The 56,585-nt window shown below is 44.7% G+C and carries 61 protein-coding genes and 1 pseudogene; 33 read left to right on the top strand and 29 right to left on the bottom strand.

What is annotated here, in order from left to right; all coding sequences use genetic code 11:
- Positions 1-98: 98 nt before the first annotated feature.
- The 3 genes from arsB to OO774_RS16010 form a co-directional block, all read right to left on the bottom strand.
- Positions 99-1,154: an ACR3 family arsenite efflux transporter gene (arsB, locus tag OO774_RS16020; RefSeq protein ID WP_264907385.1), complete on the bottom strand. Its 1,056-nt coding sequence runs from the start codon at positions 1,152-1,154 to the stop codon at positions 99-101.
- Between the two features lie 74 nt (positions 1,155-1,228).
- Positions 1,229-1,570, bottom strand: coding sequence for a winged helix-turn-helix domain-containing protein (locus tag OO774_RS16015; protein ID WP_264907383.1), 342 nt, complete (start codon positions 1,568-1,570; stop codon positions 1,229-1,231).
- Positions 1,571-1,707: 137 nt separating this feature from the next.
- Positions 1,708-2,037 (bottom strand): helix-turn-helix domain-containing protein, encoded by a 330-nt coding sequence (locus OO774_RS16010; protein ID WP_264907381.1) that lies wholly within the window; start codon positions 2,035-2,037, stop codon positions 1,708-1,710.
- Positions 2,038-2,175: 138 nt separating this feature from the next.
- On the opposite strand from OO774_RS16010, the gene OO774_RS16005 reads away from it, so the two are divergent.
- The 3 genes from OO774_RS16005 to OO774_RS15995 all read left to right on the top strand — a co-directional run bounded on the left by OO774_RS16005 (position 2,176) and on the right by OO774_RS15995 (position 4,914).
- A complete protein-coding gene (locus tag OO774_RS16005; protein WP_264907379.1) occupies positions 2,176-2,484 on the top strand; it encodes a hypothetical protein in 309 nt (102 codons plus the stop codon).
- A gap of 679 nt (positions 2,485-3,163) precedes the next feature.
- The gene (locus OO774_RS16000; protein WP_264907377.1) at positions 3,164-4,321 is read left to right on the top strand and encodes an aromatic amino acid transport family protein; all 1,158 of its coding nucleotides are present in this window, start codon (positions 3,164-3,166) and stop codon (positions 4,319-4,321) included.
- Positions 4,322-4,548: 227 nt separating this feature from the next.
- The gene (locus OO774_RS15995) at positions 4,549-4,914 is read left to right on the top strand and encodes a hypothetical protein (RefSeq protein WP_264907375.1); all 366 of its coding nucleotides are present in this window, start codon (positions 4,549-4,551) and stop codon (positions 4,912-4,914) included.
- A gap of 67 nt (positions 4,915-4,981) precedes the next feature.
- Here the strand turns inward: OO774_RS15995 and OO774_RS15990 are convergent, their stop codons facing one another.
- Entirely contained in the window at positions 4,982-6,853 is a 1,872-nt protein-coding gene (locus tag OO774_RS15990) for a methyl-accepting chemotaxis protein (RefSeq protein WP_264907373.1), read from the bottom strand.
- Here OO774_RS15990 and OO774_RS15985 point away from each other — a divergent pair.
- Positions 6,839-7,102, top strand: coding sequence for a hypothetical protein (locus OO774_RS15985; RefSeq protein ID WP_264907371.1), 264 nt, complete (start codon positions 6,839-6,841; stop codon positions 7,100-7,102). The two genes, OO774_RS15990 and OO774_RS15985, sit on opposite strands and share 15 nt — an antisense overlap.
- Before the next feature lie 176 nt (positions 7,103-7,278).
- On the opposite strand, the gene OO774_RS15980 is transcribed toward OO774_RS15985, so the two are convergent.
- From OO774_RS15980 to OO774_RS15970, 3 genes are all read right to left on the bottom strand, one after another.
- A complete protein-coding gene (locus OO774_RS15980) occupies positions 7,279-8,643 on the bottom strand; it encodes a YjiH family protein (protein ID WP_264907370.1) in 1,365 nt (454 codons plus the stop codon).
- Positions 8,644-9,193: 550 nt separating this feature from the next.
- On the bottom strand, positions 9,194-9,865 hold the full coding sequence (locus tag OO774_RS15975) for a YoaK family protein (protein WP_264907368.1): 672 nt from the start codon (positions 9,863-9,865) through the stop codon (positions 9,194-9,196).
- 217 nt (positions 9,866-10,082) lie between these two features.
- On the bottom strand, positions 10,083-10,415 hold the full coding sequence (locus OO774_RS15970) for a GFA family protein (protein ID WP_264907367.1): 333 nt from the start codon (positions 10,413-10,415) through the stop codon (positions 10,083-10,085).
- A gap of 383 nt (positions 10,416-10,798) precedes the next feature.
- Here OO774_RS15970 and OO774_RS15965 point away from each other — a divergent pair, with 383 nt between their 5' ends.
- The 5 genes from OO774_RS15965 to OO774_RS15945 all read left to right on the top strand — a co-directional run bounded on the left by OO774_RS15965 (position 10,799) and on the right by OO774_RS15945 (position 16,192).
- Positions 10,799-11,431 (top strand): hypothetical protein, encoded by a 633-nt coding sequence (locus tag OO774_RS15965; protein WP_264907366.1) that lies wholly within the window; start codon positions 10,799-10,801, stop codon positions 11,429-11,431.
- 120 nt (positions 11,432-11,551) lie between these two features.
- Positions 11,552-12,835, top strand: a complete 1,284-nt coding sequence (locus tag OO774_RS15960; RefSeq protein ID WP_269469176.1) for a peptidoglycan DD-metalloendopeptidase family protein — start codon at positions 11,552-11,554, stop codon at positions 12,833-12,835.
- A 446-nt stretch (positions 12,836-13,281) separates the two neighbouring features.
- On the top strand, positions 13,282-15,405 hold the full coding sequence (locus OO774_RS15955; protein WP_264907365.1) for a methyl-accepting chemotaxis protein: 2,124 nt from the start codon (positions 13,282-13,284) through the stop codon (positions 15,403-15,405).
- A gap of 174 nt (positions 15,406-15,579) precedes the next feature.
- On the top strand, positions 15,580-15,927 hold the full coding sequence (locus tag OO774_RS15950; protein WP_264907364.1) for a hypothetical protein: 348 nt from the start codon (positions 15,580-15,582) through the stop codon (positions 15,925-15,927).
- A 130-nt stretch (positions 15,928-16,057) separates the two neighbouring features.
- A complete protein-coding gene (locus tag OO774_RS15945) occupies positions 16,058-16,192 on the top strand; it encodes a hypothetical protein (RefSeq protein WP_014234655.1) in 135 nt (44 codons plus the stop codon).
- A 68-nt stretch (positions 16,193-16,260) separates the two neighbouring features.
- Here the strand turns inward: OO774_RS15945 and OO774_RS15940 are convergent, their stop codons facing one another.
- Positions 16,261-16,875, bottom strand: coding sequence for a glutaredoxin (locus OO774_RS15940; RefSeq protein ID WP_264907363.1), 615 nt, complete (start codon positions 16,873-16,875; stop codon positions 16,261-16,263).
- 574 nt (positions 16,876-17,449) lie between these two features.
- On the bottom strand, positions 17,450-18,418 hold the full coding sequence (locus OO774_RS15935) for a porin (RefSeq protein ID WP_264907362.1): 969 nt from the start codon (positions 18,416-18,418) through the stop codon (positions 17,450-17,452).
- 325 nt (positions 18,419-18,743) lie between these two features.
- On the opposite strand from OO774_RS15935, the gene OO774_RS15930 reads away from it, so the two are divergent.
- On the top strand, positions 18,744-19,358 hold the full coding sequence (locus OO774_RS15930) for a fumarylacetoacetate hydrolase family protein (protein WP_264907361.1): 615 nt from the start codon (positions 18,744-18,746) through the stop codon (positions 19,356-19,358).
- Here the strand turns inward: OO774_RS15930 and OO774_RS15925 are convergent.
- Positions 19,355-19,666 (bottom strand): AzlD domain-containing protein, encoded by a 312-nt coding sequence (locus OO774_RS15925; protein ID WP_264907360.1) that lies wholly within the window; start codon positions 19,664-19,666, stop codon positions 19,355-19,357. The genes OO774_RS15930 and OO774_RS15925 overlap by 4 nt on opposite strands.
- Positions 19,663-20,376 (bottom strand): AzlC family ABC transporter permease, encoded by a 714-nt coding sequence (locus tag OO774_RS15920; protein ID WP_264907359.1) that lies wholly within the window; start codon positions 20,374-20,376, stop codon positions 19,663-19,665. The genes OO774_RS15925 and OO774_RS15920 overlap by 4 nt, the downstream gene beginning before the upstream one ends.
- A gap of 246 nt (positions 20,377-20,622) precedes the next feature.
- Here OO774_RS15920 and OO774_RS15915 point away from each other — a divergent pair, with 246 nt between their 5' ends.
- On the top strand, positions 20,623-21,255 hold the full coding sequence (locus tag OO774_RS15915; RefSeq protein ID WP_065298283.1) for a LysE family translocator: 633 nt from the start codon (positions 20,623-20,625) through the stop codon (positions 21,253-21,255).
- A 65-nt stretch (positions 21,256-21,320) separates the two neighbouring features.
- Here OO774_RS15915 and OO774_RS15910 read toward each other — a convergent pair whose 3' ends face one another.
- Complete coding sequence (locus OO774_RS15910; RefSeq protein ID WP_264907358.1) at positions 21,321-23,015, bottom strand: phospho-sugar mutase; 1,695 nt, start codon at positions 23,013-23,015, stop codon at positions 21,321-21,323.
- Between the two features lie 312 nt (positions 23,016-23,327).
- Here OO774_RS15910 and coxB point away from each other — a divergent pair, with 312 nt between their 5' ends.
- From coxB to OO774_RS15890, 4 genes are read left to right on the top strand one after another with little or no spacing between them, the layout of a single operon-like run.
- Entirely contained in the window at positions 23,328-24,491 is a 1,164-nt protein-coding gene (gene coxB, locus OO774_RS15905) for a cytochrome c oxidase subunit II (protein ID WP_264907357.1), read from the top strand.
- Entirely contained in the window at positions 24,488-26,128 is a 1,641-nt protein-coding gene (ctaD, locus tag OO774_RS15900; protein ID WP_264907356.1) for a cytochrome c oxidase subunit I, read from the top strand. Before coxB ends, ctaD begins: the two co-directional genes overlap by 4 nt.
- A gap of 15 nt (positions 26,129-26,143) precedes the next feature.
- A complete protein-coding gene (locus OO774_RS15895) occupies positions 26,144-26,686 on the top strand; it encodes a cytochrome c oxidase assembly protein (protein WP_264907355.1) in 543 nt (180 codons plus the stop codon).
- A 48-nt stretch (positions 26,687-26,734) separates the two neighbouring features.
- On the top strand, positions 26,735-27,619 hold the full coding sequence (locus tag OO774_RS15890) for a cytochrome c oxidase subunit 3 (RefSeq protein ID WP_264907354.1): 885 nt from the start codon (positions 26,735-26,737) through the stop codon (positions 27,617-27,619).
- Positions 27,620-27,633: 14 nt separating this feature from the next.
- On the opposite strand, the gene OO774_RS15885 is transcribed toward OO774_RS15890, so the two are convergent.
- The gene (locus OO774_RS15885) at positions 27,634-27,870 is read right to left on the bottom strand and encodes a DUF2909 domain-containing protein (protein WP_264907353.1); all 237 of its coding nucleotides are present in this window, start codon (positions 27,868-27,870) and stop codon (positions 27,634-27,636) included.
- On the opposite strand from OO774_RS15885, the gene OO774_RS15880 reads away from it, so the two are divergent.
- Genes OO774_RS15880 through cyoE form a run of 4 tightly spaced genes read left to right on the top strand, consistent with a single transcriptional unit; the run spans position 27,869 to position 31,099 of the window.
- On the top strand, positions 27,869-28,636 hold the full coding sequence (locus tag OO774_RS15880) for an SURF1 family protein (protein ID WP_264907352.1): 768 nt from the start codon (positions 27,869-27,871) through the stop codon (positions 28,634-28,636). The two genes, OO774_RS15885 and OO774_RS15880, sit on opposite strands and share 2 nt — an antisense overlap.
- Entirely contained in the window at positions 28,633-29,169 is a 537-nt protein-coding gene (locus OO774_RS15875) for a cytochrome oxidase biogenesis cluster protein (protein WP_264907351.1), read from the top strand. Before OO774_RS15880 ends, OO774_RS15875 begins: the two co-directional genes overlap by 4 nt.
- A 9-nt stretch (positions 29,170-29,178) precedes the next feature.
- Positions 29,179-30,198, top strand: a complete 1,020-nt coding sequence (locus OO774_RS15870; protein ID WP_264907350.1) for a COX15/CtaA family protein — start codon at positions 29,179-29,181, stop codon at positions 30,196-30,198.
- A complete protein-coding gene (gene cyoE / locus OO774_RS15865; RefSeq protein ID WP_264907349.1) occupies positions 30,191-31,099 on the top strand; it encodes a heme o synthase in 909 nt (302 codons plus the stop codon). Before OO774_RS15870 ends, cyoE begins: the two co-directional genes overlap by 8 nt.
- Before the next feature lie 239 nt (positions 31,100-31,338).
- On the opposite strand, the gene OO774_RS15860 is transcribed toward cyoE, so the two are convergent.
- A complete protein-coding gene (locus OO774_RS15860) occupies positions 31,339-31,812 on the bottom strand; it encodes an FKBP-type peptidyl-prolyl cis-trans isomerase (RefSeq protein WP_264907348.1) in 474 nt (157 codons plus the stop codon).
- 13 nt (positions 31,813-31,825) lie between these two features.
- On the bottom strand, positions 31,826-32,458 hold the full coding sequence (locus OO774_RS15855) for a thiol:disulfide interchange protein DsbA/DsbL (protein ID WP_264907347.1): 633 nt from the start codon (positions 32,456-32,458) through the stop codon (positions 31,826-31,828).
- A 273-nt stretch (positions 32,459-32,731) separates the two neighbouring features.
- Between OO774_RS15855 and OO774_RS15850 the strand changes: the two genes are divergently transcribed.
- A complete protein-coding gene (locus OO774_RS15850; protein ID WP_321274639.1) occupies positions 32,732-33,355 on the top strand; it encodes an OmpA family protein in 624 nt (207 codons plus the stop codon).
- Positions 33,356-33,599: 244 nt separating this feature from the next.
- Here the strand turns inward: OO774_RS15850 and OO774_RS15845 are convergent, their stop codons facing one another.
- From OO774_RS15845 to OO774_RS15830, 4 genes are all read right to left on the bottom strand, one after another.
- Positions 33,600-33,959: a glutaredoxin gene (locus OO774_RS15845; protein WP_264907345.1), complete on the bottom strand. Its 360-nt coding sequence runs from the start codon at positions 33,957-33,959 to the stop codon at positions 33,600-33,602.
- A gap of 111 nt (positions 33,960-34,070) precedes the next feature.
- On the bottom strand, positions 34,071-34,613 hold the full coding sequence (locus tag OO774_RS15840) for a hypothetical protein (RefSeq protein WP_264907344.1): 543 nt from the start codon (positions 34,611-34,613) through the stop codon (positions 34,071-34,073).
- Positions 34,600-35,145, bottom strand: coding sequence for a YaeQ family protein (locus tag OO774_RS15835; protein WP_264907343.1), 546 nt, complete (start codon positions 35,143-35,145; stop codon positions 34,600-34,602). Before OO774_RS15835 ends, OO774_RS15840 begins: the two co-directional genes overlap by 14 nt.
- A gap of 89 nt (positions 35,146-35,234) precedes the next feature.
- Positions 35,235-35,444, bottom strand: coding sequence for a cold-shock protein (locus OO774_RS15830; RefSeq protein ID WP_005375625.1), 210 nt, complete (start codon positions 35,442-35,444; stop codon positions 35,235-35,237).
- A gap of 368 nt (positions 35,445-35,812) precedes the next feature.
- On the opposite strand from OO774_RS15830, the pseudogene OO774_RS15825 reads away from it, so the two are divergent.
- The 7 genes and pseudogenes from OO774_RS15825 to OO774_RS15795 all read left to right on the top strand — a co-directional run bounded on the left by OO774_RS15825 (position 35,813) and on the right by OO774_RS15795 (position 42,050).
- Positions 35,813-36,099: pseudogene (locus tag OO774_RS15825) on the top strand (ribosome alternative rescue factor ArfA).
- A 181-nt stretch (positions 36,100-36,280) separates the two neighbouring features.
- Complete coding sequence (locus OO774_RS15820; protein WP_264907341.1) at positions 36,281-37,027, top strand: outer membrane lipoprotein-sorting protein; 747 nt, start codon at positions 36,281-36,283, stop codon at positions 37,025-37,027.
- A 33-nt stretch (positions 37,028-37,060) separates the two neighbouring features.
- Complete coding sequence (locus tag OO774_RS15815) at positions 37,061-38,290, top strand: FtsX-like permease family protein (protein WP_264907340.1); 1,230 nt, start codon at positions 37,061-37,063, stop codon at positions 38,288-38,290.
- Positions 38,280-39,515, top strand: a complete 1,236-nt coding sequence (locus OO774_RS15810) for an FtsX-like permease family protein (RefSeq protein ID WP_264907339.1) — start codon at positions 38,280-38,282, stop codon at positions 39,513-39,515. The genes OO774_RS15815 and OO774_RS15810 overlap by 11 nt, the downstream gene beginning before the upstream one ends.
- Positions 39,515-40,228 (top strand): ABC transporter ATP-binding protein, encoded by a 714-nt coding sequence (locus tag OO774_RS15805; protein ID WP_264907338.1) that lies wholly within the window; start codon positions 39,515-39,517, stop codon positions 40,226-40,228. Before OO774_RS15810 ends, OO774_RS15805 begins: the two co-directional genes overlap by 1 nt.
- Complete coding sequence (locus OO774_RS15800) at positions 40,221-41,438, top strand: hypothetical protein (protein ID WP_264907337.1); 1,218 nt, start codon at positions 40,221-40,223, stop codon at positions 41,436-41,438. Before OO774_RS15805 ends, OO774_RS15800 begins: the two co-directional genes overlap by 8 nt.
- Positions 41,439-41,573: 135 nt before the next feature.
- Positions 41,574-42,050: a Dps family protein gene (locus OO774_RS15795; RefSeq protein ID WP_264907336.1), complete on the top strand. Its 477-nt coding sequence runs from the start codon at positions 41,574-41,576 to the stop codon at positions 42,048-42,050.
- A gap of 70 nt (positions 42,051-42,120) precedes the next feature.
- On the opposite strand, the gene OO774_RS15790 is transcribed toward OO774_RS15795, so the two are convergent.
- The 6 genes from OO774_RS15790 to OO774_RS15765 form a co-directional block, all read right to left on the bottom strand.
- A complete protein-coding gene (locus OO774_RS15790; RefSeq protein ID WP_264907335.1) occupies positions 42,121-42,744 on the bottom strand; it encodes an HAD family hydrolase in 624 nt (207 codons plus the stop codon).
- Positions 42,745-42,799: 55 nt separating this feature from the next.
- The gene (locus OO774_RS15785) at positions 42,800-43,876 is read right to left on the bottom strand and encodes a PQQ-dependent sugar dehydrogenase (RefSeq protein WP_264907334.1); all 1,077 of its coding nucleotides are present in this window, start codon (positions 43,874-43,876) and stop codon (positions 42,800-42,802) included.
- 149 nt (positions 43,877-44,025) lie between these two features.
- Complete coding sequence (yiaY, locus tag OO774_RS15780) at positions 44,026-45,174, bottom strand: L-threonine dehydrogenase (RefSeq protein ID WP_264907333.1); 1,149 nt, start codon at positions 45,172-45,174, stop codon at positions 44,026-44,028.
- A 330-nt stretch (positions 45,175-45,504) separates the two neighbouring features.
- Entirely contained in the window at positions 45,505-46,155 is a 651-nt protein-coding gene (gene elbB / locus OO774_RS15775; RefSeq protein WP_264907332.1) for an isoprenoid biosynthesis glyoxalase ElbB, read from the bottom strand.
- A gap of 287 nt (positions 46,156-46,442) precedes the next feature.
- The gene (locus OO774_RS15770; protein WP_264907331.1) at positions 46,443-47,333 is read right to left on the bottom strand and encodes a cation diffusion facilitator family transporter; all 891 of its coding nucleotides are present in this window, start codon (positions 47,331-47,333) and stop codon (positions 46,443-46,445) included.
- A gap of 175 nt (positions 47,334-47,508) precedes the next feature.
- A complete protein-coding gene (locus tag OO774_RS15765; protein WP_014234617.1) occupies positions 47,509-48,387 on the bottom strand; it encodes a LysR family transcriptional regulator in 879 nt (292 codons plus the stop codon).
- A gap of 244 nt (positions 48,388-48,631) precedes the next feature.
- Here OO774_RS15765 and OO774_RS15760 point away from each other — a divergent pair, with 244 nt between their 5' ends.
- The gene (locus OO774_RS15760) at positions 48,632-49,285 is read left to right on the top strand and encodes a class I SAM-dependent methyltransferase (protein WP_321274847.1); all 654 of its coding nucleotides are present in this window, start codon (positions 48,632-48,634) and stop codon (positions 49,283-49,285) included.
- Positions 49,286-49,360: 75 nt separating this feature from the next.
- Here OO774_RS15760 and OO774_RS15755 read toward each other — a convergent pair whose 3' ends face one another.
- Entirely contained in the window at positions 49,361-51,334 is a 1,974-nt protein-coding gene (locus OO774_RS15755; RefSeq protein ID WP_264907329.1) for an acetoacetate--CoA ligase, read from the bottom strand.
- A gap of 222 nt (positions 51,335-51,556) precedes the next feature.
- Between OO774_RS15755 and phhA the strand changes: the two genes are divergently transcribed.
- Together phhA and OO774_RS15745 are read left to right on the top strand one after the other, a co-directional pair.
- Positions 51,557-52,351: a phenylalanine 4-monooxygenase gene (phhA, locus tag OO774_RS15750; protein ID WP_264907328.1), complete on the top strand. Its 795-nt coding sequence runs from the start codon at positions 51,557-51,559 to the stop codon at positions 52,349-52,351.
- Positions 52,341-52,679: a 4a-hydroxytetrahydrobiopterin dehydratase gene (locus OO774_RS15745; protein ID WP_264907327.1), complete on the top strand. Its 339-nt coding sequence runs from the start codon at positions 52,341-52,343 to the stop codon at positions 52,677-52,679. The genes phhA and OO774_RS15745 overlap by 11 nt, the downstream gene beginning before the upstream one ends.
- Positions 52,680-52,790: 111 nt before the next feature.
- Here the strand turns inward: OO774_RS15745 and OO774_RS15740 are convergent, their stop codons facing one another.
- Entirely contained in the window at positions 52,791-54,560 is a 1,770-nt protein-coding gene (locus OO774_RS15740; RefSeq protein ID WP_264907326.1) for an SMP-30/gluconolactonase/LRE family protein, read from the bottom strand.
- Positions 54,561-54,764: 204 nt separating this feature from the next.
- Here OO774_RS15740 and OO774_RS15735 point away from each other — a divergent pair, with 204 nt between their 5' ends.
- A complete protein-coding gene (locus OO774_RS15735; RefSeq protein ID WP_264907325.1) occupies positions 54,765-55,109 on the top strand; it encodes a HopJ type III effector protein in 345 nt (114 codons plus the stop codon).
- A gap of 18 nt (positions 55,110-55,127) precedes the next feature.
- Here OO774_RS15735 and OO774_RS15730 read toward each other — a convergent pair whose 3' ends face one another.
- The gene (locus OO774_RS15730) at positions 55,128-55,436 is read right to left on the bottom strand and encodes a cysteine-rich CWC family protein (protein WP_264907324.1); all 309 of its coding nucleotides are present in this window, start codon (positions 55,434-55,436) and stop codon (positions 55,128-55,130) included.
- 116 nt (positions 55,437-55,552) lie between these two features.
- Here OO774_RS15730 and OO774_RS15725 point away from each other — a divergent pair, with 116 nt between their 5' ends.
- Positions 55,553-55,768, top strand: a complete 216-nt coding sequence (locus OO774_RS15725; RefSeq protein WP_264907323.1) for a DUF3820 family protein — start codon at positions 55,553-55,555, stop codon at positions 55,766-55,768.
- Positions 55,769-55,810: 42 nt separating this feature from the next.
- Positions 55,811-56,056, top strand: coding sequence for a hypothetical protein (locus OO774_RS15720; RefSeq protein ID WP_264907322.1), 246 nt, complete (start codon positions 55,811-55,813; stop codon positions 56,054-56,056).
- A 143-nt stretch (positions 56,057-56,199) separates the two neighbouring features.
- Here OO774_RS15720 and OO774_RS15715 read toward each other — a convergent pair whose 3' ends face one another.
- Positions 56,200-56,568: an AraC family transcriptional regulator gene (locus tag OO774_RS15715; protein ID WP_264907321.1), complete on the bottom strand. Its 369-nt coding sequence runs from the start codon at positions 56,566-56,568 to the stop codon at positions 56,200-56,202.
- Positions 56,569-56,585: the final 17 nt, after the last annotated feature.

Here is a 56,585-nt window from a genome sequence, read left to right as displayed (position 1 = left end):
AATTGGGCTACGTTTGGCGAGTTCACTGAGTTTGTGTATTCAACGGAGAACACATTCCGTTAGGGAAGCGCCTGAGCGATATTCAGTAAACTCTTGCATCAGGCGGTGTATTTCGCTTTCATTCTGAGTGCGACGTTAACTAACGCGATTAACACTGGCACCTCAATCAGTGGGCCAATCACACCTGCAAACGCTTGGTCGGAATTTAAACCAAATACCGCGATAGAAACTGCGATAGCGAGTTCGAAGTTGTTACCAGTCGCTGTATAAGCGATAGAAGCATTTTTGTCATAAGGAAGCCCGATTTTTTTACCGATAAAGAAGCTAACAAAAAACATCAATACGAAGTAAATAGCCAGTGGAATCGCGACTCGGAATACATCCATAGGAAGCTCTAAAATCATTTCACCTTTTAAGCTGAACATCAAAACAATGGTTGCAAGCAGAGCGACTAACGTGATGGGTGAAATTCGCGGGATGAACTCGTCTTTGTACCATTGCTCACCCTTAGCTGCGACCAGCCACTTACGGCTAAGAAAGCCAGCGAGAAAAGGGATGCCAAGGTAAATCAGAACGCTTTCAGCTATATCTCCCATAGAGATATCAACGATGAAACCTTCATAGCCAAAATAGGGTGGCAGTACCGTAATAAACAGCCATGCCATGACGCTGTAAGTCAAAATTTGAAAAGCACTGTTCAAAGCGACCAGCGCGGCCCCATACTCTTTGTTACCGCCGCCGATATCGTTCCACACCAGAACCATAGCGATGCAACGAGCAAGACCGATGAGGATTATCCCAACCATGTAGCCAGGATGATCGCCCAGGAATGTCAGCGCAAGAATGAACATCAGAATCGGACCAACAATCCAGTTCATCGCTAATGAAAGCGTGATGGCTTTTTTGTCTTTCGTCACTGTTCCCAGCAAGCCGTAGTCAACTTTCGCCAGTGGCGGATACATCATCAGGATCAAGCCAATAGCCAGCGGTATGTTGGTACTGCCGACTGACATGGCTTCGTTCCATTGGGCAACTTGAGGGAAAACGGCACCGATAGCGACACCAGTTGCCATCGCGACGAAGATCCATACTGTGAGATATCGATCCAGAAAACTCATTTTATTGCTAGCACTACTTAAAACTTCGGTGGTCATCGTATCTTCCTCGTTTATCGTCGAAAAACGATTGTTGAATTTGCACTTACCCTCGTAGCTTGCAGGGCGATTAGTTAGTTAAAAAGGTTAGAAAACTCAGCGTTAAAACTATCCAAAGCCTCGCGCTGAATACGGTAACAAACTTTTGGTGGATTAGGCTCGGCAGTAATAAAGCCTGCCTGTTTTAGAATTCGTAAGTGCTCAGAAACGGTTGATTGCGCAAGGCCCAGCTCAGAGACTAAATCACTATTCAAGCAGTTGTCCATTGTGTCTAACTTATGGAGGATATGCAGGATGCGTATACGTGCAGGGTGTGACAAAGCTTTTGCCTGTGCAGCCAAGGTTCTTTCTTTGTTAAGTTGTTGCTCGGTCGTTTTGAAAGAAACCTGGCAAGTATTACTGCATTTGTCGTTCATCAGTCGGTCTTTATACTTAATCGTCGAATTGCGATTAAGTGTACGTGGTAAGGAGTGGTTATGCAAGGCGATCTAAAACGTCTCCATTACATATTGGAGAACCGATATTGCAGCTTAATTGTGACAGACCATCCGACTTAGGAAGTGCTATTACGCTGCGCGAGTATGAGAGATAAAAGACGTACTAATAAGGCTTGTGCTTCAGGTGATAATAGGCGAGCGATGGAGGCAAGATCCTGTTCTGTCACATGTTCCACGCCCCTGATATCGAGTGCAATATCAAGATCAGTTAGCTGCATTGATCTTAAGATTGAGCGGTATTGTGAAAGTTTGAGATCGGATTCACCTCGTTCAATTCTTTGATAGGTTTTAACGCTCATCCCTGCCATTTTGGCGATTTGTTCACGGGAGAAGCCGAGCTCTTTTCGCCTTTTGATCAGTGCTTCGATAATAGGGTCGACTTGCATACCATCTCCAGAATGGACTGTTTTGACCTAAAATACGCAAGAAGTGGACCAGTTTAACCAGCTGCTCTTTATCTTGTTAAAAATTAGGTATATGAATGGCGACCTAAAAAATACATAAATTTCAGTTGGCTATAAAAAATGGAACATTATCAGTCCTATCATTCAAAAACGAATGAAACAGATATTCGCAAAATGCAACGCATTTTAGATACGTTACTTAGTGAGATTGCAGACAAACAGCAAACATCCGGTGGAGATGTGTTGGCGTTGACGCGTGAATCCCAGTCACGATTAATGAACTACAAGGAACTTTACTTACATCGTGAATCGATTGGTGAAGAAGAATTGCAAACCCTTTATAAGAGCATGAGCAAAACCGAAAAAGTGATTGCAGATGAGGGTGTTGATGCTTTGACGTATATGATCCAGGCTTTAGACGAAAGCTGACTAATAAACTCAAAGAGTTATGTGTCGTATAGATTTGGTTTAATACCAAGGGAAATGTAAATGCTGGGGAACCGAACCCAGCATTTCGCCACTTAAGTTACCAAATTTTCGAACCGTAACTCAGTGTTTTAGAGGTATGTGAACCGAACGATGTCGGTACGCAGCGAATAATAGCGATATTGTCTGATCTAGGCTACGGCATTGGAATTTAACGTCTTCTTCCAAGCTGTAAATAAAATTGTACACTCGATATATCCCCGTGAGAGTGCCAGACATTCCTCTCTTTACTGGTTGTTTTAACCGCACATGTTAGGTATTTAGTTGCAATCACTAAAATATATGGCTGAAACTTTGACCTTTTACTTTTCAATTCTCCTGGTTATGCCGTACAATCTCGCCGAACCAATCTCATTCTATTTCGAGTGAGAGATTGATGAATCTGATGACCTATTTTGCTTCGAACCCAAAATGTGGGCATCCCATCAATCAGAATATCGCCCAAAAATGATCGCCTACATGCCGATGAAATTAGAGTACATTCTCTTTTTTCAGTGCATGTTATTGCTAATTGCCGCCAGTTTTCGGCCAATTTTGGCAAATAGGGAACTTTTTGTTGTTTGTACTTTGGATTGAGTACGGCAGGCGAAACAAAAACGGATTGAATTTAGAGGTATTAACCGTGAATCTAAAACTTGTCGGCAGCTCCCTGATTGTTGCAGGTACTGCTCTTGGCGCCGGTATGCTTGCTATACCTATGGTGCTTGCTCAATTTGGCCTCCTTTGGGGCACACTTCTTATGCTATTCATCTGGGCCGGAACCACTTACGCGGCACTGCTTCTTCTTGAAGCGAGCTGTAAAGTTGGTGGTGGCGTTAGCATGAACGCGATTGCCCGAGAAACGCTGGGTAAAGGTGGTCAGTTGATTACTAACGGCCTGCTTTATGCGCTGCTTGTTTGTCTACTCATGGCTTACATTATCGGTGCTGGTGATTTGCTACAAAAAGTTACTGCGTCGATGGGACTCCCAATCTCGACAATTTCAAGCCAAGTTGGCTTCACTCTTTTGGTTGGCATCGTTGTTTCTGCCGGCACTGGTGTCGTTGATAAGCTTAATCGCGCCTTGTTTATTGGTATGATCGTCGCACTTGTTCTCACTCTTTTTGCTCTTATGCCAAGCGTGACGTTTGAAGGATTGGATGAAGTCGTCAGCGAAGACAAAGTGGCCTTGATTAAAACCAGCTCTGTTCTATTTACAAGCTTTGGCTTTATGGTGGTGATTCCTTCACTTGTAAGCTACAACAAAGAAGCGAGTAAAACGCAACTGCGTAACATGATCATTGCTGGCTCGACCATTCCGCTTGTTTGTTATCTGCTTTGGCTGCTTGCTGTTGTAGGTAACCTACCACCTCATGAACTAGCACAATACTCAAATGTGACTGAATTGATTGCGGTACTTGGAGAGCAGTACTCGGGTCTGGAGTTTATTCTGTCTATGTTTACGGGCCTTGCGCTACTGACCTCTTTCTTAGGGGTGGCGATGGCTCTTTACGACCAAAATGCAGACTTGTTACAAGCAAATAAGCCAGTGGTGTTTGTAACCACATTTATCTTACCTTTGTTGGGGGCGGTGTTTGCACCAGAGCACTTCTTAGCTATCCTTAGCTATGCTGGTATTATCTTGGTATTCCTCGCGGTATTTGTTCCTCTTTCGATGACGATGAAAGTCCGTCGTGTACCAGTGGAAGATAGCAATATCTATGAAGCTGGCGGTGGCGCGATGGGAATGGGCATGATGTTCTTGTTTGGCTGCTTCTTGTTAATTGCTCAAGCAGTGTAATAACCTTGTAAAAGACAATTTTGCTAAAGCCGCGCTGATGAAATAGCGCGGCTTTTTTATTGGTTCAGAAATAATGATAGGCATTGTGGCGGAGTAATGGTTCTGACGTAACCCCGATATTTGGCAAAAAAACTGACGGTTTGGTGAAAAACCTTAGCGGGGATCTGACATGGTATAGCTCCCCGCTGCCTAAGATCAGAGGGGTAATTTCGATGAGAGGAACTGTTGTGTCAAAACAATTATCTGTTGCCATGGCTGGCGTGATGCTTTCTTTAGGTATGTTTAGTGCCGACGCGATGGCGGATCCAAAGCATAAACATCGCTATGAACGAGAGCATCATCATCACTACCACGATGATGATGACCATGATCGTCACCACCATAAGCGTAAGCATAAGCATAAACATAAATATAAGCATCGAGATGTGATTGTGGTTGAGCATAGACCACCAAGACAAAGGTATTACTACCGCGATCGCGTTCCAAGCAATAGCGTATTTATCCAAATTGGTAATTTGACCTATTTGAAAGTTGACGATCACTATTATCGTCGTTCAAACGATCGTTATGTTCATGTCGATTTAAGACTGTAGTCTGAATTTATAAGTGGATGAAACGCAAAACAGCGAGCTAGGCTCGCTGTTGTTATTGAAGGTTACTTTATACGGTAAATCGATTGAGGATTTCGTCTTGTTTATGAACATCCTCTTGCTGAGTTTGCATTGCTTCGTTGGTTCGATTCGCTGATTCAGCAACCTGAGTAGACAGGTCTTTAATATTAACGGTATTGTTGTTGATCTCTTCAGCAACTAAGCTCTGCTCTTCAGCTGCAGAGGCTATCTGTAAGTTCATGTCAGAAATTCGCTGAATAGCATCACGAATACGTTGCAGTGAATTATTGGCTAACTCGGCTTTTTCCACGGCTTCTACAGCGCTGCCCTTACTTTGGTGCATCGCACTGGCAACGGATGAAGCTCCAGACTGAAGCTGTTCAATCATGCTACGAATCTCTGTAGTGGACTCTTGTGTGCGCTGAGCTAACGTACGCACTTCATCTGCTACCACAGCAAAGCCTCGACCTGACTCACCCGCTCGTGCGGCTTCAATCGCTGCGTTAAGCGCGAGTAGGTTGGTTTGATCTGCGATGTCGTTAATCACTTTAAGGATCGTTTCAATGTTCGCCGTTGCCGATTCAAGGACATGAACCTCCTCGACGGCCAAATCAATACTGTCCGAAAGCAGGTTGATGGTTTGTGTCGACTCGCTTACGACTGATGAACCTTCAACCGTCGCTTGATCCGCTTCTTTCGCTGCACTAGCAGCTCCTTGAGCATTATTCGCTACTTCGGTTGCTGTAACCGACATTTCGTGCATGGCCGTTGCTAACTGTTCAAGCTCCTGTAGCTGAGTTTGAATTGCGCCTGCGGAGTCTTCGGCACCCTTGGCGGTAATTTGCGTACCAGTTAAGATCTGGTCAGAAATATTTTTTGATTCAATGATTTGATGCTGTAAGTTTTCTATAAAGGTGTTGAAGTTTTTTGCAAGCTCAGAAAACTCAGGATCGGTATTGGTTTCCAGACGTTGAGTGAGATCGCCTTTTCCTGATGCCACATCTTTAATCGCGTTGTTGAGAGTATCAAGCGGGCGCATTAATGTGCGAATCAACAGAGTTAACGCAATAATTGACGCGATAATCGCAATGATTGAATAAATGATCGCACTGTTACGTAACTCCGCTACGTCTGCATAGGCGATTGTTTCGTCGATTACTGCACCTAGGTACCAATCTTCGCTTGGAATGTGCTCGAGGCTGACCATGTAAGGGCTGCCATCAATTTCAATCTTTTGATTCGTGCTTTCCAGTTTGACCTGCGGTAAGTAGCTGCTTATTTTCTCGCCATGAAGCTTGCTGTTAGGGTGCGCAATGGTGGTGCCATCAGAAGAAACTAGAAACAGATAGCCCGCGTCAAACAAGTTTACTTGATTGACCAAATCGGAAAGTGTCGTGAGAGCTAAGTCATAAAACATAGCACCTGTAAACTGACCATTTTCTTGGACCGCTGTTCCAACCGAGATAATGACACTTTTCGTCGAGACATCAACATATGGAGCGGTAACTGCAAGGTCGCCTTTGTTCTTTGCGTCGATAAACCAAGGACGTTTACGAGGGTCGTAAGTCGCATCTGGTTCCCACCCATCGTCATTTTCGACCACGAATCCGTTACTGTCATATCCTAAACCAATCGCGATGAAGCTGGATTTCAGGGTTGGTTTCTCGACAATACTCTTAACATAGTCATATGAGTTTGGATCTAGCTCAATGATTTCGGTAGTAGAGCGAGCAAGATCTTTCTTGGCTGCCATCTCTGATTCTACGGTGTTCCCTACGCTCGTTAGTATTTCCTGCACGCTAGAATCAATATGTTCGCTGGTTTGCGTACGGATTGTTATGACTTGCTCTATCGACAGTAGCGATACAGTAATTAGTAGCAAAATTGAAGAGGCGGTGACAACCTTGTGTCTGAATTTCATTTGTTTTCCTCTGAGTATCCCTATGGCTCATCCCTGCTTTCACCTCTTATTACCCGGGTGAATTTGATAGCAAAAGAAACCAGTGTGTTTGGTTCTTCATTACTTATCGACAATATTGTGAAAAACTTGAAACTAAACATGCGTTTTTTGGATAAAAAAGCACTAGATTTGGCACACTGCTTATGGCTGAAAGTTGAAGTTATTATTTACTTCTTTGATATGAATAAGTTAGAGCAGAGGCCATGCTAAGATGAGTCTCTGCAGGCTGGTCTGATGAGAATGGTGCAAACTTGAGACAAGAGAATAACCAGCCAATTTCATCGATTGGTATTGTGAACCACGATTGAAACGAAGCGATAGGAAATCTTGAACTAAGAAATAAAAAAGGCCCCGCCGCAGCGGAGCCTTAACAAGAGTAATTGATCTTAGAAGATTAGGTGCGCCATACCAGCAATCACAGGCAGTGTGATTAGGGTACGTAGAATAAAGATAACGAACAATTCTACGATATTAACTGGAATCTTACTGCCTAGCAGCAAAGCACCTACTTCAGACATGTAGATAAGCTGAGTTACTGACATAGCCGCAATGACAAAGCGAGTCATTTCATTATCAATTGATGCAGCCAGAATCGCAGGGATAAACATGTCAGCAAAGCCAACGACGATGGTTTGCGATGCGGCTACCGCTTCAGGGATCTGCAGCAATTCAAGGTATGGGATGAATGGCTGACCCAGAATCTCAAATACTGGTGTGTATTCTGCCACGACCAAAGCTACGGTACCCAGGCCCATAACTACAGGTAGAACGCCAAAGACCATGTCTATTGCGTTGTGAACACCTTCTTTAAACACCGATTGGAACGAAGTCACTTCTGACGCGCGTTTTAGAGCCAGATCCATACCCCAAGAAAATGTAGTATGGCCTTCAGGAACAGCATCTGCATCTTTGTCTGGCTTACTGTCGTCAATATAGCGATCTTTCTTAAGGCTTAGTGGTGGTAAGCGAGGAATAATCACAGCAGCAACGACCCCTGCGAGACAGACAGTACCGTAGAACGGCAGGAACAGGTGCTCAAGTTGAACCTGAGCGATAACGACCAAACTGAAGGTAATAGAAACTGCTGAGAATGTGGTCCCCACTACCGCAGCTTCACGTTGGGTGTAAAACTTGTTTTCGTACTGTTTACTGGTCAGCAAGATACCAACACTGCCATCACCTAACCAAGACGCCATACAGTCGATAGCACTACGACCCGGCAGGTTAAATACTGGACGCATTATTTTACTTAGCAATGCGCCAAACAGCTCCAGCAGACCAAAGTTAAGCAGCAGAGGCAGTAAAAGGCCTGCAAAGATGAATACCGCAAACAGCGTTGGTAAGAGTCCTGTTAGAACCAATCCTCCTGTGTTTTCTTCCCAGACCGCTTTAGGGCCGATTTCAAAGAAGGTCATCAACACGGCAGCACCGCCGATTAAGCGAACAAGCAACCAAAGTGGAGATGGGTTAAACAGGCCGTTCAGGAAACCATTTCGAAGAATCGCAGCTGGCTGGAAAATTTTGCAAAGAACAGAAGCGACAGCCATAAAAGCGATGATAACGGTAATAATGGCAATCAATGTGTCGCCAAGCACAGCCGGAATGACTTTAGCCATGACTGCAACTGGGATAGTAAGGTCACCATCATAAGAGATTGGCGCCATAAAAAGTAAAAGACCGATTAAGGATGGGATCAGGAACATCCAAAAGTTGCCTTTAGGTGCTTCAGTAGCATTAGTATTATTGTGCATACATTGTCTCGTGTTACTACTAGTCAATACTTGCCATACTGCATGACATAAATATTCACTAAACATCCGTATTTAATCGCAGGAAGCGGAGGGTACCCGCAAACTGCATCCATTGCAATACTATTCATTAAATACATTTACTTATTCAGTCGATTTGTCGGAAAACTGATTGAATAATGCAATTCTGTATACGAATATGTTGCCCGTGTTAGAAAATTGTATCATCAATTGACTTCTGTGAAGGTAATTCTGGAAAACAGTGTGATTGGAATAGTAAAACCGTGGATAAGTGTGATTTAAGTCATGTGGTATTTGTCGAATTTTTCACCGTTACACTTTCCTAACATAACGACTTTCCACTGACACATGCCAAGTTTGAGTGTTGAATACGGGAGAGGGAAAGTTAGGGATAGTCGTAAGGCACGAGAGCGGAATTCGCTGGCGCGTTTGTGATGCTATTCAGTCAGGTTCTGATTTACAGCCTAAGTGCTATGAAACTATTTACACTTAGACTGCTTTACAGTCGTTATTTGATAGTTTGTTTTTACTATCAATATGTTGGGCTGTGGTTTAGCTTGTACAAATATATCCAATAAATGATGGCGGTAGCGAAGGCTAATAGCGCTGGAAAGACCAGTGTATGCAGACCATACACAGTAAATAAGGCTGCTCCGGCTACGCCACCGAGCAAAAAACCTGAAAAGATAAATAAGAACAATAGGGCCTTTCGACGGTCAAATTGACGTCCGCGCAAGCTTTCGCCAATCATGATGCCTAGATCAGTAATAATACCGGTCATGTGAGTGGTTCTGACTACAGCGCCGCTAAATGTCGTAATCATCGCGTTTTGCAAACCACAGGCAGCGGAAGCTAAATATTGGCCATAAACATTGCCCTGAACCAAAAAGCCCAAACTAAGAAGGAGTAAACTGCCTTCAATACACAGCGCAACCCCGTAACGACGCCCAAGTTTTAATGCACTGCTTTCGATAAAAAAACCACTGAACGCAGCACCAATCAAAAAGCTAAATACGATAAAGAGCAGGTGAATGGAACTGTCCACACCTGTTAGCAAGCTGTTTCCTAGCTGAGTTACGGTTCCGGAAATGTGTGTTATCGCTTGATGTTGAAAGCCGAGTAGACCAACGGCATTGACGCAGCCTGCGAGAAGAGCCAGTAGAAACGCGCCATATTCCACCCAACGAGGAAGTCTGGAAATCACAATAAAACCCCACCAAATGTTAGGAGGCGATTATAGCGCTCATACCGAGATACGAAACCCCTCACAGTACAACTCGGTTGATCATTCTCAAAAAAAACTCAAAAAAGCGGCGGATAGGCCAATCACAACAAATCAGAGGTAACAAATAGTGATGGAAAATGCTTGAGAACAAGCTACTTTTTTGGAAAGTGTGTACCTTCCTAAATAAGGTTGACGCTCATTCGATGTGCTCCATCGTGCATTCGAAACTGACCCAGCCATGCTTTCTTTCTTCATAGATAGAAACGGTCGGCTCCTGGAACTCCTTGTCACTAAAGAGCCCTACCGGTACAACAATAATGTCTGGTGCAGCGGAGAGTAATAGGCGCATAGTGGTGCCACAGGCTGGACAAAATTCGTATCGGACCTCGCTCCCGTCGTCGCTGATTCTGGTATAGCTAATCGCGTCACCATCTAAAATGACGTGCTCTTTGGCGAAGCGAGCCTGAACGCCAAATACGCTGCCAGTTCGTTTTTGACATTCAAAGCAATGGCAAATTGATGTACTCATGGGTTCACCTAAGCAGCGAAGTTGAATCAAGCCGCACGCACATTCGCATGAGTGGGTTCTGTTTGGTTTTGGCATCGTTTAACTTAAATAACCTCAAACTGTCTTCATGTCCCGTTGAGCACCTGTAATGGCAATCGGATGGTTAGTGTCACGCAGGGCTAAATCTTCTCAAGTTCTCAGAGAACAGTTTAGGACATTTAAGGCCGAATACCCCATGGCAGCGATCACCTTTCAAACGAAAACTCGACGAACTTAGTCAGGCTAGGTCATTTTTATTTTGAAACATTTGATGTATTGGTACCGAGTTTGTTTTACGGTGAAGACGCTTTATTTGGTATATACTCCGTGCGCGATTTATAAAATATAAAAACAAGGAAGTCTCTATGGCTCGCAATAGAATTCTGCCTATTCCACTTATCCTTCTTATTCCCGTTGTATTATTAATCACTGTGATTGTTGCGGGTGTTTACCGCTTTAGCCTCTCCGATGATGAAATATTAGCCAAGTTTCCACAACGCGAAGTTCAATCAAATTCGATTATTTCGGACGTGCTTAATATCAAATCTTCAAACCCGTGGACAATTCAGGTTCCTGAGCAAAATGCAGTGAGCTTCATTGAAGATTGGGATAAAGAACTTGGTTATTTGATCGGTCATTATGACGCTGGTTCTACAAAAGGTAAGGTTTTGTTACCGACGGAGTTTATAGCTCAACGCCAGATAAATCAGGAGCCGTGGATCCTTGCACCGATGATAGTGACTACACAAGGGACAGGGGCATTTTATTATATTGGTCTGTTTAAATTTGATGCACTGCCAAGCCGTGTCATATTACTTGATAGTGTGTTCATCGGTGATCGTATTAAATTTCATCAATTGGAATGGCGAGACGATACTATTATCGAGGCTTCCTATCTCACGCATGATGTAAATCAAGCGATGTCGGAAACACCTAAGCAATTAAATTCTGTATCCCTGAAGCGTGTAGGTAATTTCCTACATATGCAACAAGGATGAATTTATTTTACTTGTGTAAAAAAAAGGTGTTTTCTGAGCTAGATCTCGAAATTTCCTAGTGATTTCTTATGCTGGAATGCATAAGCTAATAGGCCTGTTTATAAGGAGATAGTAATTCCCGTGTCTACAAATGAAATTACAAGACGGCTGCCTAATCTGAAAGGTCGTAGAGCGCTGCTGTTGTACTCCTTACCTGTTTTGGTCGCTATCGGTGTTTCTCACTCTCTCAAAGAGTCACCATTGACGAAAACCATTGCTTTAAACCTGCCAGAATCGCAGGTTGTTGAAAGAATTCTTGATGCGACGACTGCAGAAGTTGTCACCCCACCAAACTTTGAATATCAAATCCAGGCTGGCGACAATCTTAGTACGATTTTTAGCCAGCTCGGTTTCGGCTACAGCTCATTAATGAAAGTCATGGAAACTGACTTAAACTACCTTGCGCTTGATACGTTGAAACCCGGCAATACATTACGATTCTGGCGTGATGATATCGAAGGTGAACTACTTAAAATGGAACTGCAATTTTCTATTGCAGACAAAGTGGTTTATGAGCTGAACGGTGACGGTAGTTATGACTTTACCGACATTTCAATTCCTGGTGTTTGGACTCAAGAACCTCTGGTCGGTGTTATTCATGGTAGTTTCTCTTCATCTGCCAGTCGTCTTGGCTTAACGTCTGCTGAAATCAGCCAAGTTGTGAACTTGCTAAAAGAGCAATTAAACTTTGGCAAAGACCTTCGTGCTGGAGACCGGTTTGAAGTGGTTAGACGTTCACAAAGCATCAACGGGTTCTCAACAGGTAAGAATGAAATTGAAGCGATAAAAATTTATAATCGCGGTCGTGAAATCACAGCTTATCTGCACACCGATGGTCAGTTTTATAACGCGAAAGGTGAAAGTCTACAGCGTGCTTTCCAACGTTACCCTGTAAGTCGTGGTTGGCGTATTAGTTCTGGCTTTAACCCTAACCGACGTCATCCTGTGACAGGTCGTATCGCGCCACATAATGGTACCGACTTCGCGACGCCAATCGGTACACCAGTGGTTTCAACAGGTGACGGGACAGTTATCATGACACGTAAACACCCATATGCGGGTAATTACGTCGTGGTTGAACACGGCAGTAAGTACAAAACCCGCTATCTACACCTAAGTAAGATCTTGGTGAAGAAAGGGCAAAAAGTATCTCGTGGCCAACGAATCGGTCTGTCGGGTAAAACGGGCCGTGTTACTGGACCTCACCTTCACTACGAATTGATCCAGTATGGGCGACCAGTAAATGCCATGAGAGCAAATATTCCAATGGCGAGCTCGGTGCCTAAGAAAGAAATGGCAACATTCATCGCTAATCGTGATGCGATGGATAAGCTGCTGAAAGAAAAAGAGAAAGCGGTTTTATAATACGCGGGGTTATACCCTATTATCTTGTTAGTTTGAAAAGGCCAAGTATTACTTGGCTTTTTTTGTTTTCTTTGCGACGCTGCTAAATTTATCGGGTTGAAAGAGCCCGAATTTTCCCGAATGAAGCGTTGAGTGGAAGTATGATGATACGTACATGAAGTCCGTACGTGCGTTCTGTAAGAGTTTTAGGACAGTAACGTTTAATCTGACTCGATATGGTGCTTTTCTGGCACTAAGTTGGTGCGGGTTGGAGTTTGAATCCCTACAGTAGGGTTTTCTAATGTAAGTTGGGGGAATACTTGAAGTTGATTTAACTGGTTGATTTCTAATATTATAGTCAACTCACGCTCTATTTTATTTAAGTGCGGAATAATGTACTAACATCTCAATGTTGGAACGCGGATTGCAAAATTTTCTTCATAAGAATATGAAAACGAGGGATTTTTATGCAATTGACGCCTGAAGAACAGAGGTGGCTGCCGTGGTTTGGTTGTACAGGAAAACTCGCAATGCGCAAAGCTTGCTGGTTTAACAGAAAACGAAAAGCTTCTTTACAACAAACTTTTGAGAATATTGCCAATACCAGAGTCAAAATCTTAACCACCTGGGCTGAAAATCAGTGGTCCTTTCTGCATGACGCTTCTCTTTACGTAGCAACTAAATCCAAACATGAATACCAAGATACGTTGAATCGTCTATTACAACGTAGTTCTGACCTATCCGAATTATTTATTGTTTCTGCTCAGGGAGAAATTATTGAATCTTCCTATTTGGCGCAGAAAGGAAAGAAAGTTGTATCACTACAAGCGTTACAAGAAGGGCTTACCCAACCTTTTTTGCATGGACCATATCGTGATGATGTGACATTAGCGATTGGGCCCTCTAGCTCACACTTCCATGACGAAGTGACGCTCATGTTCTATCAGCCAATAGAGTTTGAAAACAATACAAAAGGCTGCTTGTGTGGGCGTGTTCCTAATGATGTTATCGGTGATTTAATTCAGCGAGAAGCTGGTCATATCTATACTGAATCAGGTGATAACTATCTATTTATGGTCGATTCTAACTTTGACCCTTCTATTAAACCTGGTGTTGCTTTGTCTCGTTCCCGCTTTGAGGATAACCACTTTTCGCACGGAGAGAACTTGAAAGATGGTGTTCATACCAAATGGGGTGTGGTGAAGGTAAATCACCATACTGAGTTTGAGATTGTGTTCAATGACCCGGCGACGAATAAGCTTCACCCTGGGGTTCGAGAAACGATCCGAAATGGTGAGAACATATACATCGATTATCCGGGTTATTCGGATTACCGACATATACCTGTGATAGGTAAGGGGGTGACATTCACTTTGCCAGGATCGAAAGATCGTTGGGGCATGATGTGTGAGTCCGATCTGGAAGAGGTTTACCGCCATCGCTCTATTGCGCAAAAACTGAATCAGCAATTCACACTGAGTATCTTCGGGCCTATGCTGGTTCCTTTTGTGATTGATGCGTTCTTCCCTCTGGCAAAAGATCTGCTCCTGTTGCTTTCTATTGTCATGGGGCTTGTTGCGATAGGGTTGTTCCATGTTTTTAGTGCTAAACCCATGGCTAAAAACCTTGAAAGTATGACTCAGGTAATGCAGGTATTAGCAGAAGGCGACGGGAACCTAACACGTCGCCTGAATGAGAGTAAATTTAAGTCAGATGAAACGGGTGATTTAGGTCGCTGGACTAACAGTTTTATTGATAGTTTAGAAGGCATTATTGAAGAGCTCGTTTTCGCCAGCAAAGAAGTGCAGAAGGTGTCGGAGTCTATGTTCCGTCGTAGTCAGGTATTACTCGCAAGTAGTGATATGACGGCGACTTCCATTACCGACATGCTTTCTCTTGCTGGCGTACAAAGTAAAGAAATTAATAGCGCTAATGATACTGCAAATGAAATGAACGAGTTGATGCAGCAGACCGTACAGTCAGCCCAACTTGAATATCAGAAAGCCGCAGAAAGTGCTCAGCAAATTAAAAGTATTGTTCAATCTTCAGCTGAAACAGTGAACGAAGTGAACAACGAAATGCAAAAAATAGGCAGTATTGTTTCTGTCATTACTGAAATAACCGCTCAAACCAATCTATTAGCACTGAACGCTGCAATTGAAGCAGCGCGAGCCGGAGAGCATGGACGAGGTTTCTCTGTCGTTGCGGATGAAGTGCGAGTGCTTGCTAACAAGACCTCCCAGGCGGCGAATAACATTGGTGAGTTAATGACAGCGCTTCATACTCAGTCAGAGCGTGCTGTTAGCTATATGCAGGAAGGGATCACCAATGTGGAGAACAACACGCAAGTGGTGGATGAATCGGCCAGAAGTGAACAGTTGCAAACTTCAGTCACCAGTCTGTTTACTTTGATTCAGGATATCGCCAGAAACAGTGAAGAACACCGACAAACCGCGGATGAAGCGCAGTCTACGGTGACTCAACTTCAAGAAGCTTCTTCACAATTATCTCGCAGAACAACATTGATGCAGAATTCACTACAGCGTCTCGACCAATTAGTCGGACGTTTTGAAGTGAGCAAGGCTTCATAAAAGCGGAGCGGGGCAACCCGCCTTGTTTTCTGGTGGCTGCTCTGTTTCCAGAAGCAGGACGTGAGCGTATCCATCTTTCGTCCCATTCTGAAGCATCCGTTTGAATCTTCTTGCAAGGGAGACATCGCCTTTCTAAAATGCTCGACAAACCGTCTTTAATCGTTAGGTGAAAGAATGCAACAAAATGAATTTGAAACGTTGGTAAAAGAAATTGTCCAGCAAGAGAGCATGCCGAAGGCACTAGAGCTACTGAAAGCTTGTGAAGAAGACGAGGTTGCACAAGCGGCGCAATCTATAACTGGTCAGTTTGGCCTTGCAGAAGTGGATGGTGAAAAGCGAATTTACCATATGACAACGCAACAAGATGAGTCTGGTCAAGAGCAAGAATATGTTGAGCATGTCATGAATGAGGGAGATCACTTAATCAAGTTTGCTGCCTGGTTCTTTGAAACTTTCTTTGAAATCAAACAGAAAGATACTTATGTTGCTGCTGGTAAAACCTACCAACAGCCAAAACGCTAAGTTAAATGTGTGTCCAGGTTAGTTTGGGTTGAAATTTAATTACGAAAATGTGTGACTTAGATCTTGTTTTTGTCTTTTTGTGGTGTAAGATTACTACATAATCAAGAAGGGTAACTTCAAGGAGAAGGTCATGACAAACGAACTTGGTGGCGCTTACATTGGCCAAATGATTGCTAAAGATGCAATGCACAAAGCACTTCACGGTAAAGCGAAGAAGAAAAAAGCTTCTGCTCTTTCTCGTTTAGTGAAAAAGCTAGCGAATTAATACAAAAAGCCCTGATTACCTAATCAGGGCTTTTTGTTTCTATAGCGTTAGCGTATTTACAAGTCGCGCTATGCGGATTGGCTTGGTATCTCAATAACATTATTAGGGACTTTATCTAGCCCCTTTGCTGCTAACCACTTTTCCAGCTTATCTGCGCCTCCCACATACTTACTATCAAGCCATATTTGCGGGACCGTTACGGGTGTTTTTTCACCAATAATGGCTTTCACTTCAGGAATCATTCTATAAAGCGCGGCACTGTCTTTCACGACATCGTGGTACTGGTATGAGATACCTGCATCATCAAGCAATTGCTTAGCCTTTTTACAATGTGGACACGTTGCCTTCCCGTAAACGATATTTCCTTTAAGCTTATCCCGTTTAACCCACTGAGAAATAACCGACTGTATTAATACGCCTCGATTTAATGCTTCTCCCTGGCTGACTACTTTGCCTTCCACCATCAGGATTGGCGCGTGCCACGCGCCTGCTTTTAATGGCTCCCACCAGCAAGATAACCAATCTTTTACTTCCAGTTCTACAGGAACGTCGGACAGCTCATTTTCGAAAGTATCGATCAAAATATCGCGGGTTAGGGTACATTCCCCACACGGGATATTAACCTTGAACGGTCCCCAACTTCCCGCCCAGCGATAGAGTGTAATTTTGATTGGTTGTGTCATACGACGCTCCTTATTTCCTTCTCTGAAAATATAGAACTCAAAAGCTGGATTTTTCTTTCAACTTAACACGCACTTTTACGTCCAAACTCTGATAAAGGCCAAATTAGTTGTCCGCGACGGTAAAAGGGTTTGGCTACGTTAAAATATTTTGCTGATAGCGTGGTATGGAGAATACGTGCTATTGGTTATGAAGCCAATAAAAAGCACTGACAAAAAAATGCCTCCCATAGGGAGGCCACATTACCAATTCAAAGGACGTGCCTGTTAAAACAGGTACAAAGAACGAGAAGCACAAACGCTGCCATGCATTTGCAATATCTACATTGCAGTTCGCGTGCCAACTTTTATCTTCTTGATATATAACGATATTTATTTTTACGTACTGTACCACTTAGGAGGTATGCACTAAGTCAGTGAAAAATTGCATTAAAACAGGGCACAAATAAGGAAAAGGTCAGGGGAAGAATCACGCAAGTTAATGAAAGTAGTCAAAGAAATACCGGGGAACGTATTTCTGCTAAAAAAAAAGCCGACAAAAGTGCCGGCCAAGGACTCGCTCTAGGACAAGAGAGAATTAGAAATCGTAACGTACGCCTAGACGTAGCGTGTCTTCACCTTCAGTAACCAAACCTTCGGCATCTTTCTCTTCATCAAGTTGGTTGAAGTAGTAAGCAAGGTAAGTACGGAAGTTGCTGTTTAGCTTGTAGTAACCAACTAGCTCGATGCCATCCGTTGCGTCGTACTTGCTCGCGCCATCTGGATCATTTTCTTGGTAAGTGTACAGGCCAGCGATGGTCACTTTGCTAGCCACTTTGTAGCTTGCTACCAATTCGTAAGCCGTGAAGTCTTCAGAATCATCTAGTGAGCCTTGAGAGTAAGTACCGGCTAGGTATAGGTTATCCAGAGAGTAAGCGATACCGCCAAGGATTTGGTCTTCAGAGTTGTCTGCGTCAACGTCACCGCCTGAGTACGCAAGACCTAGGTCTAGGCCCATTGGCAGAGAGTACATACCAGAGATGCCGTATTTGTCTTGGTCATCGCCAGAGTTCGCTTGGTAAGTCGCTTGCAGCTGTAGTGCATCAAACTCACCACGGTAAGCGAACACACTGTCTTCTTTGTCAGAAGATGAATCGATAACTTGTTGAACACCAGAAAACTCAGTGATATCCGTCATATCAGAGATGATTACCGCAGCCATGTCTTGACGACCTACTGAGAAAGCACCTGCATCTGAATCTACACCTGCGTACATGTAACGGTTTTGAAACTCGCTCTCGCCAGTGTCTTGCTCAGCTTCGTATACACCAAATGCTGAAAGGCCGTTACCGATGTCTGTTTTACCCTTAAGGTTAACACGCGCACGACTTTTATCTTCCATTGAGCCTTCAACTTCTGCGCCGCCTGAACCGATAAAATCACCGCGAAATTCAACACGACCGCCAACTTTTAACTCTGTGCCGTCGTTTGAGTAAACGGTTGCTGCGAAAGATGGTGCTGTTACCAATGCTGATAGAATTGCAGTAGTTAGTGCTGCTTTTTTCATTATCTTAATACCTTATTTGTTATAAATGGGCTTTCTTGCCTGATGTGTTGATGACGCTAAGGTAAACGGTGAAAATGAAAGATAGATTTCTGTTCTGTTATGATTCTATTTCAGTTTTATTGCGAGTAAATGGCTGACTTTTCTACACTTTACTCAACAGCAGAATATTGCTTTCCAAACGCAATTGATTTGTTCAATAAGTGTTCTGATTCAGATTGGTGACACAAAACTCAAAATCAGTCGAATTGCTTGATTTTAAAAAGCGGGTATGCGATCTAGTGTCGTTAACTCTAAGAATTTGTATATATTTTTTCAGGGATGAGCAATGAGTGAAATTCAGGTAGAAGAAAAGAAAGTTAAAGTAGGTAAAGTTTTGTGTGTAGGCCGCAACTACGTAGAGCACATCCATGAGCTTGATAATGCGGTACCAGAACAGATGGTGGTGTTCAATAAACCTTCATCATCAATCTCTGAGGTTTTGCATTCGTTTCATCAAGAACCATTGCATTACGAAGCAGAAATTTGTTTTTTGATTCAAAATGGCCAATATGCGGCAGTTGGTTTAGGGCTAGATCTGACGAAGCGAGGTCTACAATCCACGCTGAAAAAACAGGGGCTACCTTGGGAGCGAGCAAAGGCATTTGATGGCTCTGTTGTGTTCAGCCGTTTTGTTCCTCTTGAAGGGATAGATATCAACGATCTGAATCTCGAACTTTTGATTAATTGTGTTCACGTACAAAAAGGGCACGTAAAGCAGATGCTATATCCTCCTTTCACTATTCTGGATGAGCTAAGCAGCTACACCCGTTTAGAAGATGGTGATGTGATCATGACGGGCACACCTAAAGGTGTTGGAGAAGTTCATCAAGGTGACGTTTTTCTCGGACGCCTAAAATGCGGCGACGTCACCTTGTTTGAAACTGAGTGGGTTGCTGATTAAAGCAGAACTCTTAGAAGGAGAAATGCGACCATGCTTACAATCGTCGTCATTAACACGTTTTTGGTCAGATAAGCGATTAAAACGGCGATAATGGCGGCGAGCAAAAATGGATTTTGTAAGCTTAATCCGAGTTCGCCTTCGGGAAGAAAAACAATCGGGGCCCAAATTGCTGTCAGCACTGCCGGGCTCGCGTAACTCAAAACCTTTTGCGTGCGTACGCCGAGTCGAATTGGCAGTTTTGGCTCAAGAAACAAGTATCGGCTGGTGAATACTAGTGCCGTCATCAGTAAGATCGATAACATAATCATGCGTGTTTCTCCGTAAACTGTTCGACAAAGTATCCGGTTAGCATTGCCAAAATGCTTGAAATCATCAGGCTGCCTTCAACCTGGTAATAGGCAAGTGCGACAGAACTTACCAATGCAATGACGACACTGGCCAGTACTGCTGCATTTTTTATGGTTGGTACGACGATCGCAATAAACGTCGCAGCCACTGCAAATTCAAGCCCCATTTCATTCAGCTCGGGGATCATACTTCCTGCTACGATGCCTGTTAACGTGGCCGCATTCCAAAAAAGGTAAAAACTTAAGCCACCACCAAGCGCATACCACCGGTTAAACTGCTTGTCCGAGTGATGGCCAACAATGGCAAACAGCTCATCGGTGAGCAAAAATCCGAGTGAAAGACGCCACTTTACGGGAAGTGGTGAGATCTTACTGCGCATAGAGACGCTATACAGAAAGTGTCTAGAAGTAATAAAGAAAGTCGTTAACAACATGGTTGTTAATCCAGCCCCAGCTTTTATCATCCCCATCGCAACCAGCTGTGCGGATCCTGCAAATAGGATCGCCGACAACGCTTGTCCTTCAAGCGGAGTGAGGCCGGTATCGATTGCAAATGAGCCCGCGAGCAGCCCCCAAGGAAGGACTGCAATGCTGAGTGGCATCATGGCTATCGTGCCTTGCCAAAACAGTGCGGCTTTTGCTTGTGCTTCTAAAGGCAAAGTATTTTCCATTTTATTCTTATTTATCCAGAGAGCAGTTTTATTACAAGTTAGCGCGAGTACGTTAATGTGCATTGAACAAAATTGCTATGTGTTTTAAAAATTGTGGTTAGATGTTAAAAGGCCAATAGGTTGCTAAGTTATAAATTCGCGAATTAAAATATTGGTTGTCATCCTTATCGCGGAATATATCTATTGTTTTATGTCATATCATTGATATATGATCCGCCTCCTTTTTTATTGCACTGCTTTTCTTCCATGATTGATTTAGTTGTACTCCCTGTTTATTTGACTGCTGTTCTGGCGTTATTGATGTTGCCTGGTCCTGATATGTTACTGATTGCCAGTTCAAGTATGAGCTATGGCAAAAAAGTTGGGCTGTTTGCCAGCCTTGGCAATGCGACCTCAGGCGTCATTTTAACCCTGTTGGCAGCGATGGGCGTCTCCACACTGGTCGCGATGAGTCCGGTTGCGCTGAAGGTGCTACATTTGCTGGGCGGTGCTTACCTGCTAAAAATGGGATGGGACTGTATGAGAGCGCAAGCTTCGTCGGCGCCTGAACTTGATCAAATGAGTAAAATGGCGACGACCTATTACCAGCGTGCTTTGATGAGTAATTTACTCAACCCAAAAGCGTTAGTGTTTTTTGTTATGTTCTTGCCTCAGTTTGTTTCCAGCAACATTACGGCTTCATCGGGTGAGCAAATGCTAGCGCTTGGCTTGTTACTTAACGTTATGGGGCTACTGTTTAATCTGTTACTTGTCGCGCTGGCTGGCAGTGTGGGTAAGGGGCTGATTGAAAATGATAAATTCCGCATGGTCCAACATAAATTGATGGGACTCGTATTTGTGATTCTGGCATTGTGGATGTTGAGTAGTTTCGTTCTATAACATTTTCAAATGCGAAGAAAACAGCCAGCATTGATTGCTGGCTGTTTTTGTTTTGAGGTTTTTACTTACAAGCTTTTTTGGTGGGCGTCGATAAGTTCATTCATCTTCGCTTCTGCAGCTTGCTGGGCTTGTTCATAGCTCATGTTGTCCGGAAAATCAGAGATGACTTCGTAGTAACATTTCAATTTAGGCTCAGTGCCTGAAGGTCGAACGATCACGCGGGATTGGTCTTCGAGGTGGTAGATCAATACATCACTGGATGGTAAATCGATCGCTTGTTCAGAGCCGTCGTCATAGGTTCTTACTGATGTTTTTAAATCTTCTGTTATTACTACTTTTTTCCCCGCGATATCCTTTGGTGGTGCTGCACGTAACTTGTCACCGATTGGTGGCGATTTTGGATCCAAAGCAATACTGCGCTGCGCGTTGAAGTAGAAGCCATGTTGACGGTAAAGCGCTTCCAGTTTGTCCCACACAGTTTTGCCTTCAGCTTTCAGTTTTCCTGTCAACTGAGCGAAGGCAACGATCGCCGATAGGCCATCTTTATCCCAGACTTTATTACCCACGGTGTAACCCAGGGCTTCTTCGTAAGCAAATAAGAATGGGTTTTGCGCTGTTTCTTTCTCCATGGCGATGTTAGTCAGCCATTTAAAACCAGTCAGGGTTTGGTAATATTCTGCACCATGTGCTTTGGCAATGCTGCTTAATAGGCGAGAAGAGACGATGGTATTTCCCACCAGCGAGTTTGGTTGTTGTTCCAGCAAGTAATCACCAAATAGCGAGCCGACTTGGTCACCAGTGAGCATTTGATACTCACCATCAGAGCGTTTAACCGCGACTGCAAAACGGTCTGCATCTGGGTCGTTAGCACAGGCGATATCGGCGTCAACCGATTTACCCAAAGCCATCACCATGTCCATTGCCCCTGCTTCTTCTGGGTTAGGGAAGTTAACCGTTGGGAAGGTACCATCAGGCTCTCGCTGCTCTGTTACACTCGCCACTTTTTTAAACCCGGCATCAGCCAAAAGTGTCTCCGCCATATCGGCACCGACACCATGCATGGCCGTGTAAACGATAGAAATGTCAGTGCTGGAATCTGGTGTTAGCAACGCATTTTCGTTCATGGTTTGGCGATAGCTCTGGTAGTAGTCATCTTCCAGCCAAACCAGTAATCCCTGTTGTTTTGCATCGTCTAATGACATTAATGGTAAAGGTTTGGTCGTTGCTTGGTCGATTTCAGCGGCAATCCCGGAGTCATGTGGTGGGATGATTTGCGCGCCATTCTCCCAATACACTTTAAAGCCATTATATTCCGGTGGGTTGTGACTCGCGGTTACGACAACGGCAGCAGCAGCGTTCAGTGTACGTACACCAAAGGCAACGATTGGCGTGGCTGCTACTTTATGCGTCAGATAAACCTTAATACCAAGAGCGGTCAGCACAGACGCGGTGTCATGCGCGAACTGTTTGGAGTCCGGACGGCCATCGTAGCCTATAACAACGCCGCGCGACGTTGCATCTTGAACCTGTTCAATCAAGTAGTGGCCAAGTCCGGTTGCAGTCTCCTGAATAACGAGGCGGTTCATACGGTTTGGACCCGCGCCGACTTTTCCTCGCAGTCCTGCAGTACCAAAAGCAAGACGTGAACCAAATCGGTCGTTGAGTTCTTGCTGTGCATTTTTATCGACGAGGTGTTGCAGCTCTTCACGAGTCTTTGGGTCGGGGTCTCGTGCTAGCCATTGATCAATTATTGCTGTCATGTCTGTCTTTCCTTAGGTGGGGAGCCTACCTGTTTTGACTCTTCGTCATAGATTGCAATTAATGTAAATGGTTCTCAATTCCAATTCAAAGAGGGCAATCGATAAACCGAATTTATTTTTTAATTATCGAACAAAATTTATTCGTATTTTATTTCTTGAAGAACTTTAGAACTATAACTAGCCTTTTAACATAAATATAACAAACCATGTTGAAATCGCAGTTTTAGCGATTTTTCGTAAATTTGTTCGATATTTGCATCGGGACGCAAGGAAGCTCGCGTAAGCGTAGCGGCTGAGCAGAGGAGAGATCTTTTGAAAAGATTAGCGACTACTCTTGCCTTAACACTGAATGTGATTTTAATCACATTCTCCTCTCATGGATGGTCGAAAGACAATGACTACAATATGACCAAAGGGGTCACAGCGATCAGTGAGCAAGTGTATGAATTGCATATGCTGATCTTCTACATATGCTGTGCGATTGCCCTTGTGGTCTTTGGTGTCATGTTCTATTCCATAATTCGTCATCGCAAGTCAAAAGGAGCCGTTGCCGCTCATTTCCATGAAAGCACCAAAGTGGAAATTATTTGGACGGTTATCCCTATCATCATTCTTGTCGCAATGGCAATCCCCGCAACAAAAACTTTAGTTGCAATGGAAGATACCAGTCAATCGGATCTCACCATCAAAATCACTGGCTCTCAGTGGAAATGGCACTACAACTACTTTGGTCAAGACGTCGAGTTTTTTAGTCTTCTCGCAACCAGTCAGAAGCAGATTGACGGAATCGAAGCCAAAGGCGCTCATTACTTACTTGAAGTAGATAACCCGCTTGTCCTGCCGGTTAATCGCAAAGTCCGTTTTCTTCTCACGTCAGACGATGTTATTCACTCGTGGTGGGTGCCTGATTTTGCCGTGAAGAAAGACACCGTGCCTGGGTTTATTAATGAAGCCTGGACACGAATTGATGAACCAGGTGTGTACCGAGGTCAATGTGCCGAGTTGTGTGGTCGCGCACATGGGTTCATGCCAGTCGTGGTACACGCGATGGAAGAAGACGAGTTTGAACAGTGGTTATCAGGTAAGAAAGAAGAGATAGCGCTTCAGAAAGCCGCTGCTCAAGAGGCCTTAATCCAAGACTTATCCATGGACGAGCTGATGGCTCAAGGCGAAGCGATTTACACTGCTCGCTGTGCCGTCTGTCATCAAGCCAGTGGTGAAGGTATACCAGGCGCATTTCCAGCAATCAAAGGCAGCCCTGTGGCGACGGGGGATGTGACAGAGCACATCAATGTGATAGTCAATGGCCGTGCCGGAACAGCTATGCAAGCTTTTGCCAATCAACTGAGTGACCAGGAAATCGCTGCAGTCATAACCTACCAACGAAATGCGTGGGGGAACGATACTGGCGACACCGTTCAAGCATCTGATGTCAATGCCTTTAAGGCACAAAAAAGTGCTAAGGAGGAAATATGAGCAAGCCAGCAGAAAAAGCCGTGAAGTCAGCACCGATTGAAGCGCAAACTTCGGCGAATTCAACCATCGCTCTCGATGATGACCACGATATTCATCATACGCCCAAAGGTCTTGCTCGTTGGTTGTATTCGACCAACCATAAAGACATCGGTACTTTGTACCTCTGGTTCAGTTTTGCGATGTTCCTCACTGGCGGGGCAATGGCGATGGTCATTCGCGCCGAGCTGTTTCAACCAGGCTTACAATTGGTGGATCCTGAATTCTTTAATCAGATGACCACAGTTCACGGTTTGGTCATGGTATTTGGTGCGGTAATGCCCGCCTTTACTGGCTTGGCGAACTGGATGATCCCCATGATGATTGGCGCGCCTGATATGGCCTTACCGCGCATGAACAACCTGAGCTTTTGGATCTTGCCTTTTGCGTTTCTCATTTTATTAAGTTCTCTGTTTTTACCGGGCGGTGGACCTAACTTTGGCTGGACATTCTACGCGCCGCTTTCAACCACGTATGGCCCGGACAGTACGGCCTTGTTTGTGTTCTCGGTACACATCATGGGTATTAGCTCAATCATGGGCGCGATCAATGTCATCGTAACCATCGTGAATATGCGTGCACCGGGCATGACCTGGTTTAAGATGCCGATGTTTGTCTGGACGTGGCTGATCACTGCATTCTTGCTTATCGCCGTTATGCCTGTTTTGGCTGGCGCGGTAACCATGGTTCTCACAGACAAGTACTTTGGCACCAGTTTCTTTGATGCGGCAGGTGGGGGTGATCCGGTCATGTTCCAACACATTTTCTGGTTCTTTGGTCACCCGGAAGTGTACATCATGATCCTGCCATCGTTTGGTATTGTCTCAGCGATCATTCCTGCGTTTAGTGGTAAAAAACTCTTTGGTTATCACTCTATGGTTTACGCGACGTGTAGTATCGCGCTGCTGTCATTCCTTGTATGGGCGCACCATATGTTCACGACCGGTATGCCCGTATTTGCTGAAATCTTCTTTATGTATTGCACCATGCTGATCGCAGTACCGACCGGCGTAAAAGTGTTTAACTGGGTCGCGACCATGTGGCGTGGCGCGTTAACGTTCGAGACGCCGATGTTATTTGCTATCGCGTTTATCGTGTTGTTTACCATTGGCGGTTTTTCAGGCTTGATGCTGGCTATCGTGCCAGCCGATTTCCAGTATCACGATACCTATTTTGTGGTTGCCCACTTCCATTACGTGTTGGTTTCCGGGGCCGTATTCTCCATTATGGCGGCGGCTTATTACTGGCTTCCGAAGTGGACCGGCAATATGTATGACCACAGGCTAAGTTTGTGGCATTTCTGGTGTTCGCTGATTTCAGTCAACGTGTTGTTCTTCCCTATGCACTTTTTAGGGCTGGCCGGTATGCCACGAAGAATCCCGGATTACGCGATCCAGTTTGCGGACGTTAACCAAATTGTATCCATCGGTGGCTTTGCCTTCGGACTGTCTCAATTGATTTTCTTATGGGTGGTCATCAAGTGTATTCGCGGTGGAGAGAAAGCGACGGCGAAACCTTGGGAGCGAGCGGAAGGGTTGGAATGGACAGTACCAAGTCCGGCTCCGCATCATACTTTCACTACGCCTCCTAAAGTCGATTAAATGTAGGTGGCGACCGTGACTCAATCTAATCCATCCAACAGAAAACTGACCATCAAGCTACTGCTTGCTACGGTCCTGATGTTCGGTTTTGGCTTTGCTTTAGTCCCTTTGTATGACGTGATGTGCGATGCGTTGGGGATCAACGGCAAAACCAGCGAAGTGGCGGCGATTCAGCCTGCAGGTATGCAGCCAGACATAAGCCGTACGATTCGAGTGGAGTTTATGGCGCACGTTAATCCGGATATGCCTTGGGAATTTAAACCCAAAGTCATTGCTATGGATGTTCATCCCGGTCAGGTAATACAAACCGAATACCTTGCGTTTAACCAGAGCGGACACAAATTGGTTGGACAAGCGGTGCCGTCTGTTTCACCGGGTAACGGCGCGGCTTACTTTAACAAGATAGAGTGCTTCTGCTTCAACCAGCAGCCGTTGGATGGCAATCAACACGCACAAATGCCACTGATTTTTTACATTGAGCCCGATATTCCCGACTCAATAAATACGTTAACGCTGTCTTACACACTCTACAAACTGCCGCCACAGGAAGGGAGTTAGCCTCTCATAGAGAGCGCAGACCAATTAACGTCTGTAAGGAGAGAACTTATGAGTAATAAACCTGGGACTTATTATGTTCCTGCTCAAAGCAGCTGGCCAATTCTTGGCGCGTTTGCTCTGTTCTTAGTCGCTGTCGGTGCAGGTATGACCGTACAGGGGACCCAAAGTGAAGGTCCGGTCGGATCGATTGGTCGTGTTGTTTTGGCCGTAGGATTTCTGTTTCTGCTGTACATGTTAGCTGGCTGGTTTAGCAACGTGATTACCGAGTCCCTGACTGGTAAATACAGCTCGCAAATTACCCGATCTTTCCGTCAGGGGATGAGCTGGTTTATTTTCTCTGAAGTGATGTTCTTTGGCGCATTCTTTGGAGCTCTGTTCTACGCGAGAATGGTCTCAGTGCCTTGGTTGGGCGGGGCGGACAATAACTTTATGACCAATGAGGTTCTCTGGCCCAGTTTTGAAGCGATATGGCCACTGACGACTACGCCTAGTGGCGAAACCACTCAAGCGATGCCGTGGCAGGGAATTCCGCTCACCAATACCATCATTCTTCTGCTCTCTTCCATCACATTGCATATGGCCCACATCAGTTTGGAGCAAAACAAACGTACTGCGCTAATTGTCTGGCTGGAAATCACCATTGTGCTGGCGGGCTTCTTCCTATTTTACCAAGCGGAAGAGTACATCCACGCTTATCAGGAAATGGGGCTGACTCTGCAATCCGGGGTTTACGGTAATACTTTCTTTATGCTGACGGGTTTCCACGGCATGCACGTCTGTCTGGGAACGATTTTCTTAATCGTATTACTATTTCGAATTGCGAAGGATCACTTTTCTCCAAACAACCATTTCGCCTTTCAGGCAGGCAGTTGGTATTGGCACTTTGTTGATGTGGTTTGGTTGTGCCTGTTTGTCTTTGTTTATGTACTCTAGTCCGTCCTCAGACATTAGTAAGGACGAGGGTTTGGATCAATCCATCCAGAAGTGAGAGCGATAAGTAGCAGGATGACAACTAAAGCGGAAAACATGACACGTCGACCTAAATAGTGGCTCATGGGTTTATGGTCACGATCAGCGTTGTCTGGGTCTTCACGAACCATTTCGATAAGCGCTTTTGCGAGGTTGAATATGATGAAAAGTAGCAAAAGGATGAGCGTCAATTTGAATAAGAATACGGTGGACATGGAACCTCCGGTTTCAACGCTACTTTTATCGAAGCGGTTTTGGGCTGCAGTTTGTTTAACTGTGGCTGTGTTTTCTCTGTTGGTCAAACTGGGCTTGTGGCAATTAGACAGAGGTGAGCAAAAACAAGCACTAGAGCAGACGATTCTCGCTAGAGCCGACTTACCTTACAAGGAAATGCATGTCGTACTTGATAACAATGACTGGCGTGAAGAAAGCGTCATTGGCGTAAAGGTTGAAGCGCAAGTTGCCCCTGAGCCCTTACCAATCATCTTGCTGGATAACCAAACCTACGACGGAGCAGTGGGATATCTCGCTTATCAGGTGGTGTCCGTGAGTCAGAGTCAGAACATCTTAGCACTGTTGGAGCTTGGTTTTGTGGCCGGGGAACGCTCCCGTGCTGAATTGCCTGTCGTCAAAGAATTAGAGGCGCCAACTGTGGTCACTGGGCGTTTATACCGCAAATCAATGAACCCATTGAGTTCCGAGTTGATGCCCGAGCGGGGAGAGTCCATTCGAGTTCAAAACCTCAATATTTCTCAACTGAATCAGATGTTAAATATCGAACTCATGCCTGCGGTTTTGCAGCCAGATAATTTAGAAAACTGGCCATATGATTTCCCGTGGAACCCGTTACCACTAACAAGCGCTAAACATTTTGGTTATTCCGTTCAGTGGTTTGCTATGGCTGGCGTTTTTCTGTTACTGACGGTTGTGGTTTTTCTCCGTTGGTTAAGGGGAGTCTCATCACATGGAGGTGAAAAATGACGTCGAAAGTAACAAGAGGGCGTTTCGTCCTGATTGCATTGGTGTGCTTGTTTGCCCTTCCAGCGCTTGTCGCCAAGCTGATCTTGAGTCAGGGCTGGTATCAGAGTGGTGTGACAAATCGCGGTCAACTCATTGAGCCTTACACCACGCTCGCGCAATTGGGACAAGCATCCCCGCAAACGATACATGGTTGGCAATTGGCTTATGTGGTTCCCGAACAGTGTCATCAGCAGTGCCAGCAACAGCTGCATTTGCTTAAACAAAGTCATATCGCCTTAGGAAAATATCAAGAACGTGTTGTGCCTGTGCTATGGACATTGGAATCATCAGACTCAGTAGAAGCGCCCATGGAGAAAATGGCAATTAATGCCTCGGTAGCGGAAAAAGTGGCACAGGGACAAGTGGTCATCGTTGACCCTTTGGGGCAGTTAGTCATGTCCTACACGCCAAAGCCAAACGAAGATTTGGTCAAGCTTAGCAAGGATATGCTGGCTGACTTGCGCAAACTGCTTAAGTTGTCCCGAGTGGGATAGGGGGAATCCATGACACTAATTCGATTAGTGAGAATCAGTTTATGTCTTACCTTGGTGGTGATCATGCTCGGTGCGTATACACGTTTATCCGATGCTGGCTTAGGTTGCCCTGACTGGCCAGGTTGTTATGGTCATTTGTCGGTTCCCCATCATGAAGATGATGTCGCAAGAGCCAACCTGAATTTTCCTGAGCGTGCGGTCGAACATGAAAAAGCATGGCTGGAGATGATCCATCGTTATTTCGCCGGCACGCTTGGAATCATCATCTTAGCTATTGCCGTTGTTTCATCTCGCTCAGAGAGGGTTAACACTTCGATACCCATCATGCTCTGTTTGCTGGTGGTAGGGCAGGCGATGTTGGGCATGTGGACCGTCACGCTCAAATTGATGCCGGTAGTTGTAATGCTTCATTTACTCGGTGGTTTCACATTGTTGGCACTGCAAGCGGTATTTCATTGCCAGCTGAAGGCGCAAGGCAATCTCTATTTTTCACCCTCCACCAGCACAGTACGCATGTTCTCAATGGTGGCGTTTGCTGTCGTGCTTATTCAGGCTCTGCTTGGCGGTTGGACATCTTCCAACTACGCGGCGTTGATGTGTACTACATTGCCAATCTGTGAGGGTGATTGGGTCAGTTATTTGTCTTGGAAAGAAGCGTTTTCGTTCTGGCAAACCGGGTTCGACAATTACGAATTTGGCGTTTTAGAGTATCCGGCAAGAATGACCATACACGTTACTCATCGTATCGGAGCCATCATTACCGCGTTGGTGGTCGCTAGTTATTGTGTGCTGTTGTTTAAGCAAGAGTCCCATTATTCACGAAACCTAGGCATGTGGATTGGGCTAGCGCTCATCTGTCAAATCATGCTCGGCGTAAGTAATGTTGTGTTTCAGTTACCTATCTACGTCGCAGTGGCGCATACACTGGGCGCAGCCATAATGTTGAGCCTGATTTGTGTCAGTCAGTTCTACTTGTGGCAGGGAAAAACACAGTGGAGTCATCAGGCGAAAGGAGTTCGCTATGAATAAAGAAATTGCGTTGTCTTTAGAGGGACGAAAGCGAATCGGTTCTACTTACCTAAAACTCACCAAGCCAAAAGTGGTCGCACTTATGTTGGTGACGGCTATTGTTGGGATGAATTTGGCACCAGTCGCTACTTTCCCCTGGCTACAGGCAGCCATAGGGCTCGCTGGAATAGGTTTGATGGCTGGATCTGCGGCAGCATTTAATCATCTTATCGATCGTAAAATTGATGCACGAATGGCACGAACTCATAAGCGTCCGTTGCCCTCTGGGGACACCAACCCGAAGTCTGTGGTGACATTTGCTGTTTGTTTAGGCGGAGTAGGGTTTGTGTTGCTGTACGCTTGGGTAAATCCGTTGACCGCATGGATGACATTATTGAGTTTGCTTGGCTATGCGGTTGTCTACACCATGTATCTCAAGCGGGCTACACCACAAAATATTGTGATAGCCGGTATAGCTGGTGCGATGCCACCGCTGTTGGGTTGGACTGCAGTAACCGGCGAATTGCACGGTAATGCGTGGCTTTTGGTGATGATCATATTCATCTGGACGCCGCCCCATTTTTGGGCTCTGGCGATTCACCGAGTGGAAGAATATCGTAAAGTGGATATCCCTATGCTTCCTGTCACGCATGGCATCGAATACACCAAAACCTCAATACTGTTGTATTCGGTACTTCTTACTCTGGTGTGTGTGATGCCGGTGTTAGTAGGCATGGTGGGCTTTATCTATCTTTTTGCTTCACTACTGCTTAATGCCGGGTTTATTTACCATGCCTGGAAACTGAAGTTTGCCCCGGATGAACGCAGCGCGATAGAGACGTTTAAGTTTTCTATTTACCACTTACTGGTGTTGTTTATTGCTTTACTCGCTGATCACAATATCGATTTCTCAATGATGTAAGTCTTTGTGAAAACATCAGAGCTGATCGCCTAGCGACTTTTAGCTGTGTCATTCCAGCGAGCCTCGGCGAGACTAGGAATCTAATACCAGCAAACTGGCAAGCTATGAAAATAGATGTAGCAATAAAGTGCTCGGGGAGTAGATCCTGAATCACGCTCCTTCGTCGCTGTTCAGGATGACAGAGAGTTGGAATATGCCGTTCGCTGTAAAACAAACGGCATTAGCAATCTTAGATGGGATTATTGAATTTCTAACAACTCAATATCAAAAATCAACGTACTAGCTGGTGGAATTGGGCCTGTACCACTTTTACCGTAACCGAGAGTGCTTGGTACGAACAGGCGAATTTTCTCACCTTCTACCATGTATTGAACACCTTCTTGCCAACCTTTAATCACTTGGTTCAGACCGAAAGAGATTGGCTCGCCGCGATTTACTGAGCTATCGAAGACCGTACCATCGATAAGTGTACCGTGGTAATGCACTTTTACTTTGCTTGTTGCCGTTGGGTGAACATCACCGGTGCCTTTCTCTAGCACCATATATTGCAGGCCACTTTCAGTGGTGATGACACCTTCTTTCTTGGCATTTTCTAGCAGGAATGCTTGTCCCTTGGCAAAGTTTTCATCTGCCACTTTATGGTTGGTCCAGGTGCGGTAAATGAAAAATGCCGCCAGAATAAAAATAATAAGAGGAAATAGAAATTTAGACACGTTGACTCCTTGTCTATTTAGGTTGTTTTAGTAAGTAGTTAATTGTCTCAGACATAGCTTCAATACTGTCGTGACCGCTGCTAATCACCTGATATTTACCATTAACAATAAAGGTGGGTACTGAGTTGATCTGACCACGAGTCGTGATTTCATCAGCCTTGTTGATGTATTCGAATAGCTGCTTTTGCTGCGCTTCATCAAGATGATAAGGGCTAATCAGGTTACGAGACTCAAACGCTTTTTCTACTGCTGTTTGACGTTCTTCTGCTGTTGCTTCGGGTGGCATTTGAACGGCTGCGAAAAGGTCAGCCATAAATGCCTTATCTGGTGTCGCCTCTAGCTGCATAACTGCTGTATAGAAAATGATAGCGCTGATTTGGGCACTATTGTTAAATGTAACATGCACCTTCTCAACGTCTTGCTCCGTCAGAGATTCTATTTGAGGGACAAACTCTTCCATCGAGCGACAGTGACCGCAGGTTAAAGAGAACGCCTCGGTTACAGGGGCAAGCTGGTACTGCTGAAGTGAGGCAGGTAGCACTTCATACTGTTTACCTTGCTGCGGCTGTGTATTGCCGTTGTCGCATGCTGTGAGTGCCGTCACCAAGGCAAAACAAGCTAATCCTTTCAAAATATTTTTGAACATATTCACGCTCGATTGAGAAATTTTCGCTAGTTTATCGGTTAACGATGTCGACTAAAACTATTAAAACCGATTGTTACACTAAAGTGAGACGATCATGTTCAAACTGGTAGCAATGTAGCGGCTAAAAAGTATATGACTGGCACGAACAGTGCATTTGTTTCGATGTTTTAATGTCATTTGACGTTATGCCTGATATTGAACTGACGAAAGCGCTAAAGACAACGCGTATTGAGTCGACATAATGAATAAGAGTTTTTCTACGTTGGGAACGGTATGAAGCATTGGTTTTTAATTGTTTGTGGCATTCTTGGAGGGTGCGGCAGTATCAGTCAAGACATAGTGCCAGGTGGGAACATGTTAGATACAGCCCCGAAGACGAACACAGAGCTAAGACACCCTGAGTGGGGGTATGGTAATTCATCGAGTGTCATGAACATTGCTGCTCAGCCGACTACGAACGCTGCTGTAGACGAATCCTATTCCATAACTTCACTGGAGATGTTTTTAGAACGGCACAACATTGCCCATGAAACCATCAGTGGGGGACACTTGATGGTACGCTTGAAAGATCAAGTTCACTTTCAGACGGGTTCTGCGCAATTATCTGCACAATCTCAAAGCTGGTTGAGAAGTTTAGGCCACTATCTGGCAGGTCGTGCGGATGTTGATGTTGTCATCGATGGGCATGCGGACAGCACTGGGGCGGCAAGTTTTAATGATACACTGTCAGAACGACGGGCTCGTGAAGTTGAGAAGCAGTTGTTGGCAACCAGTATTCCTCGCCAGCGAGTGTTCTCGCGAGGTTTTGGTGAACACGCTCCTCAATGCAGTAATGCAACCGCCAGTGGAAAAGCATGTAATCGCCGTGTGGAACTGATGCTGATCGTCAGCGACTAATACCAATCGTAGTAAATAACTGGTCATTCTAGCTTGTTAAAATACTCGATAACTGCGTTAGAATTTTTGATTGTAGAATAACTACGTATCGAAAAACTCTGCCTTGTTCTCAAGCATTTTCCCTACGCTATTTCTGAACATTTACTTACTGTGATTGGTATAATCATCGTCATTTGTTCTGATAAATAGAAAAGAGGCACCCAATAGGTGCCTCTTTTACATCCGCCAATGTTCTTAGGGGGAACTAGGCAAATTCTTTTTCAATGTGTGCGACGATGTCTGATGACTCGTAAAGCCATTGGGTTTCGCCATCCTTTTCGATTCGAAGACAAGGGACTTTAATTCTTCCACCACCTTGCTCGAGCTCTTGACGAGAAGCAGGGTCGTTCTTCGCATCTCGTAATTCAATTTTTACCGATTGTCGCTTCATTGCGCGACGAACTTTTACGCAGAAAGGGCAAGCTTCAAACTGGTAAAGCGCATATTGTTTCGCTTTAGTGTCAACGCTCATTTGCTCATTGGTATCACGCTTGATTCCACGAGGTGAAAAAACAGCGTTAAGCAATAATATGATTTTGCCTAAAAACCAACGAATAAACTTCATAATGAGCCCCTAATGTTCAAAGGATGAGTGTCCTTTACCAATACAATTACGACAAGTGTCGCACCGGAGACGCAGTCTACCAGTTGTTTACTGTAGATAAAACCATGCTTTTTATAAGGTAAATAGTCGTTTTAACCAAGCTAAAAAACCGCCGCTTTTAGTTGGGTTTGCTTCTCGGCCCAAATAAAAGCTACGCATCAACTCCGTCCTAAACGCATCTACATCGATACGCTGAATCACCAGTTCATGGTGTAGCGTGTTCTGAGTTTGCTCAGCATGATCGTGAGCCAGGCTGAAATCCATATTCAGATACCCTTGTGTAAAGAGCCACAGGTGGGTAATCAGAATAAGGTCTTCAGCAGATTGATTGGTGAACTTGCTCGCGTGTTCGTCCCCCACTGACTCACTGATCGCTATCTGCATTTGTTGGCTAGCGTGCGCGTTTTGCTCGTAGCTAGCACTGGCTTCAATGTGAGATTTCGTCAGCAAACCCAGCAGATGAAGTGCCGGGGCTGTTGATGGCTTATTCTCACACACTCTAGCGAACAATGCGTTTTGTGCGTCCAGCCAACGTTTCTTTGCCGTGTTGTGCTCGGTTACAAAGGGAATCGTTTTGAATCCCATCTCTTGAAACAGTGTATTAAGTGGCGTCATGACTTTGCAGTTCCCTCACTGTTACTTCGATATGTTGATCGTTTATATCAACAAATATAGACGTACCAGTGATCATAACAGAAAGGCTTGCGCCACGGTCAAGGTGCTGACAAATTGTGTCAATGGAGTCGTAGTCAAAACTTTCTACGCTTACCGGAAGCATGGAAAACTTACCTGATACTTTCTCCCACCATACCGAAGTCTTGGTGTTATAGCTGTAGACTTTGACTTGCTTTGAAAGGCGAGTGGCTTTTTTGATTCGATCGACATCTGGTTCACCGATCTCAATCCAGTGAGTGATACTTTGGTCGTCAGCGATGTGCCACAGATCGGGTTCTTCAATGGTTGATAGCCCTTTCGTAAACTCTAAATCGCTTGTCGCATTGAGGCAATAAGCCAAGACACGGGCGATCATGCGTTGAGGTTTTTCCGAGGGATGAAGAGCGATGGTCAGTTTGTGCGAATTATAATAATCGTTGTTCATATCGGAAATATCGATACGAAACTTATAAATGGTTGGTTTTAGCGCCATGTTGTTATCAGTGACCGGAGAGAAAATTTCGTTATAGATAAAAAAATAGCCAGCATAAAAGCTGGCTACCGTATCAAATTCTTTAAGAATTAAAGTACTTTGATTTGCTCTGCTTGAGGGCCTTTCTGACCTTGAGAGATAACAAACTCTACTTTCTGGCCTTCAACTAGAGTACGGAAGCCGTCACCAGTGATTGCAGAGAAGTGAGCAAATACGTCAGGACCGTTTTCTTGTTGGATGAAACCGAAGCCTTTAGTTTCGTTGAACCACTTAACTGTACCAGTAGCTGTGTTAGACATGTCTATTTTCCTAAATATCTAAATTTGTGTAATCTTTCGCCTCAACGGCGCTTATAGCGTGGAAAAATAAATTGCTATTGCGTACCACAGGACGACGGAGTTACGAGTAATCCAACGAAATGTGAAAACAAAGAACTTTCTTTCTAGCCGTGTTTGAGTCTAGGTTAAATACGGTAAGAGTCAACAGATATTAGTACTTTAAGGGCAAATATTTGTATGCAGTCACTATTTAATCGACGCGTTTTAGAGTAATTTTCAATTAAATGACGTCGCTGTGAAGTTTTTAGGCATAAAATTATTTTTACTCAATTAAATTGACTTATTTTTCTAATTATTGTCCAATCTGGCCCGACCATTAAGGAGGATTTATGGCAAAGTCAAAAGCGAGTCCTCAGCCGAATGAGTTTCACCATGATACCGAATTCGGCAGAGGTAAAATAAAAGATAACGCGCTCAAAGCGGTTGTTACGAGTCAGTTATTTAAAACGAGAATCGTTACCGCGAAAAAAGGTAAAGGTAGCTTCAGTCGGAAAATGAAGCATAGAGGCAAAGAGCCCTATTCAAAGTTCTCCCAATGTGGATTTTGAATAGGGCTTTTTCTTTACCTAAATACCCCATACTTGATGTTCTTGCTTTGACTCGCCGTGTTTGTTGATACTTATTGGCTCTTGTTTGCTGGTTAATTTTCACTCCAGTTTGACGACACATCACACACCTGGTTTTTTCTACCTTACATCACCTAAGCACAATGGGTTCCTTGCTATACTCAATTGAATTGCATGTTTTTATTGTTATTTCTGTGTTGATGTAAAGTCAGCCTAGGCGAGAGGATTATTATGATTAGAACATTTTTGATCTTGTTATCTATCATCTCCTCACCTCTGACCTTGGCGGCAACCGCCTTTGAGATAGTGCAGAAGTCGGATCAAACCATGCGAGGCGAATCCAGCTACAGTGAAGCGACGATGGAAATTGTCCGCCCGGATTGGCGTCGCTCAATGACCATGAAGAGCTGGACGAAAGGAACTGAACTCTCTTTAGTACTGGTGACTGCTCCGGCAAAGGATAAGGGCAGTGCATCACTCAAGCGTTACAGAGAGATGTGGAACTGGGTACCAAGCATCGAGCGAATCATCAAGATTGCACCATCCATGTTGAGTCAGTCGTGGATGGGTTCTGACTTCACTAATGACGATCTCATTAATCAATCCTCTATCGTAGTAGATTACCAACACACCATGCTCGGAGAAGAGACCTTTGATGGCGATAAGGTTTGGCGAATTGATGCCCTAGCGAAACCTGACGCACCAGTTGTGTGGAATAAAGTTACCTTGTGGATTTCTCAGGCGACTTACTTACAGCGCAAGATAGAGTTCTATGATGAGTTTGATGAACTGGTCAATGTCATGACCACTTTTGATATCAAAATGCTCGGTGGAAGAAAAGTGGCCACTCGCCTGGAAATGAGGCCGATAGATAAGCCGGGTAATAAAACCGTGCTGACGACACACCAAGCTCAGTTTGACTTTAAAATTGATGATGATTTTTTCTCTCAACAGCAAATGAAGTTACTCCGAGATTAGGTCGCGTGTCATGACTAAGGAAGGCAATAGCTTATGCTGATGAAACTTGCTTGGCGAAATCTATGGCGGCAAAAACGGCGGACGTTGCTAACGGCGACAGCGCTGGCTCTGGTGCTTTTCCTTTCCCTGATAACACGCGCTTTTCAAGAAGGCAGTTACACGTCGAATATAAAAAACGCGGCAAAGTTCTATACGGGGTTGATCCAATTACAAAACCCGCAGTTCAGTGAAACTTCAAGTATTGATGATGTTTTGCCACAAACCGAGTCGTTTATTTCCTCAGCGATGGATAACCCCAACATTGATGTTGTTCTGCCAAGAGTCGAGTCGTTTGCGCTAGCGGCGAAAGATGAATTCTCAAAGGGCACTTTGGTATTGGGGGTTGATCCAAAAGCCGAGGACAACTACTCCAGTATTAGCGACAAAATAGTCAAAGGGAGTTACATCGCTACGGGAGAAAATGCAGTACTTGTGGGTGGAAGACTGGCCCAATACCTCCATTTAGACGTTGGTGATGAATTGGTCTTGTATGGCATGGGTTATCACGGTCAAACTGCAGCAGGGTTGTATCGCGTTGCGGGTATTTTGCACTTCCCGCTGCAGCAACTCGACTCTCAATTGGTCTACATGCCAATCGATACGGCTCAGGCGCTATTTTCATTGGATAAACAAGTGACAGCTTGGGTTCTCAATACGGAAAATTTGCGCGGTTTATCGAGTGTCGTAGACCAGCTGCGCAGAGATTATGGTAAAGAAGTGGCGGTGAAAGATTGGCAAGCACTGTCACCCGAACTATCGCAACAGATTGCCCTCGATAAAGCAGGAGGAATATTTTTAATTTATATCCTCTACGGCATTGTTGGCTTTGGTCTGTTTGCCACCATTTTGATGACCACGTTAGAAAGGCAGCGCGAATTTGCGGTCATGTTGGCGACTGGGATGCTGAGAGGGAAACTTATTTCGTTGCTGGCGATTGAGTCGCTGTTTATCTCATTCATCGGCGTACTGCTTGGCTTGATGATCAGCGCCCCGGTACTGGTTTATTTTTACTTTAACCCGATTGAAATTACCGGAGAGGCGGCTGAAATGATGTTGGAAACCGGGTTCGAGCCAATTGTCCCTGTCTCTCTTGACCCTCATTTAGCTTTGACTCAAATCTCAGTTGTGTTCGTTATCCTCTTTTTATGTCTTCTTTATCCTATGCTGCGCTTATTACGCCTCCCTATCGCAAGCGGTCTCAAAGGAGGTTCGCATGTTGATTAAATTAGCGTGGAGAAACCTATGGAGGAACAAGCTCAGAACATCAATCATGATTGGGGCGATGGTGTTTGGTCTGATGGGTGTGGTTGCCATGATAGGATTTATGAACGGCCTGGTTGATAGCATGATTAAAAATGCAATCTCCTGGCAAACCAGCCACTTGCAGATCCATCAAGAGCAGTATTTGATTAATCCTGAACTGGAAGAGATTATTCCAAACGCGGATGTTATTGCGGCAACATTAGCCAACCAGCAGCAAGTGAAAGCCGTGTCTGAACGTTTTCTCGCTGATGGAATGATCGCCTCTGCGCGCAGTACACGTGGTATTCGCATCAATGGTATCGACATTGTGCAAGAGCAGAAGATCACACCGTTGGCTGAGCACATATTGTTAGGGCAATGGCTGGATGAAGAGGGGAGAAATCCTATTTTAGTGTCCCAGAAAACCGCTAAGAGATTAAATCTGCGTGTAGGCTCCAAAGTAATTTTGACGATTTCAGATATCAATGGCGATGTATCTGGTGCAGCTTTTCGGGTAAAGGGAATATTCAAAACACCATCCACGACGTTTGATGAGGGTAATACCTATGTGCGCAAGGCAGATCTGGAAAACATCGCGGGTTTAAAAGGCGCGCACGAGATTTCCATTCTACTTAAATCCAATGACGATAACACGTTAGAGCAAACAAAATGGTTTACTCAGACGCTACTTTCGAACAGGTCGAAAGATCATTTAATCGTCAGGAAATGGGAAGAAATACAACCATTACTTTCGACGATGATGAGCTCAATGGACGTTTCGAATCAGATCATGCTGGTGGTGTTTGTCTTAGCGATGACGCTGGGTATTATCAATATCATGCTGATGTCGGTATTCGAGCGTACCAGAGAATTCGGCGTATTGATGGCGGTAGGTATGCAGCACCACAAAATCCGCATACTGATCATCTTAGAGACGTTATTTCTCGGCTTGTCTGGTTGTACGCTTGGATTAACTGGGAGTGCAATCATGCTGAAGGTCCTGAGTATTACCGGGCTGTCGCTTAGTGGTCTTGCTGATGGGTTAGGCGCTTACGGTGTCGATACTTTGCTGTTTCCAAGAGTGTCTTTTTATGAGTACCAGATGATCATTGTAGCGATTTTTGTTGCGAGTCTGCTTGCGGCTTGGTACCCGGCGCGACAAATACTCAAGCAAAGACCTGTGGATGCCATGGCGGAGAAAACTTGATGACGATTAAACTCGAACAATTAAGCAAAACCTACAACCCCAAAAGTGACTTTCCAGTGCATGCCGTTAAGAGCGTGGACTTGGAAATCAAACAGGGCGAGTTTGTTGCCATTATGGGGCCGTCTGGTTCGGGGAAAACAACCCTGTTGAATATGCTTGGTGGCATTGACGCGCCAACATCAGGCCGGGTGGAAATTGATGGTTGTGTAATTTCGGAGATGTCGGAGAAAGAGTTGATCGCGTATCGAAGAGACAATATCGGTTTTATCTTTCAGGATTACAGTCTGCTACCAGTGTTAACCGCGTTGGAGAACGTCGAGTTTGTGATGCAATTGCAGGGAAAGAGTGAAAGAGAGTGCCGGGAACGAGCTTCCTCGTTACTAGAGCAAGTCGGGCTATCTGAACAGATGCACAAACGCCCGAGTAAAATGTCGGGCGGACAACAACAACGCGTGGCCGTCGCACGTGCGCTCGCGCCCAAACCTCGCTTTGTTATGGCGGATGAACCTACGGCTAATTTAGATGCGAAAAGTACCGCAGAGTTGCTCGATATCATGGAGCAGTTGAGTGAGCAAGAAGGCACGACGTTTATCTTCTCCACGCATGATCCCAGAGTGATCAAACGTGCACATCGAATTATTGTTTTCGAAGACGGCCGTTTAGCCAGAGATTTTAGCAACATCGGTAATCATGCGGAGCGAACTCATGCCTAGGCGTACATCAAGTTCCTCAAATCTGGTAGCCAAAGTTGGCGTTTACCAAGTGTTAAGCGCCATCGTTCTGACTGCCGTAAGCTTTCATACAGTTGCCAGCATTCCGGGAATTGAGCCTGAAAAAGCATGGGACTTCGATGGGTATATCAAGTACATGGCAACCTATAACATTGCCGAGAATCAGAGTAATACACTCGATCACTTGATTCATAACCGCTTTAATCTGGAGTATCGATTTTCGCCCAACTGGCGGATTAATATTGGGATGAGAAATCGTGCGTTGTGGGGCGATGCGCTTGATATTGCCCAATATCCACAGCTCGTTGCCTTGGATAACGGGTACTTTGATTTGAGCAAAAACTGGCGCGAAGACTCCGTCATCCTCAATACTCAGTTCGATCGACTTTATATTACCTGGCGTGAAGAAGACTGGAGCGCAATGCTTGGCCGGTTTCGTGTTAACTGGTCGATGAACACGATCTGGAACCCAAACGATATTTACAATGCTTACTCGATTTATGACTTTGACTATGAAGAGCGAGCGGGCACCGATGCGTTAATGGTAAGCAAAAAGCTGGGGTTTGCTGATGGTATTGATTTAATTTTCGCGCCAGTGGAGTCGCCAGATAAAAATAGTGTCTCTCTGCGCTATTTCGCCAATCAATCCGGCTGGGATTATCAGGTGATTGCAGGGAGAGCCAACCGTGACTTTGTTCTTGGCGCCGGGTTTGCAACGGACATCTACGAAGCTGGCGTGCGTGGTGAGCTCTCATGGTTTGATCCGATAGAATCGGAATACCAGGGGCAACTCACTCAATCGTCAATGGTAGCGAGCCTTGAATCAGACTACAGCTTTGGAGGAAAGCGCAGCTGGCTGGGACGCATGGCGTGGTTATTTATTTCTGAGCCTGTTGAGGCCTCCAGTGCACTGGCTTATCTTAACTTGCCTCTGAATGCGAAAACGCTGAGTTTTACTCAGAACACGCTTTACGCTGATGTCAGCTTTGACCTCACCTCCCTTAACCGTCTGACGGCATCCGTTAGCTACTATGATGACGGTTCCTATTTTGCCGGTCTTTCGAGCAACTACTCTCTTGCTACTGACTGGCAGCTACTCACGGTTGTGCAATGTTTTAGCGGTGAAAGTAATAGCTTGTTTGGTGAAGCGCCTGCCACGCTATTGTATGCAAATATTCGATACAGCTTCTAGTGCGATACAACTATAGAATTAAGTTATCAGAGCTATAGCTAGAACCGAATTTCGTTACTCAATGCTTCGATCTAATATAACTCCATCAGCAGAAAACACTGCAAATAAATTTTTAATTACATACAGGAGCAAGATATGAGCACACAAGTAAGCCTAATTGGTCTAGATCGCGAACAGTCTGAGCAACTAGCACAACAGCTGAACCAGCTACTTGCCCATTACCAAGTGTTGTACATGAACACTCGTGGTTACCACTGGAACATCAAAGGGCATCAATTCTTTGAACTACATGTGAAATTTGAAGAGATCTATACTGACCTACAAGTGAAGATTGACGAGCTGGCTGAGCGTATTTTGACGTTAGGTTACACGCCAGCGCATGCATTCAGCCACTATCTGGAATCAAGCGAAATCAAAGAGCACCAAAACGCAACATCGGGTGACGACTGCATCAAAGGCTTGGTTGATGGCTTCGGTATCCTTTTGCTTAATCAGCGTGAAATTCTATTCAATGCCGGCGAGGCGGGCGATGAAGGTACCGCGGCATTGATGGGCGACTATATTCGTGAGCAAGAAAAACTGATGTGGATGCTTAACGCTTACCTTCAGTAAGGCATGAAAAAGAATCGGGAAAAAGACAAAAGAGCACTGAGGTGCTCTTTTTTATTTTTGTAAAAGTGGGCTATCTGCTTTGTCTTAACATGGATGATTCGAAGTAATTTAACAGATCAGAGAGCTCTTTTACCGCAAGAGACGCGGATGAGTGGAACTCAGTTAGATTGCCATGATGGACAAGACAAGAGGGCATTTGTGCGTTGTAAGCCGCTTGTAAATCATATAAGTAGTCACCGACGTAAAGTACTTCATCGGGCATCAACCGCCACTCTTTCGCTAACACTTGCAGGGACAACGGGTCGGGTTTGGGTGGGTAGCATTCGCGCGTGATCACTCGCTCAACTTCGATCTGGTTGTGCTCAAGCTTACGTTGAGTAGCAATCAGGCAATTACGTGTCACGATGGCCGTTTTCATCGCTTGTTTGTTCAGGTACGCCAGAAGTTCGTGACAGCCAGTCATTGGGGAAGATTGTTCGGCATCGGAGATTTCGTGATCAAAAATTACATTGTGTGCATGCTCTTTATGGTGAGGATGTTCCAGTCTTTCTACAAAGTCTAATAAGTCTTCTGAGTTCGGGCACCCTAATTGTTGACGCAGAGTTTGGAAGTTCATATCGGAACTCACCAGGGTGTTATCTAGATCAAAAATAACGGCTTTGATCTTGTCGGCGACTAGTGGAAAAGGAACCATTATGACCTCATAAAATAAATTTAAAACAACAGCTTAATTATAATCTAAATTTGATTTACTTCTGCTCAAGGCGGAAGATTTTTCCGCTATCAGTCGAAAAATAGAGATAACCATTGGGACTGATCGTGACGTCTCTGATTCGCTCGCCAAGATCGTCCATCAGGCGTTGATATTCAGTGAGCTTACCATTTTCGATAGAAACCACATTGAGGTGTGTAAGCTTAAGCGCTCCCGCAACAATTTTGCCGTCCAGGTCTGGGTACTTGTCACCGCGGTATACCACTAAGTTACTCGGAGCAATAGAAGGAATATAGATGAGTTTGGGATCTTCCATCCCCGGTAGAGATTTCGCTTCGCCGACATCTAGCGGACCCCAATATTCTTTTCCTTGAGAGACTCTGGCCCAGCCGTAGTTCGCTCCTTTCTTAATCAGATTAATCTCATCGCCACCTCGGGGACCGTGCTCGATTGACCAAAGCTGATTGGTCGCTTGATCAAAGTACAAACCTTGAGGGTTACGATGGCCATAACTCCAAATTTCAGGCTTTACGTTAGGCTCAGTGAAAGGGTTGTCTGCAGGGATGGTGCCGTCCAAATTTAAACGCAGAATTGATCCCGCATGCGTTTGTCTGTTTTGCCCGTTATCACGATCACCACGGTCACCAATCGAGAAGTAAACTTTGTTATCGATAAACGCAATACGGCTACCAAAATGTCGCCCGGTATCAGTAATTGCATCTGCGACAAAAAGGTCTTTCCATCCTGTCAGTTGGTTTTCTTGTAACCTGGCTTTAGCAAGGGCGACGGTATTGCCTTTGCTGGTTCGCTTACTGTAAGTAAAGAAAAGCGTTGGTTGCGTTTTATCCGTATTTGGTGCAACGGCAACGTCAAGTAAGCCTCCTTGACCGGTAGTGCTGACGCCTGAGACTGAAAAGAGCTTTTCGCGTTGACCTGTTTCGATATTCAGCAATGAAATAGTGCCATTCTTCTCATTAATCACGGCCTGTTTCTCATTAAGAAATTCTATTCCCCAAGGGACATTGAATCCGTTAGCCACTTCTTCTGCCTGATAGTCGGCAGCGTGGCTGGAAAGAGCAAAACAAACGATAAGGGTGGTGATAACAGTTTTCATGGCTGTGTCCAATTTAAAGCGTGTTTGTTTCTAAAAATTAACACTATAACAACAGTTTTGTCAGAATATGTTTTGTATATAGATGTAAAAATCCCCGATATGGCAATCGGGGATGGGATTAAGTGAGTAAGAGTAAACGCTTATTCGATTTACATCGCGGCTTCGAATATTGCAGTGATCTCCTCGTGAGTCGCTTGTTTTGGGTTAGTGAAGCCACAAGCGTCTTTTAGTGCGTTATCTGTCAAGGTTGGGATGTCTTCTAACTTCGCCCCAAGTTCTTTGATACCCGCTGGAATACCAACGTCTTTCGCAAGTGCCTCTATCGCGTCGATCGCGGCTGCTGCCCCTTGCTCTGGTGACATGCCTTCCACGTTAACGCCCATTGCTTTCGCTACATCAGTCAAGCGCTCTGGGCAGACTTGCGCATTGTAGCGTTGTACGTGAGGAAGCAGGATTGCATTACATACACCGTGTGGCAGATCGTAGAAACCACCTAGCTGGTGTGCCATCGCATGAACGTAACCCAGTGATGCGTTGTTAAATGCCATACCCGCCATAAACTGTGCGTAAGCCATTTGCTCACGTGCTTCCAGGTTCTCACCGTTTTTCACTGCTGTGCGTAGGTGTGCCTCAATCAGTTCAATCGCTTTAATTGCAACCGCATCTGTAATCGGAGTGGCTGCAATTGAAACGTAAGCCTCGATAGCGTGAGTCAGTGCATCCATACCGGTTGCTGCGGTCAGAGAAGCAGGTTTTGCAAGCATTAGCTCAGCGTCGTTTACTGAGATAAGTGGTGTCGTGTGCTTATCTACAATTGCCATCTTAATGTGACGCTCTTCATCGGTGATGATACAGAAGCGTGTCATTTCTGATGCCGTACCCGCGGTTGTGTTGATGGCGATAAGTGGCAGCATTGGTTTAGCAGATTGATCAACGCCTTCGTAATCTGAAATGTGTCCACCGTTTGCTGCGACGAGGGCGATACCTTTCGCACAATCGTGTGGTGAGCCACCACCAAGTGAGATGACAAAGTCACACTCGTTCTGTTTTAAAAGTGCTAAGCCGTCATTAACGTTGTTAATCGTTGGGTTTGGCTGAGTGCCATCGAACACCACGGTTGCGACACTTCTTTCGTTAAGAAGGCCTTGAACCTGCTCAACCACACCGATTTGGTTAAGGATTTTATCGGTAACGATCAACCCTTTTTTAAAGCCTTGTGATTGAATACTGTCCGCGGCGTCTTTAAGACAACCTGCGCCCATTAGGTTTACCGTAGGGATAAAAAATGCACTAGTCATATGGGATTGCTCCGTCGTTCTTATAGATTGTTATTAATGGAAAATTGCTGTCACACACCTTTTTCGAGCTCCAACTTAATCCAAAACAAACTAAGCCAGCTGGAACTCGTACCAATTAGAGGATTTGTGATAGCGATCTTGTTGCACATCATGTAGGTGCAACATTACTATAACGTAGCTTAAATATGAAACTAGTGACGTAAAAAGTTGTCAATAATTAAGGTTTATTGATGATTTATATCTAAATTAGACTAAAGTATAAGAAATCCTCATTGATATTAGATTTATCAATGAGGATGAAAGATTGGTTCTTAAGTTATTTGTCAATAACTATGCGATTTCGACAAGTTTTGATACGAGTTTTTCGATGCCAGAAGCCGCTTGAGAGATATTCTCGGCTAACATATAAGCTGGTGTAGAAAGGACCTTGTGTTGCTCATCAAAAACAAACTCATCAACACTACATTCGATATGTTCACCGCCCATTTGATTGAAGGCGGCGGAAGTCGCTTCATCGTTGCCTATAGTCCCTTTTACGCCCTGCTCATAAATCATCGGGATAATGACAGGTGAGATACACAGGTAAGCGGCAGGTTTGTCGGCATGCGCGAACGCACGGCAGGCTTGTGCTACGTGGGTGTTGATTGAGCACTCAGCGCCAGATACCGCAAAGTCCGTTAAGTTTTTCGCTGCACCAAAACCACCAGGTAGAAGTAACGCATCAAATTCTTCGACATTTAATCGTGCCACGTCTTCAATATTTCCGCGTGCGATACGTGCTGACTCCACCAAGACGTTTCTGGTTTCATCCATTTCTTCTCCAGTCAGATGATTAATCACATGCAGCTGGTCAATATTAGGCGCGAAGCAATGCCAAGTTGCCCCTTCTTTTTCAATGGCGTGGAGTGCTAATACAGCTTCATGTAACTCTGTTCCGTCGTAAACACCAGAACCGCTGAAGATAACTGCGATTTTTTTCATTTGAGAGTCCCTTTAGTCCGAGAGTTCTGTCTGTTGCGCTCTATTTTTACAGACAGATTAATTTCGACAATTTCACTTGTGTGTTCTTTTCATCATAGTCGCTGACTATAAAGGGGCTAAGCAGATTTTGTAAAAAATGTTTTATATGTGCTCCAAACAGGTAACGGAATAATTTCATTACTGATTTTTATCACATTGTTTGTTGAAGCAGCACCGTTTTGGTAGAAAAGAGTTGCGCAACGGGAAATTCACAAAGCTCCCGAATTTGGGAGCTTTGTGTCAAGGTTTTAAGCGACATTAAGCTGGAGCTGCAATTTAAACCTATGTTTCGACAAGCGGGTGGTTAACTGCTTACGCGTCTTTTCTAACGTATCCAACGCTAAGGTATCGTCGTCAACATGCAGATCAATGTTTACTCGTAGCTCTTGCCCAACTTTGGTGATGCCTGCCACTTTCAGTTGATGGTCCGATATTTTTTCTATCTCAAGTACGTCGTTATCGACCACCTGACAAAGCTCTTTGCTTGGTGCCATCATCAGCAGTTCTCGTAATGCACCACATAACATATCAAACGGGACTTTCAAAAAGTAGAAGCCCATCAACAGCATCATCATTGGGTCAGCATAAGCAGCGTATTGAGCAAATGGAGACAAGGACACTAACCATGTGGCTACAAAACCAACTGTAACTGCGACACTTAATAAGGTGTCCATTTGCCACTGTTTTGTCTCTGCTTCGATTAGGCCTGATGAGTAGTTGCGGCTTCTTTTTGCCATAAACCACCATGCGTAACCACAACCAATAACGTTTACAACACCAAAGATTGTCGCAATAGACGCGTCGACTTCTCGACCGCCAGTCATCACTGCTGAAATCGCTGAGTAAAGAGAAAATAGCACAACAATCAAAATAACTGTTGCCTTGATCGCAATAACGATTGGCTCCAGCACCGCTTTGCCAAATGGAAACACCGACTTCGATGGCTTGTTAATGTAATAAGAGGCTGCCAGTGACAATAATGTTAACAGTAAGCTGACTAAAGAGTAGACACCATCAAAAACGATCACAATTGAGCCAACAAGCAAGCCTAGTACCATACCACCAGCAGCGAAGCCTGACGCTAAAAGGGCTGAAATAGTTAAAATATGGTTTTCGTTTCTGCTTGTCCTGACACACATGATATATACCTTGTAGTTTTTATACCGCTATATTCTTCGCCTACAAGGCTTATTAGGCAACCATAATTTGACCAGTAACCAGATGGATAAAAAGGGTTTTAATTAATTTTTAATAAAAACAACAATATACACCACGATTTTGCTGTCAATAAAATTGACTCTCAGTGCAAAGTGTTTAGAAGTCAAATAAATAATCGCTGAGTTTATCCGCTAACCATGTCATTGCAGGGTGCTCAATTTGACCATTTGTCGAAAACATACAGTAGTCTTCTTGGGTTAAACCGTAGGTGTGTTTAATCACCGCCAACTTTTGCTGGCGTAGATAGTGACGAATTAAGGGCTCAGGCAGCACGCCCCACGCATCTTCTTCTAAGATGGTGTTTAACATGTAATCGAAGCTAGAGAAGCCGATGTAACGCGTTGAGAAAGGCTGGAGTTCTGGGTTGTCTTTCTCATTTAAGTACACCATCAGCGCTTGCATTTGGCTTCGTAGCTCTTCATCCGATACGCGACGCATTTTGCTTAACCGGTGATCGGCGCTACAAACTGACATCATGCGTATTTTTCCTAATGGGTTATAGACGATATGCGGATCGTCAACGCGCTCGTAATCAACACCAAAAGCAAAATCCACTTGATGTGTGCTAACCAGGTTGGCTAAGTCACCACTGGACGCAAGAATGATGTTAAACGTTGTTGATGGGTAGCGGTTATTCAGCTTATGTGACAAGTCTTGCCAAAGGTCATCGGGTAGGGAGTCATCGCGAGCGACCCATACCTCCGCATTGAAGCCCTCAGAGATCTGGCCGCAGGTTTTGCGAATACGTTGCGCTATCACCAAAAGGTATTCACAGTCTTTGTAAATGGCTTTTCCGGCTTCAGATAGGGTGAGTTGGTTACCTGTTCGGGTAAACAACTCGACATCGAGATCCTTTTCCAACGCTTTGATCGACATACTAAGCTTGGTGCGGTTACAGTCCAACTGACGTGCAGCTTCGGATACAGACCCACAATCAGCGATGGTGCAGAAGGCTTCTACTTGCGTTAAGTTCATGATTTGACACAACCGAAAAGTAATTTGAAATCAATAGGGATAGGTTACAGACAGACTCCCAAAGCTGTGAAAGGTTAACCAAAAAAACAAGATTTCGCTAGATAACTCTATGGTCTTTTTGTGGTTTTGGGGTACCCTATACCGAGTATGCGAAGATTAGGTCTTGACGCTCAAAAGAAGTTAATTAATGTGAGACTTCTTGTGTCACGCTGAAAGTGTTTTGCGCTTTGTAACAGAGAATAAAGTGTTCTCTTCTCAACTCAAGTACTTTCGGCGTCACACGGTGAGATGTGAGATATCAGAAGTGAACATGGAGGCCACGATGGCACAAGATTGGGACGGCTTAGCAAAGAGTTGGGAATCAAATCCCGCAACCAAGCAATTTGCGCAGTCAGTGTTTGAACAGCTACAACAGTTAACTCAGCTTGATGGCATTAAATTACTGGATTTTGGATGTGGAACCGGGCAATTAAGTCAGTTATTGTCCCCAATGGTCAAAGATATTGTGGCACTCGATACCTCCGAGGAGATGATCGAAGAGCTAGATAAAAAAGAGCTGGTAAATGTTGAGCCAGTGGTCGATACCTTATCTCGCGGTCTTGTTGCGCAGCACCCAGCGTTTCGTGGACAATTTGATCTCGTCGTTGCATCATCAGTTTTAGCGTTTGTTGACGATGTTGATTCAGCATTAAACATTTCGCACTCATTACTTAACCACGATGGTTATTTCGTTCATTTTGATTTTGTCTCCGACTCACAGCAAGATGGCTTTACGGTAGCACAATCAGAATCTGCTCTCGTTAAAGCAGGTTTTACTGATGTAGAGGCAAAGCCGGTGTTTGAAATTACGTCAGATGGCAAAACAATGTCTGTGTTAATGGGTGTTGGTCGCCGTTAGACTCGAATCAGAACATCAAAAAGCGAGCATCATGGCTCGCTTTTATTTGCCTGTAACCTTCGCCTCATGGCCCGATCAGGCTGACACAAGCTTTTTTATCTCATCTAAAACTTGTGCGTTTGCTATCGCGCCGATGTTTTCAACTTCTCTGCCATTGATCACTTGTTTAACTGCAAGTTCGACTAACTTTCCCGACCTGGTTTTCGGTATGTCACTAATGGCAAAAATCTCGCTGGGTACGTGTCTTGCTGAGCAGGCAGACTTCAACTGAGCTTTGATTTTCGCGATCATGTCATCGTTTAATCTGTCGCTACTTGCTAACTGAACAAACAGCCAGATCTGTTCGTTTCTATCCACTTCTTTTCCGACGGCGATTGAGTCTACGATGCCTTCTATCGAATTAACCTGTTGGTAAATTTCTGCCGTGCCGATTCTTACTCCTCCGGGATTTAGCGTTGTGTCGCTACGCCCATAGAATACGTAACCGCCCGTTGAGGCGTTTCTTTCCACATCATCACCGTGATGCCAGACATTATCGAATTTATCCCAGTACGCATTATGGTAACGCTCTCCGGAGTCATCCCAGAATTGAGCCGGGAAATTCGGAATCGAATTGGCACACACTAACTCGCCACGTTTACCGACAATATCATGGCCTTGTGGATTGAATACTCTTGCATCTACACCCAATCCCGCACATTGACATTCACCACGGTAAACCGGGGAGATAGGGTTACCTAACACAAAACAGCCACAGATATCGGTACCGCCAGAAATGGAAGCTAAATGAACATCCTCTTTCAGATGCTGATAAACGTAATCAAATTGTTCAGGGTAGAGTACAGAGCCCGTTGAACAGATGGTTTTCAGTGATGGAAGCGGGTCATTGTCTTGGGTTGAATAACCGGCTTTCTCCATGGCTTCCAGGTATTTTGCCGAGGTACCAAAAAGTGAGACGTGAGCGCTTTTAGCCAGATTCCACAGCACCTTGTAATTGGGGTACATTGGACTGCCATCAAAGATAACCAGGCACGCACCACTGGCTAATGTAGAAACATGCCAGTTCCACATCATCCATCCGCAAGTGGTGTAATAGAACACGCGGTCTTCAGGCTGAATGTCACAATGAAGTTGATGCTCTTTAACGTGGTTAAGTAGGGTGCCACCGACAGAATGCACGATACACTTCGGTTTTCCGGTTGTGCCTGAAGAATAGAGTATAAATAGCGGATCATTAAAGTTGATACGCGTATAAGTGACAGGCTGTGGAGGATATTGATTTAAATTGTATTGCCAATCTTGGGTACAAACATCACATTCACAGCTGCGCGGATTGAGATAGTTGATCTGGCAAACGTGCTTGAGCCCATCCAAGTGCTCGGAGATATGATGGTTTTTATCCGTCATATCAAACACTTTGCCGTTAAATGTGTAGCCATCGCAAGTGAAGAGAACTTTAGGTTTTACTTGGCCAAATCGTTCTAGAACGCTGTCTATGCCAAAGTCCGGAGACGTAGCGGTCCAGGTCGCGCCAAGGCTGGTTGTGGCAAGCATTGCGATGACGGTTTGAGGTAGATACGGCAGATAACCAGCAACCACATCACCTTTTTTTACGCCACAATCTTTCAGCCATCGCTGTATGCTGGAAACTTCATCGCAGAGCGCTTGCCACGTGTAAGTTTGCCGCTCTTCAAGCTCGTTTTCGAACCAAATCGCAATATCATTTGGGTTGTGATAGGCAAAGCTAAGAAGGTTCTCTGCATAATTCATTTGGGCATCAGGAAACCAACGAGCATCGCGGTTAGGAACCGGTTGTTGCCATTTACTTTCAGCTTGACATTTTACCGTGTCGCCCTGGTTTCCAATCACATCACAAAACAGCCAGACTTCTTGCCAAAACTGTTCGTTATGATCGAGTGACCATTGATGCAATTCGGCATAGTTTTTTAGGTCATTCCCTTGCCTGTTTATGTGGTCAATAAACTGGGTGATATTGGCTTCTTCGATGCGGCTTTCGCTCGGTTGCCATAATTTGTTGTACTCGCGCATAGGTTCCTTCTATAACAAGCTGATAACACACTAAGTCTGAAAGCAATTGCTAACAATGTCAAACTTGCCGTTAAGTATTTGATGTTAGCAATATCATAGTCTTATATGTAATTGTAAATAATTTGTTACACTCAATTGGCGCGGTGAAAATGGTTGAGGGATTGGAAGCTGGAACGAGTACGGATAGGCTTATTGTAAAGGATTTGTTAATGGAGAAAGGCCATGACTCAATATCATTCTAAGCCCGTTGACCAGGATGGAAGGGTGGAATGGAGCCTGGAAGAAGATGCCATTTGGCGCGACTTAGTCACGAGACAGATGAGTGTGATTCAAAACCGTGCCTGTCAGGCTTATCTGCATGGCTTGACACTGCTCGATTTACCTGAGGATCGTGTTCCACAGATTCCGGAGATCAATCGCGTACTGATGGAGACGACAGGATGGCAAGTTGAGCCTGTCCCAGCACTTATCGATTTCGATAGGTTTTTCAATTTATTAGGCAATAAACGTTTCCCTGTGGCGACGTTTCTGCGCAGTCGTGAAGAGTTTGACTATTTGCAAGAGCCAGACTTCTTCCATGAAATATTTGGCCACTGTGCCATGTTGACCAACCCTGACTTCGCCGCGTTTACGGAACATTATGGCCAGTTAGGACAAGCTGCGACTCCGAAGCAGAGGGCTTATCTTGCTCGATTATATTGGTTTACCGTCGAGTTCGGCCTAGTAAAAGAAGGCGAGCAGACCAAGATCTATGGCGGCGGTATTCTCTCGTCTCCGGGAGAAACGATTTATTCATTGGAAAGTGATGATGCGATTCGTGAGGAGTTCGATTTACAAACCGTACTGAGAACACCTTATCGCATCGACATTATGCAACCTAAGTATTATGTAATTGACGATTTTTCACAGCTGTATCAAATCAGTCAATTAAACCTATTAACGCAAGCCGATAAGGCGATTGGGGCTGGATTGTTGCCACCATTATTTAAACCAAAGGAACCTGCTCATGTTGAATGAACAAAAATGCGAAGCTTGTAGTCTTGATGCCATTGCACTGAGTAACGAGGAGCAACAGTCTCTGCTGCTACAACTTAATGATTGGCAGATAGTTGAAAGAGAAGGGATCCCTCAGTTAGAAAAAGAGTATAAGTTTAAGAACTTTAAGCAGGCTTGGGCGTTCAGTAATAAAATTGCTGAATTGGCTGAAGATGAATTTCATCATCCGTCGATCTTGCTGGAGTGGGGTAAAGTCACGGTGACTTGGTGGAGTCACTCGATAAAAGGGCTACATAAGAACGACTTTATCTGTGCAGCGAAATGTGACGGTCTGGCTCTCGCTGAGTAACCAGAACCTTGTTTATATAGCAAAACGCCCGAACATCAGTTTGGGCGTTGTCGTTAAAGCAAATTAGTTAGAGCAACTTAGTAGAAGCCACTTTACTTTAGCAATCTAGCGTTAAAGCTCGATACGGTAAACAGACGTCGTGCCAGATACTTCATTACCTACCGCGATAAAGTGACCACCGTTACGAGTGAAGTAATTGATCGACTCTGGCGCGAGATCACCCGCTTTTGGGTTGTAAGTGTCATTTGCACACTCGCTGTCTTCTACTTGTGTGCATACCGGCTGATCGTAATTACGATGGTTAACATAGTGCAGGAATACCGCTTGGCTAGGTTCACTAATGTCGTAAACCATGATGCCACCTTGGCGTTCAAGGCCAATGAACGCGTAGTGGCGACCGTTTATCTCTGCGGTTTCGATTGCTTCAGGTTCGATGCCTTTATCATCGCTTCGGTCATCACCACTGCTATTGCTGTCATTGGTGCTGTTGAAGTGTTTGCCTTGATTAATTAAAGCGATGGTCGCGAAGTCATCACCGCTGTCGAAAACTAATTCACCATTTTCATCCCAGATTGAGAAAGAGCGAGCGCCAAACGCCTGGACATTTTCAGTGGCAGATAATGTCTGCTCCGGTTTGATCACTTTGAGTCGTGCTAATAATGCGTTGTCCTTTAGCGCTGGTGCCAGTGGGTGATCGTCCGCTACCTTAAGCTTCTTGCCGCGCACTTCATCGACGTGACTGAGACACGTGCCTTCTGTGCTGGTGTAGTCGCTTGTACCTTGATAGTCGTCTTCATCCCACTTAAAGCTCGCTTGGTCACAAACTTGCTGAGTGGTTTTGATGCCATATTCTCGGCCGTCGCCTTCGTTGGCAGAGACGATGTAGCTATTGCCATTCACTGAATAGCTGTCGAGGGTGTCTGGCATATATAAGCCAACCAATTGAGGGTAGCTCTTGAAGTTGCCAACGATTTTGTCTTTGTTGGACGCATCCAATTTAGCGTCTGACCAGGATTTCTCACCTAAACCGACGATCTTCTCAACCGATTTGCTTTCAGGGTTAATGATTGCCATGGCATTGTTTTCTTGCAATGCCACGTAAATTTTGCCGTTGTCAGCGAAGGTTAAGTATTCAGGCTCCAAGTCTTGAGCCACACTTGCGTTCGGACCAGAGATACGCACGTTGCCTGGTAATTCATTGGCGCGTGGGCCATCAAATTGTTCGAAACCAATTTGTGTGACTTCTGCGTTGGTGATCCCCTGGCTCAAATCCACTAACGTAATACTGCCTTTCGGGTCAACACGGTAGTCACCACTTGGTTCCCCTTCATTCGCGGTTGCAATATAGCGGCCATCTTTTGAAAATCCGACCATATCTGGTAGTGCACCTGTTGGGTAGGTAGTCACAAGAGACAAGTCATCAGAGCGGTAAAGGGCGATAATGCCGTTTTCTTGTTTGTTGCTGTTCTCGATCGCAACCGCGATAAGACCGTTTGAGACAGCAACGCTGTTGGCCGCGCCGATATCAATCGATGCAGCTTCACCAGCACCATTCAAATCGATAAACGTGGTTTGAGATGGGGCGCTATTTTCGTCCATAGACAAGATATCGATGCGTTTTGCCTGAGCGTTGACGACATAAAGCTTGTCTGTACACGCATCATAGCTAACAATCTCTGCTGCTGAGGTATCAAACGGAGCATCAGCAAAAGACGTCCCTACCAACGTCAGTCCTTGAATAGAGGTTTCGCCAGAAACAGGCGCAATCGTCGCGTTACACTGTGCACTAAAGGAAGCCAGTGTATTGTCAGGCTGTGAGGAACATGCGATGGCAAGTGACGAAAGTGCTAAAACACCTATTGCTTTAAATGGGGTGGACATGATATCTCCTTATCAATCCGATACAATGTCGATCAATGCATAATTCTGCTATAAATATTCACTCTTAAATTAAATAGCTTTAGAGCATTAAATGACGTGTGTTTTGGTAAGGCTATGAATATATGTATGATTAATGACCTTTATATTGGCTTTTTATGAAACAAATATGTCACCGGCATGATGGCATAACAATTTGGAATGAAAATGGAACTACAACAATTTTTGGATGCGGTAGCGTCAACACCAGAAAAGATTGAATTTGAAACAACCATCGCGGTGATTGAGGCGAATTACGAATTCACGCCGACGGCATTTACCAATGGTGCAACGGAAAACGGAGCAGGTGAGAACAATGGTTCATGCAAAATCTTTGCATTTGGCTTGCTAAATAACCTGGATAAGGAAGCAACGCTGGCTTGTTTTGGTCGTTTTTACCGTGAAGATGTTCTACAACATCCAGAAAATGATGATCACCAGAACATTCGTAACTTTATGCTTAGCGGATGGGATGGTGTGAAGTTTGAGTCACCAGCGCTTGCAGCGAAATAACCAAACTTAGCCAGTCGTTTAGGCGACTGGCTTTTTCTCCAGGCACTTGCGACATAAGCACAATTGCGCTTTATCAGGCGTTGGTATGTCTCTTTCCTCAACCTCAAAACACCAACAGGTCTCTTTCCCAGCTGCGATATCACAATGTGCTTGAGTGCCGCACTCCGGGCATGAATGGGTAGAGTCGCTACCTGTAATTTGCTCTATCAAACTGTCTCGCTGTTCATCCGTTTTATCTTTCCATTGGATGATTTCTTCTATCGTTCTGTGACATCCAGAACAGATGCCGCCATTGTTTTTACAGGCAGCACGACAAGGTGACTTCATTACTTTCTCGTTCTATTTTTGATTGGCGCATACTTTAGCATAAAGCACAGTGAAACTGGTCGGGAGATCGCACTGGTGGTACTCTTACCCGACTTACGATAACCACTATTCGATTTATGTTAGAAAAAGAAAACCTGATAAAACTGGCAAGAATGCAAATGCCTTTTGGTAAATACACGGGAAGAGTTTTGATAGATCTACCGGAGGAATACTTGCTGTGGTTCGATAAGAAAGGCTGGCCAGACGGGGAGTTAGGTGAACTATTAAAGCTTTGTTTAGCTCTGAAGATTGAAGGGCTCGATAGTGTCGTTAAACCTTTGAAGCGGATATGACCTGCCATAGAAACTCCCCCATTTTTAATTAAAAGACTTATTATGAATTTTGATATCGATACACTGAAACACCACCAATTAGTCGAAGATGGTAAACTAGAGGGGTGTTACGTTCATCAGCCTACTCAAGGTAGTCAGCAAGATGACAAAGCTGTTTTAGCAGAACGCCAAGCGTTGGAAAATATGGGGTATACGGTAATACAGGTTAAAGCTAAAGGCGGGACAACTACGTTTGCCGAGGCGATGCAAAACCTTGCGAAGAAGACTGGTCACCAGACCAAAGAGTAAGCGAGTGTAGCCTGCCACAGCCCTAAGTTCTTCCACGATACCATGTGGTTTCATTCAAAAGAGTCAGACCTCCAGGCTGACTCTTTTTTGCCCCAAAGCTTGCCAGAGGTATGTAATCAACAATTACATAATCTAATCACAATCTAGGTACGAACTTGTCCTGGTGACACTCCAGTCCATGAACTGTACGCGCGAATAAACGAGTTTGGCTCTTGATAACCCAACAAGAAAGATACCTCAATGAGTGGTAGCTCGGTTTCATTCAAGTAATGTTCGGCTAATTGCAGCCGTACTTGCTTTAAGACGGCTTGATAACTAACCCCTTCACTAATTAGTTTTCTTTGTAAAGTGCGCTTACTTATTGCCATGTGAGACGCAACAGATTCAATAGAGCTTTCACCTTGAGGAAGTAAATCTAATAAAATTTTAGAAACTGCATCAGAAGTCGTACCACGATGGGACACTGCCTCCAACCTCTGTTTTAAATCACCATCAAAAACAGACAGCATCATCTGATTATCAGTCAGGA

Source organism: Vibrio sp. STUT-A11 (assembly GCF_026000435.1).
Classification (GTDB): domain Bacteria; phylum Pseudomonadota; class Gammaproteobacteria; order Enterobacterales; family Vibrionaceae; genus Vibrio.
The sequence above is the reverse complement of the archived record's forward strand: the minus strand, read 5'-3'. Positions and strand labels throughout refer to the sequence as shown.

Excerpts from the sequence above, each read along its gene's own strand:
- arsB (WP_264907385.1), bottom strand. The coding sequence starts at position 1,154 with ATGACCACCGAAGTTTTAAGTAGTGCTAGCAATAAAATGAGTTTTCTG.
- OO774_RS16015 (WP_264907383.1), bottom strand. The coding sequence starts at position 1,570 with ATGAACGACAAATGCAGTAATACTTGCCAGGTTTCTTTCAAAACGACC.
- OO774_RS16010 (WP_264907381.1), bottom strand. The coding sequence starts at position 2,037 with ATGCAAGTCGACCCTATTATCGAAGCACTGATCAAAAGGCGAAAAGAG.
- OO774_RS16005 (WP_264907379.1), top strand. The coding sequence starts at position 2,176 with ATGGAACATTATCAGTCCTATCATTCAAAAACGAATGAAACAGATATT.
- OO774_RS15990 (WP_264907373.1), bottom strand. The coding sequence starts at position 6,853 with ATGAAATTCAGACACAAGGTTGTCACCGCCTCTTCAATTTTGCTACTA.
- OO774_RS15980 (WP_264907370.1), bottom strand. The coding sequence starts at position 8,643 with ATGCACAATAATACTAATGCTACTGAAGCACCTAAAGGCAACTTTTGG.
- OO774_RS15970 (WP_264907367.1), bottom strand. The coding sequence starts at position 10,415 with ATGAGTACATCAATTTGCCATTGCTTTGAATGTCAAAAACGAACTGGC.
- OO774_RS15965 (WP_264907366.1), top strand. The coding sequence starts at position 10,799 with ATGGCTCGCAATAGAATTCTGCCTATTCCACTTATCCTTCTTATTCCC.
- OO774_RS15955 (WP_264907365.1), top strand. The coding sequence starts at position 13,282 with ATGCAATTGACGCCTGAAGAACAGAGGTGGCTGCCGTGGTTTGGTTGT.
- OO774_RS15950 (WP_264907364.1), top strand. The coding sequence starts at position 15,580 with ATGCAACAAAATGAATTTGAAACGTTGGTAAAAGAAATTGTCCAGCAA.
- OO774_RS15945 (WP_014234655.1), top strand. The coding sequence starts at position 16,058 with ATGACAAACGAACTTGGTGGCGCTTACATTGGCCAAATGATTGCTAAA.
- OO774_RS15940 (WP_264907363.1), bottom strand. The coding sequence starts at position 16,875 with ATGACACAACCAATCAAAATTACACTCTATCGCTGGGCGGGAAGTTGG.
- OO774_RS15935 (WP_264907362.1), bottom strand. The coding sequence starts at position 18,418 with ATGAAAAAAGCAGCACTAACTACTGCAATTCTATCAGCATTGGTAACA.
- OO774_RS15930 (WP_264907361.1), top strand. The coding sequence starts at position 18,744 with ATGAGTGAAATTCAGGTAGAAGAAAAGAAAGTTAAAGTAGGTAAAGTT.
- OO774_RS15925 (WP_264907360.1), bottom strand. The coding sequence starts at position 19,666 with ATGATTATGTTATCGATCTTACTGATGACGGCACTAGTATTCACCAGC.
- OO774_RS15920 (WP_264907359.1), bottom strand. The coding sequence starts at position 20,376 with ATGGAAAATACTTTGCCTTTAGAAGCACAAGCAAAAGCCGCACTGTTT.
- OO774_RS15915 (WP_065298283.1), top strand. The coding sequence starts at position 20,623 with ATGATTGATTTAGTTGTACTCCCTGTTTATTTGACTGCTGTTCTGGCG.
- OO774_RS15910 (WP_264907358.1), bottom strand. The coding sequence starts at position 23,015 with ATGACAGCAATAATTGATCAATGGCTAGCACGAGACCCCGACCCAAAG.
- ctaD (WP_264907356.1), top strand. The coding sequence starts at position 24,488 with ATGAGCAAGCCAGCAGAAAAAGCCGTGAAGTCAGCACCGATTGAAGCG.
- OO774_RS15890 (WP_264907354.1), top strand. The coding sequence starts at position 26,735 with ATGAGTAATAAACCTGGGACTTATTATGTTCCTGCTCAAAGCAGCTGG.
- OO774_RS15880 (WP_264907352.1), top strand. The coding sequence starts at position 27,869 with ATGGAACCTCCGGTTTCAACGCTACTTTTATCGAAGCGGTTTTGGGCT.
- OO774_RS15885 (WP_264907353.1), bottom strand. The coding sequence starts at position 27,870 with ATGTCCACCGTATTCTTATTCAAATTGACGCTCATCCTTTTGCTACTT.
- OO774_RS15875 (WP_264907351.1), top strand. The coding sequence starts at position 28,633 with ATGACGTCGAAAGTAACAAGAGGGCGTTTCGTCCTGATTGCATTGGTG.
- OO774_RS15870 (WP_264907350.1), top strand. The coding sequence starts at position 29,179 with ATGACACTAATTCGATTAGTGAGAATCAGTTTATGTCTTACCTTGGTG.
- cyoE (WP_264907349.1), top strand. The coding sequence starts at position 30,191 with ATGAATAAAGAAATTGCGTTGTCTTTAGAGGGACGAAAGCGAATCGGT.
- OO774_RS15855 (WP_264907347.1), bottom strand. The coding sequence starts at position 32,458 with ATGTTCAAAAATATTTTGAAAGGATTAGCTTGTTTTGCCTTGGTGACG.
- OO774_RS15850 (WP_321274639.1), top strand. The coding sequence starts at position 32,732 with ATGAAGCATTGGTTTTTAATTGTTTGTGGCATTCTTGGAGGGTGCGGC.
- OO774_RS15845 (WP_264907345.1), bottom strand. The coding sequence starts at position 33,959 with ATGAAGTTTATTCGTTGGTTTTTAGGCAAAATCATATTATTGCTTAAC.
- OO774_RS15840 (WP_264907344.1), bottom strand. The coding sequence starts at position 34,613 with ATGACGCCACTTAATACACTGTTTCAAGAGATGGGATTCAAAACGATT.
- OO774_RS15835 (WP_264907343.1), bottom strand. The coding sequence starts at position 35,145 with ATGGCGCTAAAACCAACCATTTATAAGTTTCGTATCGATATTTCCGAT.
- OO774_RS15830 (WP_005375625.1), bottom strand. The coding sequence starts at position 35,444 with ATGTCTAACACAGCTACTGGTACAGTTAAGTGGTTCAACGAAACTAAA.
- OO774_RS15820 (WP_264907341.1), top strand. The coding sequence starts at position 36,281 with ATGATTAGAACATTTTTGATCTTGTTATCTATCATCTCCTCACCTCTG.
- OO774_RS15815 (WP_264907340.1), top strand. The coding sequence starts at position 37,061 with ATGCTGATGAAACTTGCTTGGCGAAATCTATGGCGGCAAAAACGGCGG.
- OO774_RS15810 (WP_264907339.1), top strand. The coding sequence starts at position 38,280 with ATGTTGATTAAATTAGCGTGGAGAAACCTATGGAGGAACAAGCTCAGA.
- OO774_RS15805 (WP_264907338.1), top strand. The coding sequence starts at position 39,515 with ATGACGATTAAACTCGAACAATTAAGCAAAACCTACAACCCCAAAAGT.
- OO774_RS15800 (WP_264907337.1), top strand. The coding sequence starts at position 40,221 with ATGCCTAGGCGTACATCAAGTTCCTCAAATCTGGTAGCCAAAGTTGGC.
- OO774_RS15795 (WP_264907336.1), top strand. The coding sequence starts at position 41,574 with ATGAGCACACAAGTAAGCCTAATTGGTCTAGATCGCGAACAGTCTGAG.
- OO774_RS15790 (WP_264907335.1), bottom strand. The coding sequence starts at position 42,744 with ATGGTTCCTTTTCCACTAGTCGCCGACAAGATCAAAGCCGTTATTTTT.
- OO774_RS15785 (WP_264907334.1), bottom strand. The coding sequence starts at position 43,876 with ATGAAAACTGTTATCACCACCCTTATCGTTTGTTTTGCTCTTTCCAGC.
- yiaY (WP_264907333.1), bottom strand. The coding sequence starts at position 45,174 with ATGACTAGTGCATTTTTTATCCCTACGGTAAACCTAATGGGCGCAGGT.
- elbB (WP_264907332.1), bottom strand. The coding sequence starts at position 46,155 with ATGAAAAAAATCGCAGTTATCTTCAGCGGTTCTGGTGTTTACGACGGA.
- OO774_RS15770 (WP_264907331.1), bottom strand. The coding sequence starts at position 47,333 with ATGTGTGTCAGGACAAGCAGAAACGAAAACCATATTTTAACTATTTCA.
- OO774_RS15765 (WP_014234617.1), bottom strand. The coding sequence starts at position 48,387 with ATGAACTTAACGCAAGTAGAAGCCTTCTGCACCATCGCTGATTGTGGG.
- OO774_RS15755 (WP_264907329.1), bottom strand. The coding sequence starts at position 51,334 with ATGCGCGAGTACAACAAATTATGGCAACCGAGCGAAAGCCGCATCGAA.
- phhA (WP_264907328.1), top strand. The coding sequence starts at position 51,557 with ATGACTCAATATCATTCTAAGCCCGTTGACCAGGATGGAAGGGTGGAA.
- OO774_RS15745 (WP_264907327.1), top strand. The coding sequence starts at position 52,341 with ATGTTGAATGAACAAAAATGCGAAGCTTGTAGTCTTGATGCCATTGCA.
- OO774_RS15740 (WP_264907326.1), bottom strand. The coding sequence starts at position 54,560 with ATGTCCACCCCATTTAAAGCAATAGGTGTTTTAGCACTTTCGTCACTT.
- OO774_RS15735 (WP_264907325.1), top strand. The coding sequence starts at position 54,765 with ATGGAACTACAACAATTTTTGGATGCGGTAGCGTCAACACCAGAAAAG.
- OO774_RS15730 (WP_264907324.1), bottom strand. The coding sequence starts at position 55,436 with ATGAAGTCACCTTGTCGTGCTGCCTGTAAAAACAATGGCGGCATCTGT.
- OO774_RS15725 (WP_264907323.1), top strand. The coding sequence starts at position 55,553 with ATGTTAGAAAAAGAAAACCTGATAAAACTGGCAAGAATGCAAATGCCT.
- OO774_RS15720 (WP_264907322.1), top strand. The coding sequence starts at position 55,811 with ATGAATTTTGATATCGATACACTGAAACACCACCAATTAGTCGAAGAT.
- OO774_RS15715 (WP_264907321.1), bottom strand. The coding sequence starts at position 56,568 with ATGATGCTGTCTGTTTTTGATGGTGATTTAAAACAGAGGTTGGAGGCA.